Below are 57,320 nucleotides of genomic sequence, written 5' to 3' on the forward strand. Positions count from 1 at the left end.
TACCGATCCTTCACTGCGGCAGCGTATGGTGAACTGAGAGGAGTTCGCCCGCCATTCCGTTGCCGTTTTTAGAACGTATTATGACAAGCAGCATGGCGAAGCTTTTTATAAGGAATTTGTGGAACGGCTCTGCGCGGACAGTCCGGAGTTCAAGCGCATTTGGGAATTGCATGATGTGGAGCATAAAAGAGTGAACCGGGTGTACATCCGGAAATCTGCTGAGGCGGTGCCTAATGCCTACGATATTCACTCCGTTGCCAGTATTGCAGAGCATCCCGATCTGCATATATGCGTCTACACACCGGTTCTGAATGCTGCGCAGGATATACCAGAGAACACCGCAGGCGGATAACCTCATGCTTCCCTGGTAAAGATCTTACTAGCATAAACATACTGTGGCTGCATCCCGAAGCGGGGGATAGAATGGGGTGGTGATACATTTTCCAATACCGCAAAGGAAGAGGGGAGCCACAATATGAATACTAGAAAACTTGGACAAGTTGGGCTGGAAGTATCGGCCATAGGCCTAGGTGCTGCCGCAGGCGGCCGTTTTCCGAGCCAGGCCTAAGCAGCTGCCAATGATAAACCAATAATCGGAATTCTGTTCCCTTCGGCCGCTGATTGCAGTAATCGGTGCTGGAGGGAACTTTTTTGGCCTTTTGGCCCTGCTTTCCCCGCAATAGTGGAATCGCCTCCCTCAAAATGATAATCTTGAATCAAACCAAGATAAAGGAGCAACGAATTTGCCGCAACCCAATGAATCCAAGAATAAAACTTCCACCGGGCTGAAATGGTTGGGAGGAGGGGCAGCCATGCTGCTCCTGAAAGGGAAGGCGATTTTATCTCTGCTGAAGCTGGGAAAAATAGCCGGTCCGCTGATATCCATGTTGTTTTCTGTAGGGGCTTATGCACTGATCTATCCTTGGCAGTTCGCCATCGGCTTTGTGCTGCTGCTGTTTGTCCATGAGCTGGGGCATGTGATTGCCGCGAAGCGGATTGGTCTTCCGGTTAGCGCTCCGCTGTTTATTCCTTTTCTGGGCGCATTGATCACTATGAAAAAACAGCCGCTGGACGCTAAAATGGAGGCTTATGTAGCCTTTGGAGGACCTATCCTGGGCAGCGCGGGGGCAGCGGTTGTTTTTGCATTTGCCTATTATTATCACAGTCCGCTTCTGTATTCTCTGGCCTACGTCGGATTTCTGCTCAACCTGATCAATTTGCTGCCAATTCACCCGCTGGATGGAGGGCGTATTGCAACTGCGGTCACACGCTGGCTGTGGCTGGTCGGACTGATCGGCGGACTAGGAGTAATCATCTATCTGAAATCGATCCTGTTCCTGATTATCTGGGTGCTGTTTGCCTATGATTTGTACAAGAAGTATATCAGCCGGAAGAAGAACAGCCAGATGCGGACCCTTTTGCTCAGATTCCTCATCCCTGTAGAACATTTAAGGGAACAAGGCTATCTGATTCCGGGGCCGGAGCACACCAGGGAATTGCCGTTCACCACTTACAGCGATCTGGAACGGCAGCAGTATATCGGCATCCGCTATGAAAGCCTGGACTATTATGGTACTGCCAGACTGCCTGTACAGAGTATTATTGAAAAGGTGAAGCTAACCCGGCTTGAGCACATTACGGAGGAGACAGGACTGCATTTGAACGCGCTGTGTGAGGTCCGGTATTCTGTGTATGAGAATGACAAATACTATGATGTGCCGGCAAGGGACCGCTGGAAATATGGTGCTGCTTATGCTGCGCTCGCGGGAGGGATTGGGTACCTGATGTATTTAGTGCATGTGGTGGGGAATGTAAATCTCTAGTCCTCCGTTTAGCATCGCTCCAAACCGTCAAAGCTGTAAAAAGCTGAAGGGATAGGAGGAAAGCTTATGCGCAGGAATTCATTACAGGCAGCGGCCTGTTTGCTCATGCTTCTGAGTACGGCAGGCTGCGCAGCGCAGGATCAGGCCCCGGGCGCTGTGGAAATCCATAGGATGACCAACCTTGATGGGCCGCTGGGGGGAACAGACAGCACGCTGTCACCGGTTATGCAGGATGTATATGACCGTTCGATCCCGGAAGAGGTCTATTCAGGCCATTAGCAGCGGTTTCCTGGGAGGGTACAGCGTTCATCTCTTAATCTGTACAGAGAAATGGAATTTCTGTATAATAGGTCGACTATCGTTTTGACCTATTTGAGAGGGGAACAAAGGAAAATGGCAGCAGAAATTGTACGTGTGACCACGGATGAACAGCTCCAAATGGGACTGGACATCCGCAAAAAAGTCTTTGTTGAAGAGCAGAAAGTACCGCTGGAAGAAGAAGTGGATGAATATGATGTGATTGGAGACAACGTTCATCACATGCTGCTGCTGGATGAAGGCATCCCGGTAGCCACAGGAAGATTGATATACTACAAAGCCGGTACGGCCAAAATGCAGCGGATCGCTGTTCACCAGGCATACCGCAGCAAGGGATATGGGCGTGTGCTGCTGCTGGCACTGGAGGGACTTGCCCGGGAGATTGGTCTTCAATCCTCCATACTGGACGCACAGTGCCATGCGGAGGATTTTTATATCAAGCTTGGCTATAAGGTGATATCCTTAGAGCCTTTCTATGATGCGGGCATTTTGCATGTCCGGATGGAAAAGGCGCTCTAACCTGCAGGAATACATACTCATTACCGTTTCAGGAGAAGCTAGAATAGAGCCTAATCATGGCCAATCCAAGCGCGAAGGAGTAGATCCTAAGTGATGAACAGTGCACGTGAACGGTTTATAGCCGCCCAGCGTAACGGTGACGGAGACCTGGTCAGCTTCCAGACCTCTTCCGGACGGGTGCTTGATTACCAGCAGGCTTTGCAGGAGGTTCAGGCCGGTGCCATTGCCGGTGTGAATGTTTTTAAAGGCAGAGACGGCGAAATGTACATCCGCGGCGATGCCGATGGCGATCCAACCAACAACCTGGATCAGCTTCCGCAGTTTTAGCCCGTATAGATCAGAACGGCCGGGTAGGCGTCGATTGACGCACTGTCCGGCCGTTTTTGTCTAAATATTAACGGGTATACGCTGTGCGCTATAAAGAGTCCTTCCTGCAGCCGGGCAGCGCATAGGGCACCTGCTGCTCCAGAAATTCCATCTCCCCGGTATGCCCTTCGAACTTTGGTTTCTCATCGCTGTAATGCATCAGCATAATCAGCTTCCGGACTTCTTCCGGCAAGGACATCAGTTCTCTAAGGGTAGTATGCACCTGTCCGCGTCCGCTCAACTGGCAGTCATGCAGAATCTTCGTGACCCCGCGGTTATGGACCAGGTGGAGCAGAAGTTCGGGCTGGAAAGTCAGATCTGCACTGTAAAAGATACACTCATTTAGCAGAAGCGAATAGCTTGCTTTCCCGGGCATGTGTGGCGTGCGGATCAGCTCCAGTGTAAGGGAAGGAGACAGCTTGTACGGAGTGTCAGGTTTCAGCGGTTTGACGTTAAATATATCGGCTAGCGACCGGGTGGCCCCTTTCCGGTGCAAAGGTTCAAGGAGCGGGTGCTGCCACAGCGGATCGATTAGAGTCTCTGCCAGCAGCAGTGTCATTTTGCCATGAGGTTCCTGGCTTGGTGTATGGGCCAGCTCTGTCAGTCCGCCGATATGATCGCCATGGATATGCGTAATCAGCGTTTCGTTCACCTCCCGAAAGGATTTCCCGAGTGACTTCATCGCCTGGGGTGCAGTCACTCCGCAATCTATCAGAAGTGTGTATCCATGGTCCTGCAGCACAGCGTTATTGTTATAGTATTTTGTGGAAAAGGCATCTCCTGTGCCCAGCATTTGTAAATAAATAGTCATGAAGAAGCCCTCCTGTAATCGCGGCTGGAATCTATTGATCCTATCGTATCATTGTTTACAAAAGGAGTGAAATAATCCCCTGCCATTCCGCAACTTGTAGCTATTTTTGCAGTATATATTAACAGCATGAATTACTTGGGGGTCTCTAGCGATGAGATGGAAGAAAATTGCTGTGTGTCTGGTTGTATTTTCCTTAATGGGAGGATCATTATTATTTGCAGATGCGGTTAACCAGAAGATCAGAGTATGGAGCAACGGCAAAGAAGTGGCCGATGGCGGTTATTTAATCGACGGTAAAGCCTATATTCCCGCCAGGGAGGCAGGGGGCGTCGTCAACTGGGATGGTTCAGGCAAGCTGAGCATTCTCAAGCCGAATGTCCATATTGTGCTGTTCAAGGGTGACAACGTCTTTGGCAATGTGAACGTAGGCAAGCTCAAGATCAAGGTGCTGACCCAGGTAGACAGCTTAACCGAGGAGGTTGCAGCGGTGAAGGTGGCCATCACGGACCCGTCCGGCAGCGTGAAGGACATTCAGTCCCAGGATCTCGGAAGCTCGAAGAAGGAGGACTTCTGGTTCCCGACTTCGGAATTCACTTATGATTTCAAAGATGCCGGCAAATACCGGGTAGGGTTCTATATTAAGCCTTCCAAAGGGTCCGATTATGTACTTGTGTCAGAGAAAGTAATCACTGCGCTGGATTAGCCGATTCAGGCCTCCCTCAAATTGACCTGACTTATCTTACGTGTTACGATACCAAATGTAGGATAAATCAATTTAAAGTGAGGTATTTCAATGAGCGATCACAAACATGAGCATGGCCATGAACATGGTGAAGCATGCGGTTGCGGACATGATCACGACCATGAGCACGAGGAGTTTGTGCTGACCTTGACGAATGAGCAGGGCGAAGATGTGGAAATGGTGCTGGTGGAAACGTTCGATGTAGGCGAGAAGCTATACGCTCTGCTGTTGGAACGCGAAAACCCTGAAGCGGATGGCATCATTCTGCGCATGGAAGAAGAAGATGAAGAAATGGTACTCTACAACATTGAAGATGAAGCTGAATGGAAAGCTGTTGAAGAAGCATACAATGAGCTGCTTGCCCAGCAAGAATAGATTTCAGTGTAGCCATAGTGCTGAAAACCGCCTTGGACAAGGCTGTGACGCTAAGCTAAAGGCGCACAAAAACCCGATACTTGTTAAGTGTCGGGTTTTTGTGTTTCTTATCCGCCGAGTGATGGCAGCCGATCAGGAGATCGGCTCAGCCTCCACAATGACTTTGACGTAATTGATGCTGCGGTCCTCGGGGCCTTTGACCGGCAGTCCGATTTCCACATGGTCGATGATATAATCGATGTTATCCTGGGTAATAACTTCACCGGGGAGCAGAATAGGGATTCCCGGAGGGTAGACATAAATGAACTCCGCAATGATATAGCCTGCAGACTCGCGGAAGGGCACCACTTGTGTATCTGCATAAAAAGCATCTCTGGGAATCAAGGCCAGCTGCGGAATTTCCGGCACCTGTACTTTAAGCTCATAAATTTCGCCTTTGCTGTAATGAATCGCTGACAGCACACGCAGGGCAGAAAGCAGCTTATCGACAGATTCCTGGGTATCTCCGGGGGTAATCAGGCAAAGAATATTATACATGTCGCTTAACTCTACTTCGATCTTGTACTTCTCGCGCAGCCAGTTTTCCGTCTCGTAACCGGTGATGCCGAGATGGCGCACATGAATATTGAGCTTCGTAGGATCGATGTTAAAGGTGGCTTCTGTACCGAGAATTTCTTTGCCGAAGCTGTACAAGCCATCAATGTTATTGATCGCATCACGCGCATAGTTGGACAGGGCAATGGTTCTTGCCGCCATCTCGTGGCCGTTCAGGGCCAGATTGCGTCTGGAGGTATCCAGGGACGCTAAAAGAATATATGATGTTGAAGTTGTGGTTAGCATGCTGAGGATCGTCTGTACCCGTTGCGGATTAACAAGTCCGGTCTTGGCATTCAGATTGAGCACGGAGCTCTGGGTCATGGAGCCGCCCAGCTTGTGTACGCTGGTTGCCGCCAAGTCTGCTCCGGCCTGCATGGCCGATACCGGGAGATCCTCATGAAAATGAATCAGTACTCCATGTGCCTCGTCCACCAGCACGGGAACCCCGTAGCTGTGGGCCAGGTCGACAATCGAACGCAGATCGGCGCAAACGCCAAAATACGTAGGATTGATAACAAGTACACCCTTGGCATCGGGATGGCGCCTTAAGGCCTTCTCGAGTGCGCTGGTGGTAATACCATGGTCTATCCCAAGATTCTCATCCTGAACAGGAGAGACAAAAACAGGCTTGGCTCCGGAGAAAATAATGGCCGACATCACGGATTTGTGAATGTTGCGCGGCACAATAATTTTATCTCCTTCCGAGCAGACAGAGAGGATCATAGTCATGATGGCATTGCTCGTGCCCTGTACGCTAAAATACGTATAGTCGGCACCGAAAGCCTCCGCAGCCAGCTTCTGAGCTTCAAGAATTACGCCGGTAGGCTGATGAAGGTCATCAAGCGGTGCGATATTGATCAAATCTATGGATAGAGCGTTATCGCCGATAAACTCACGGAATTCGGCATCGGTTCCTAGCCCCTTCTTATGCCCGGGAATATGAAATTGAACTGGGTTTCCGGCGGCATGCTTTTTGAGAGCGGTGAAGAGGGGAGTTACGTGTTGATCCATTTAATGCTGTCACAACCTTTCGTGAAGAGTAATTTTTTCAAGCAAGCCCCAGTATAACAAATCAATCAACATAATACTAGGATGTGATGGAATGTCTGGCAAAGTAGCGCAGCGTATGCATATCAATTTGGCCTCCCCGTTCATTTTGGAGATGTGGGTGATCATATTTTTGGTGGAATTTGTTAAAGGATCGCTGCTCGTAGCCTTGCTGCCGGTCTACATGGAGAATATTCTCGGCATCTCGGTGACCGTAGTGGGCTTCTCCTTTGCGATGCAGTATTTGGGAGACAACCTCTTCCGCAGCCCCTCAGGCTGGGTGATGGAGCGGATAGGATACCGCTGGACAATGACGGGGGCTCTGCTGCTGATCCTCGTTGCAGTAGGTCTGATTATCTATGCGAAGGACGCTGTATGGTTATCGGTGGCCTGTCTCATTCTGGGCATTGGGACATCCCCGCTGTGGCCCTGCACCATGACGGGGATTACCGAATTGGCCGGTTCAACGGAAAGCGGAAGCAGCGGCGCAGCCATGGGGGCTGTAGAGATGGCCTCTCTGGCCGGAACCGGAATTGGTCCCATTGTAGTCAACTTTCTGATGGATCATGGCGGACAGAGCTATCACTCCATGTTTCTTGTGCTTATGGGCTGTGCAGCTGCAGTGGCAGCCGTCTCACTGTTATTGCCGTCCAGGATAGGCACTCACGCGCCTCATGCCATTGTGCGGGGCGGTGGGGAAGGGCCGGCGGCTGTTCGTGGGCGGGTGAACCCGCTGGAGAGTCTGAAACGGACGTTCCATCAGGTCAGAACCACCCTTAAGGTCAGCCGTCTGCTGTTCCCGGCGCTGTTCCTGCAGGCTTTTGCGATAGGTCTGATGACCCCTGTAGTGACCCTGTTTGCCCGCTCCGAGCTCCATGTAACGCCTAACCAGTTCAGCCTGCTGCTGATCGCAGGAGGCGGCATCACTGTACTGGCTCTGATTCCGGCAGGCAAATTGGTCGACCGGATCGGAACAACGGTCTTCCTGAATATCGGCTTCCTGCTCGCTGCCGGCTCGCTGGCCTTCTTTTCCCAGGTGCGCTGGCTGCCGCTCGCCTTCTGTGCGGTAGCGCTTGTAGGCATTAGCTATGCGCTGATATTGCCTGCCTGGAACGCTTTTCTGGCCAAGCAGGTGCCGAAGGGTGAAAGGGGTACCGTATGGGGCCTTTTCCTGACGCTGCAGGGTTCCGGCATGGTAGCCGGGCCGGTGATCTCGGGGAAACTCTGGGACTCGGTTGGGCATAGCTCTCCTTTTCTGGCCAGTGCATTGGTAATGGTCCTCCTGTTCGGACTGCATCTGCTCATAGTCCACAGAACCAAGCGGAAGCTGGGAACGGGCTGAGGCCCCGTATTGTCTCTGATGAAGCACAGTAAAAGCCGCTGGACAACCGGAAGAAACCGGGAGCCAGCGGCTTGGATGAGCAGCTTTTGCAGGAGGTGCAGAAGGCCGGTACAGATAACGGGCAAACTTAGAAGGACATCCGGTAGAGCGGCAGCAGCGTCTCAAAGGTCTGCCGGATAACGGCCAGGAGCTTGTCTCCGTCCGCCAAAACCGGGTCATCCCTGTCTATGCGGAGCCCGCAGGTGACTTCGGCTTTTTTGACCTCCTTAAGCTTGCGTGTCAGCTCGGCAAATGCCCCCTTATCCATATCTGCCTGAGGTGTGCCGCGGGGGTCTAAATGATCGGTAGACCAGAAGTAATCGGCTGGCAGCTCTGCTTGAACATCGTCCAGATGTCTGGACAGCGCCTCGGCGAAGGTTGCTTTATTGCTGCTCTCGTAAATAATGGCGAAGACAATAAACAAATGGCTGTGGAACATGCCCACTTGAAAATGCGGCAGTGCCTTATAGCCTCTTTTATTTGGACCCCACGCAACCCAGGTATCCTTCGGCGCATGAACGGTACGGCGGGCATGTTTGGCGACATGCGGGAACATTTCCTCCCCAGTGAGCATGGACAAAAGAGGGGCGATCTCTCCGCCCAGTTCGTTCAGCTTTGGCCGGACTCCGGCGATCAGCGCCTCCATCCGCGGCTCCAGGCCCTCAATATGAAAGACATCAAAATCTTCAGCAGTAAATCCTTGAAATGGCATGTCAGGTCTCCTTGTATAAAAAATGGTCAATAATATCAATGAAATTGCTGCAAAAACGGGGGCAGGCGTTTTGAAATGGCAGGCAGCGGGTAAAAATAGTCAATAAACCAAGTTACCGCTACATAAAATGAAGTATAAAATAAGTGTAAGACGAACGCAAAATTAAATATTGCAAGTGGAGGTCCGGCAGTCAGTTCTACTCTAGGTTAGGCAAATGAAGATGGCTTTGCTGAAACAATGCCGTTAGGGGGGAGTGCCGTGAACAAAAATGACGAAGTCGAGTACTGCAATCTGGAGCTGCGCTTTGACAGGCAGCATATCCAGGACCTGATCAAGGACCTGATTAAGGAAGGCTATTCCCTTTATTGGAGTGAAAATGAAACGGTTTTTCTTATTTCGGTGCGCACCGGACGCAAGCTAGTCAAGCTGCGCTTCCAGCGGATTAAGGATGGCTTCAAGCTGGTGGGAGATTATATGATCCGTGATGCGCGCCTGTCGGAATGGATGGAGAAGCTGATTGGTGATATGCGCGGACACGCCGTTGTCAAGCGGTTCCGCGACCGCCAGATTATCATTGAGAATATTTTATTCGGCGAGGTTATCCGGCTGGTCGAAATCTCCGGGTATCAGCAGCGCGTGCTGTATCAGAAAGGCCCTCTGCTCTCCGATCAGGAACTGACGAAGCTCTTCTACTCCGTGGAAGGGGAGGAACGTATCCGGGACCGCAGGCTTGAGGTGGATGAGCAGCTGGGATTGCTGCACAAGGCGATTCAGGGCAATGATGAAGAGCTGGCTGCGGCATGCAAAGCCAGACTTGCTGAATTGACCAGAGAATTAAACATGCTTGAATGGTGATATGCTGTATTGGACTGAGTCAGGGCACCCCGTATACGGGGTGCCCTGTAGTTTGCCGCCGAACTGGAAGCGGGTATTCACTTCTGCCTGCAAAAACGTTAAAATACTCATTGTGAGCAATTTCCGTGATCATGCAGGATTTTGTCAATGAAGTTGATCTCTTTCAAGCGGTAGGACTTTGCTGTCTCTAACAAAGGATGGTATTCTAATACTGCGAGAAATGGAATTTCACAAAAATATAAGATGCAAAGGGTGGGGAACCAGATGGCAAAACAACAAATCGGCGTCATTGGCTTGGCGGTAATGGGTAAAAATTTGGCTCTTAACATCGAGAGCAGAGGTTTCACCGTATCGGTGTACAACCGTTCTTCGGAGAAGACTCATGACCTGATCAGCGAAGCGGAAGGCAAAAACCTGGTAGGCACTTTTTCCATTGAGGAGTTTGTCGAATCACTGGAAGTGCCGCGTAAAATTCTGATCATGGTTCAGGCAGGCAAAGCAACCGATGCTACCATTGAGCAGCTGCTGCCGCATCTGGATCAAGGCGATATCATCATCGACGGGGGCAACGCTTATTTCCCTGACACAGTCCGCCGCAATAAGGAGCTGGAGGCTAAAGGCTTCCGTTTCATCGGCACCGGTGTATCCGGCGGTGAAGAAGGCGCACTGAAAGGGCCATCCATCATGCCTGGGGGCCAGGAAAGCGCCTATAAGCTGGTAGAACCAATTCTTACGGCAATTTCGGCCAAAGTGGACGGAGAGCCTTGCTGTACATATATCGGGCCGGATGGTGCAGGGCACTATGTAAAAATGGTGCATAACGGCATCGAGTACGGAGACATGCAGCTGATCGGCGAGGCTTATCATTTGCTGAAGGATGTGCTTGGCCTGGATGCCAAAGAGCTGCACAGCATCTTTGCGGATTGGAACAGCGGAGAGCTCGACAGCTATCTGATCGAGATTACCAAGGATATTTTTGCAGAATATGATGAAGAAACCGGTAAACCGATGGTGGACGTCATTCTGGACGCGGCCGGCCAAAAGGGTACGGGCAAATGGACAAGCCAAAGCTCGCTGGATCTCGGTGTGCCGTTGTCCATGATCACAGAATCCGTATTCTCCCGGTTCTTGTCGGCAATGAAGGAAGAGCGGGTTGCAGCGAGCAAGGTGCTTAGCGGTCCCGTAACCGAGCCCTTCAAGGGCGACAAAGCCGAGTTCATCGAGAACGTGCGCAAGGCGCTGTTCGCCAGCAAAATCGTATCCTATGCCCAAGGCTTCGCACAGCTTCGTGTAGCTTCCGAGGAATACAACTGGGATCTGAAATACGGCAACCTGGCCAAAATCTGGCGCGGCGGCTGCATTATCCGTTCCCGCTTCCTGCAGAACATTACCGATGCCTACGAGAACAATCCGGAGCTCAAAAACCTGCTGCTTGATCCGTTCTTCAAGAACATCATGGACACTTACCAGTCCGCATGGCGCCAAGTGGTTTCCGCTGCCGTGGCCCAAGGGGTTCCGGTTCCCGGTTTCTCCAGCGCCCTGGCATACTACGACAGCTACCGCACAGAACGCCTGCCAGCGAACCTGCTTCAGGCACAGCGCGATTACTTCGGTGCCCACACCTTCAAACGTGTGGACAAAGAAGGCGTCTTTCATCACAACTGGCTGTCTGAATAAGTTTCAGGCACAAACGGTAAACAGCAGCCCGAACGGCTCCTTAGCAGACAGCGGGAGCCCTCGGGCCTTTTTTTGCATACTTGCAGGGTTTGGGGTCATCTTTATAGCACCTGATCAGGCTTCACCATTAAGTCTGCTTTGTAGGGTGGGGATGCGTGTGTTAACGAAGCCGGTGCATTGTGCAATGTTTTCACCCTGTGTTATGATATGACAAATGTCGCGGTTGGAGGGTCATGATGAAATACGCCAATAAAAATATCATTCTCGTCGGGATGATGGCCACGGGAAAGTCGACGGTGGGCGCACTGCTGGCGGAAGAGCTGGGGTATGAGCTGGTTGATCTGGATCATGTGATTATTCAGAAAGAAGGCCGGAGCATTGCGGAACTCTTCGCTGAAGGCGGGGAAGAATATTTCCGCAGGATCGAATCGGCAGTCCTGAAGGACATGCTGGAGGGAGAGGGCCGGATTATCTCTACAGGCGGCGGAGCGGTGCTGGCGCCGGGGAATGCGGACATCATGCTGCAAAATGGGCTAGTTGTTGCGTTGACCGCTTCAGAGGAGGCAATTATCGCCCGTGTCAGCGGGGATCAGAACAGGCCGCTGCTCGCCGGCAATGCACAGGAACGGGTTCGGACGATTCTGGAACAGCGCCGGGACGCTTACCGTTTCGCACATTGCACGGTCGATACAACGGAGCTGAATGCGGCAGAAGTGTCGAAGCATATTTTAATGCGCTACCGCGGTTGAGCTTTTAAGCGTATCCGTGTTAGACTTAGGCGTCCGCAGTTTCATTCCAGTCCATCATCCCGCCGCTAAGGTTGGAGGTCCGGTAGCCGAACTGCTGCAGGTATTCGCAGACACGCTGGCTGCGGGCGCCGGAGCGGCAAATAAAGACGATTTCGGTTTCTTGAGGCAGCTCTTCCGTATGCTGCGGTATTTCGCCCATAGGAATATGCTTCGCCCCGGGAATCATTCCGAAAGCAACCTCGTCGTCTTCACGGACGTCTATCAGTACAAGGTCTTCACCTGACTCCAGACGCTGCCGCAGTTCTTGTGCTGTGATTTGGGGAATCTCATTCATGGTTGTGACCTCTTTTCATCTAGAAGATGATATCATGATAACACAATTGCGGATTACCCTGTCAAACTGAGCAATACATAATATATATATTTGAGCCCATAAGGAGAGCTAATATCATGGACGTTATTGTTAGGCCTACACCAACCCTGCAAGGGGAATTCGGAGCCCTGTCTTCCAAAAATTATACTACGCGCTACCTGCTGGTCGCCGCATTGTCGGAAGGGGTCAGCACGATCTACCACCCGGCGCACAGTGAAGACAGCGATGCGATCCGCAGATGTATCGCTGATCTGGGAGCAGTGCTTACAGAAGACGAGGAAAAAATTGTCATTCAGGGCTTTGGCCGCCGTCCCCGTGATGTCAAAGAGCTTAACGTGGGCAATGCCGGTGCGGTGCTGCGTTTTCTGATGGCTGTGGCGGCCCTCAGTCCTGAGGTCACCTTTGTGAACACGTATCCGGATTCTTTGGGCAAACGTCCGCATGACGATCTGATTACAGCGCTTGGCCAGCTCGGCGTAGAGGTGGAGCATAACAACGGAAGACTTCCGATTACCATTCGCGGCGGCAAACCGGCTGGCGGGCGGATTACGGTATCTGGTGCGGTCAGCTCGCAATATCTCAGCGCTCTTCTGTTCCTGACACCGCTGCTTGAGGAAGACAGTGAAATTATTGTGCTGGATGACCTGAAATCCAAAGTGGTTGTAGGCCAGACGCTGGAGGTCTTGGAGCAGGCGGGGATTATCGTTCACGCGGCTGATGACTATATGTCCTTCAAGGTGCCGGGCGGCCAGGCCTATGCGGCCAAGTCCTACACGGTACAGGGCGATTATCCCGGATCGGCAGCTGTGCTCGCAGCGGCGGCGGTGACGAAATCGGATGTCCGGATTCACCGGCTTGCCGAACACAGCAAGCAGGGCGAGCGGGCGATTGTAGATGTGCTGCGTATGATGCAAGTGCCGCTTACCCATGAGAATGGTACAGTGCATGTTCAGGGCAATGGTATCCTGAAGGCTGTGGAATTTGACGGTGATGCGGCAACCGATGCGGTCCTCGCAATGGTGGCTGCCGCTGTTTTTGCCGAAGGCACCTCACGCTTCTATAATGTTGAGAATTTGAGATACAAGGAATGCGACCGCATTACTGACTATTTGGCTGAGCTGACCCGCGCCGGAGCAAGCGTTGAGGAACGCCGGGATGAGATTATCGTACACGGTAAACCTGAGGGCGTCGAAGGCGGCGTGACGATCAATGCGCATTATGACCACCGGGTAATCATGGCGCTGACCGTAGTCGGCCTGCGGGCCCGCCAGCCGCTGCGGATCAAGGATGCCCATCACGTGGCCAAATCGTACCCGCAGTACTTCGACCACCTGCGCTTGCTTGGTGCAGATGTGGAGTGGGTATGACGAAGCCAGAGCTTTTGACTATACATCCGCTCACACCAGACGACTTCCCGTCTGTGTGTGAGCTTTTTAGGCATACCATTACTGATGCCTTTGAACAAGAGGGACTTGCCTCTTTGCAGGACGACATCCAAAATGAAATTGACAACAAACAACAAATGGCTGCGAGCGCTCTGAACCTTAAGAATTCCGGCCTGTTTTTCCTTGTTGCCAAACTAGACGGAAGGGTTGCCGGAACAATTTCATTCGGGCCCTGCGGTGAGAATATCCGGTCATGTACGGGACATCAGCTTGATGATGTAGGTGAGCTGGGGAGCTTATACATTTTGCCAAGCTGCCAGGGCCAGGGAATAGGCTCGGCCTTAATTAAGGAGATGCTGGATGATCTAAGGAGCCGGGGAATTGAAGAGTTTTGCCTGGACAGCGGTTATAAGCGGGCGCAGCAAAGATGGCTGCGGAAATTTGGCGAGCCCTACACCGTGGTTAAGGATTATTGGGGACCGGATTCGGTTCACATGGTTTGGTTGTGCAAGACAACGACACTAACAACGACTTGTTAGTGTTTTTTGTCTTGTTAACTTTTTCGTACCGCTGTTGTGAAAAAAAGTTTAGGGTTAGAGTGAGGAGTGTTTCTAAAACTAACAAGGGAATTACTGGGATATAGCTATTCTTTTCACTTGAAGGCTGGTGGTACGAAAAATGATTAATTTAATTATGGCAATCCAAATATTAAGCTTCTTTTTTATTTTTCAATCCATTTCACGCTATCGCTTTACAATCCGGGAAATCACAATTTGGCTGGCAGTGTTTTTATTGATTGGATTTGTTTCTACATATTTTATCGGAGTATGGGGGGCTGTTACGCTATTTCTCTGTTTCGTTGGCATATCCTACTTCAAAAATCATAAAACCATTACCGCATTAGGTGTTTTTTACGGAGCGTATGCCTTGGTCATGAATTCGTTTTTAGGCTATCTCGCAGCAGATCCGCTTACGCGATTGGTTGAATTTATTTTTAGACAATCATCAGCAAATATCGACGATCTCCCGTATCTGTTTACAGCTATGGCACCGCCCGTTATCAATGAAATCGGTCTTAGAGCGGTACGCCGCTATGTTCCACAGCTTAACAAGGAAATTCTGCAGAAATCCAGCAGAGTGATTCTTTTTCCGGTGATTGTCCTTTTAATGATTATAATCATTTCGGTATATCCGATCTTATCCATTGGTAATACAACGGGCGAGTTTAGTTCATTCCATAGGACCCTGCTCTTAGGGATGTGGCTGCTGTTTATCATTGCCTTGCTGTATATGCAATTTCAATACAATCATATTCAGAAAAGAGAAGTGGAAAAATCTAAAAGTGAACAATTGGTACAGCTGAAGGATTATGCCGCGCAGCTCGAAAAAATTTATGATGAATTCAGAGGGTTTCGCCATGACTATGCTAATATCCTGTTGACTCTGGAGGATGGGATTTACCGCGAAGATTGGGAGCAAGTCAAACAAGTGTATGAACAAACCGTTAAGCCGACGGGGCAATTGATGCGCAAGAATGAGTACAGCTTTGTCAAGCTGCGAAATCTGTATGTATCCGAGGTCAAAAGTATCCTGGCTGCGAAAATAATAATGGCCCAACAAATGAAAATAGATGTTTCGTTGGAAATTGAAGAACCCATTCAGCTGATTCAGATGGAATTGATTTCTTTTACCCGGGTTCTTTCCATTTTATTAGATAATGCGATAGAAGCAGCGGCTAATACAGAAGCAGCGAAGCTTTGGATCGTATTATTGGAAGACCCCGCCGCTCAGCGGATCATCATTGAGAACAGCAGCGGAGAGAACATTTGTTTACGACGGCTGGGGGAGCGCGGGTACTCTTCCAAAGGTAAGGGGCATGGCTTGGGGTTATATAATGTGCAGCAGATTTTAAAGGAAAATCACTTTGTATCGCTTGAAACGGAAACCCGATCAAACTTGTTTTCTCAGACACTAATTTTAAGAAAGACTGGAGAACGGAAATGAACATATTTATTTTGGAGGATGACCTGATCCAGCAGCAGCGCTTAGAACGGATCATCCGGACATTGTTGTTTAAACACCAGATCCGTTGCCGGAGTCTATGTTCGACCGCAAAACCGGATCATTTATTATCGCAAATTGAGAATGCGGCTGACCACAAGCTGTATTTTCTTGATCTGGAGATCAAACATGAGAAGCATAAAGGGCTCGCTATCGCTAAGGAAATTAGAAAAAAAGATCCCTACGGCACGATTGTTTTTGTTACCACCCATTCCGAGTTAGCGCCAATAACCTTTACATACCGTGTGGCTGCTTTAGATTTTATTGAAAAAGATTTAGAGGAAGTAGAATTTATTCAAAAAGTTGAAGAGTGTCTGTTCATTGCCGATTCGCGCCGGACGATTCCGGTAAGTCCCGATAACTTTACATTCGAGAATAAATATACCAGCTTTCAAATTCCCTTTTCAGACATCCTTTATTTTGAGACTATGGAAATTGCACATAAAATAAGGTTAATTACTAAAACTAAAGTTCTTAATTTTTATGCTGAATTACATGAAATTGCCGGTTATGATGACCGCCTCTTCCGCTGCCACCGGGCATTTGTAGTCAATCTGTCTAATATCAGATCCGTTGATAAGAAGAACAAACTTGTCTTGTTTGACCACGATATAAGCTGTTCGGTTTCAAGAAGGCTGCAAAAGGAAACCATTGAAAGGATGGAAGCTTTAAGGCAAAAAGAGTTCCTCCATTAAGTGTTTTTTGAAAATTCATAAGAAATGCTGGAAGCTGTTTCTTAAATGGCTGTCAGCGCTTCTTTTTCTTTTATCAGCGTACCGTTTATGAAGGTTAACATACAGTTGATGATATGACCCTCTTGAATCGAAGGCAGTAGCCTTATGCTGTAAACATAGCAGGAAGATAGACTACGCCGCATAAGGAGCGAGAAGTAATGGAAACAATGATCCGAATCAATCAATTATCAAAGTCTTATAAGCAGGAAGAAATCGTATCAAAGGTAACCATGCGAATTGAAAAGGGTGAAATTTACGGATTTTTAGGTCCGAACGGTGCCGGCAAAACAACAATTATGAAAATGATCCTTAATTTGGTGAAGCCAACCTCAGGTGAGATCTTTGTGCTGAATCAGCCTGTATCCGAAACGTCTTTTCAATACCTGAAGCATATCGGAAGCATCATTGAATATCCCGTTTTTTATGACCGTCTAACCGCTGCTGAGAATTTAAAATACCATTGTGCCTACGCCCGTTTCCATGGTAAGGACCGGATTCCTGAAGTATTGCAGACAGTTGGCTTGACAGGAGTAGAAGATAAAAAAGTGCATGAGTTTTCACTTGGGATGAAGCAGCGCCTGGGAATTGCCAGAGCCATTCTTACCGGGCCGGCCATTTTGATTTTAGATGAACCGATTAATGGTCTAGACCCTGTGGGAATTAAGGATATCCGGATGCTTTTATTGAAGCTGAAGAAGGAGTACGGGATGACAATTCTAGTCTCCAGTCATATTGTTTCTGAGATGGAGACCATTGCGGATACGATTGGAATTATTAATCAGGGACAATTAATCAGAGAAGTGAAGATGACTGAAGTCAGAAAGGAAAATATTCAATACCTGGAAATAAAAGTGGCAAACAGCAAGCAGGCTGCACTTGTGCTGAAAGAAAAATTAAACCTGCATAACTTTGAAGCGGTTGATACAGAAACGATCCGGGTCTACCAGCATGAGGTGTCGCAGTCGGTCATTAATAAAGAGCTGGTCCTAAATGATATCCTTGTAAACAGCATTGAAACACAACAAAGTAATTTGGAAGAGTATTTCCTGAATCTCATTCATGGGGGCAGATAACATGCTTAGTCTGATGAAAATAGAATGGCAGAGAAATGATCTGGCGGGATACATTATAAAGGCTGTGATTTGTATGGTTATTATTTTTGGAATGGTAGCAGGAATGGCTTTGATGTCAAATGCACAGGGTGAACCTATGTTTGCGGATTTTACAGCTTTTATGTCACTGGCCAATATCTTTATCCGGATTACCTTTGTCGTTTTTTCGGGCATTATTATTTCCAGGTTAGTGATTGATGAATATAAGAATAAAACCATTCAGTTGTTATTTTCATACCCCTTGCCGCGCAAAAAATTGATTCAGGCAAAATTACTGCTTGTTCTTGGCTTCTGCTTTTCAAGTGTAGTGATTTCCACTGTATTCATTGAGATTGTGACCGTCATGTTAAATCAGACCGTTCATTTCTTCGAAACACCGGCGTCGTGGGGGGAATTGCTGGCAGCTGTTCCGGCTGTCTTGATCGCTTCAGCGATGACCGCAGGCTTAAGCCTTATCCCATTATTTTTCGGTATGCGTAAAAAATCTACTGCCTCAACCATTACTAGTTCAGTAATCATAGGAACTCTGCTAAATGCTACGGTTTCAGATGGAAGCAGTTCTGTATCCATCTTTCAATTGATCGGAGTGCCAATCGTGTTCTGTGTGTTAGGTTTAGCCGTAGCTTATCTATCGTACCGGAATATCGACCGAAAGGATGTGGCATAAATGATGAAAACAAATAAATGGATCTGGATATTGGCAGCCGTTGTCTTGGCCGGAATCCTTGTGATTGCTTCGCAAGTTGGATCACGAAAGCTGGAGATAACGGAACATTTTCCGTCTGAAGCCATTCGGCGCATAGACATTATCAATGATTCATGGGATCTTGAAGTGGAAGAATCAGCAGACAATCAAATTCATGTAGACATCACAGGCAGGCAGAAGGATAAGAAGAAGACTCCTGTTGCAGTGACACGTAAAGCTAACCGGCTCATTATTCAACAAGATAAACAAATTGGCGGTGCTTTTTCGGCGTTTACTTTTCAGAAAGAGGGAACCATCAGGGTGTCCATCCCCAAAAATACAGTAGAAGAAGTTTCAGTGGTCAACAATGAGGGGGATTTGAATTTCCGGGCGTTAGCAGCCCATGAATTAATCGTTCAGAACCAAGCAGGCAATGTGAAATTTAATCAAACTGAAGCGGATTCGGCGAACTTTAATCTAATGGAAGGAGACCTGACAGTAAATAACAGATCATTCGGCAAAATGGACGTAGCCGCCAAAGGGAATGACCTTTATTTTAAAAACGTAACCAGTTTAATAATGAATGTTTTTTCTAATAGTGGTGAAATCGTCCTAAATGGGATGGGGGAAAAAGGTGAAAAGAGAATTGAAACCAAAACTGGAGATATTCAGGTGGTGTATCAAACAGCACCATCCAGCTTAAAAGTGGCCGTGGAAAATACAAAAGGGGATTCGACCGTTCATCTAGCGGATTTTTTAACCACGAAGGATACAGACGGGGACGTAAATGGAACTATCGGTGCCGGGGAGAATTCTCTATATGTCAAAAGCTATTCAGGAAGTATCGGCGTAAAATAAAGACATAAATTTGGAACTTTTCACGCTGCGATGTATGATGTACTTGTTAATAACTATGTGCTGTATGGTTGAGAATCCATGTCCCTGTGGATACCAATGGCACTATATATGGAAAGGGGAAATACACATGAGCTTTGAGAACCCAAGCCGGGAGCAGATTGGTGAAATTCTTGCTGCTGCGGGCAATATAGCTGTAGTCGGACTCTCCGACAAAACGGACCGTACCTCTTATATGGTGGCAGGTGCCATGCAGAGCCGGGGTTATCGCATTATTCCGGTCAATCCCTCAGTGGACGGTGAGATTCTTGGCGAGAAATGTTATCATACGCTGGCTGAGATCCCTGAACCTGTGGACATTGTGAATGTCTTCCGCCGCAGTGAATACTGTGCGGACGTCGCCCGGGAAGCCGCTGACATCGGCGCGCGTGTGCTCTGGCTCCAGCAGGGCATCGTCAGCCAGGAGGCTGCCGACATCGCCGCTGGGCACGGGATGACCGCGATTATGGACCGCTGCATCAAGGTCGAGGAAGCAATCACCATGAAGGGCCGCAGCCGGGCTTAAGGAAACAGGTAGGAAAGCGGGGGACTCAAAGGGCGTATGGCTATGCAAGCACATACAAGAACGGATTCTGAGTTGCCTGAGCTGTCTCCACATCTGTACGATGTGGAGATTTCTGTTTGACCGCGGCTATCTGACCGCAGATTCATGCTTCAGGAAACGGCATCTCCTCTTTGATGCGCGCTCAGGGTAGTACAAGTTTGAAATTGAGAATTCTCAAGTGGAAACGCCATAATTGATCGGGGAGGATTTTTACGCAACCATTTGGTAAGAAACTTCGCGTCATCTAATATTCTATTTCCGTTAATCAGAGGCCGGTGATCTGCTCAGTCGCTAATTTATGATATTATGCTGCAAGAAATTTAGGAAATCCCTTTGCATAGAGCCAAGAGGAAGAATTTTTTTGATTATTCTGAACTTCCAATGCTGTCCTCTGACGTTAAAAGACCATATTGCAGAAGACAGGTATCCAGAATGATATTTTTGTTCTTGTAATTCAGCTACTTCAAATTCAACTTTTTGTACTACCTTAGAGGAAAATAGATTGAGGAAAAGGAGAATAATCCGATCATTATTTAGGAGTATTATAGCTCGGCTTGTACAAGCCGAAAGGCTTTGGGGAGTGGAATAGCAGCTAAGCATGTCAGATTCTTTGTGAGATTCGGTTAGCTTATCAATAGTTTTTTTGTTAATGAATATCATAGTCAAATCCCTTTCTATTTGGATGTTCAAATGAAACGACCATAAACTAGTGGTGCAATGGTCATTAATATTGTTGAAAAAATATTCAAGATTTTAATGGTTTATGATATGGAAATATATTATATGCTACCACATGTACATTCTTCGAGAAAGGTTAGCTACCCTAATAATTGGATATAGACTTGATCTCAGTTGCTTGTAAGCATGTGGTTTTACGCGAGGCTTAAGTTTCAGAAATGTTGTTGGACAACACAGACGAAGAACGTCCTTTACTCTAATTCACTTTAGAGTTGGGAGTTCTTTTTTGAGTTTGGGTACGGAACGGAATGGAATTTAAGCAAGCACACCGCATGTTCATGGATCTGCATACGAATGCGAGGGCTGGAGAACGCGCCTATCGGCACTAAATTCAGTAATATTACTTAGAATCATATAGCTTTGCATGATAAAACTAATTAAGCGGCTTTCATCCAACAAGCATCAGCCTTCCGCATCAAATTCTCCTTACTCACAAGGTAACTTTTTCGGTCAGAATCTTTTGACAAAACCAGCTGCAGCGCTTACCATTCAATATAGAAAGAAAGGAGAGGGTCACCTTGAATTGGCTCGGATCTTTGCAGCAGTTGGGCAGAGCCATTATGCTTCCTACCATGGTGCTGCCGGCGGCGGCTATTTTGCTGAGTCTGGGCAGTTTGCCTTGGTCTGCATGGGGACTTTCTTCGGTATCCGAAGTGACTACTTACGCGGGGCAGGGGATTTTTTATTTCATGCCTTATTTATTTGCGGTCGGTGTGGCGTGGGGGTTGTCCAATCAGGCCGGACCGGCGGGAATGGCGGCGCTCGCGGGGATGTTTACTTATGACCGGATTGTGTCCAACATGGGAGACGGGGCGGTACAGCCTGCAACACTAATCGGGATTATCCTCGGAATTGTCGCCGGTGTGGCGCATAACCGGTTCAAAAATATCAAACTGCCGGAGGCGATCCAGTTTTTTGGAGGGTCGCGTTTTGTTTTGCTGTTCATGGGTCTGTTCTCTGCCTTGTTCGCCTGGGTGATGCTTGGACTGTCGCCTGTGCTGCAGCATGGACTCGACATCCTGTTCCGTGATATACAGGCAACCGGCGGATACGGCGTGTTTGTGTACGGGGTACTGTACAGAGTGCTGACGGCGTTTGGCCTGCACCATATTCTCAATAATGTGTTCTGGTTTCAGCTGGGAACCTTTACTACACCTGACGGGAGCACAGTCGTGCAGGGGGATTTGCCGCGTTTTTTTGCCGGTGACCCTACAGCGGGCATCTTTATGGCGGGCCTGTTTCCGATCATGATGTTCGCGCTGCCGGCGATTGCGTTCGCCATTATTCAGGAAGCGCGCGAGGATTTGAAGCCAAAAATCAAGAAGACGTTTGTGCGCGCCGCCTTGGTCTGCTTCCTGACGGGTGTCTCTGAGCAGATTGAGTTTGCCTTTTTGTTCGCATCGCCTTATTTGTTCGGGCTGCATGTGGTCATGTCCGGTCTGGCGATGGTGCTGACCTATGCGCTGGGCATCCATCACGGCTTCTCCTACTCGGCGGGGGCCATTGATTTTTTCCTTAACATGCATTTGTCACAGCGGGCTTGGCTGCTGATTCCGATCGGCATCGGCTATGGCATTGTCTATTATAATGTGTTCCGCTGGGCGATCCGCCGGTTCCAGATTCCGACCCCGGGACGCGAGGAAGGCTCGGAGCTGGGCGACTGGGCAGGCAACATTCCTTATCAGGCTCCGCTGATCCTGGAAGCGCTGGGCGGGAAGGAAAACATCGTGCAGGTACAGGCCTGCATTACACGGCTGAGATTAACAGTGCACAATGACCGGTATATCGACACCGGGGCACTGAAGGGACTTGGCTCTGCGGGCATCATTAAGCTGGGCGGAGGGAATGTCCAGGTCGTGTTCGGGACCTATTCCGAGCTGATCCGGGAGGAGATCAATAAGCTGCTGCTCCGCGATCTGCCTCAGGTGCTGTTCAGTTCGCCGATTCAGGGCCGGATGATGCCGATTGAAGAAGTGCCGGACCATATTTTTGCCGCGAAGCTGGTGGGCGACGGGGTAGCATTTTTCCCGGAGAAGGGGGAACTCGTTTCGCCGGTCTTCGGCAAGGTCATGCACGTATATCCTACAATGCATGCAGTGGGCATTTCTACGCCCGAGGGGCTGGAGGTGCTTATGCATATCGGCATTGACACTTCACAGCTTAAAGGGCCGTTTGAGGCGCTTGTGCAGGAAGGGGACAGTGTGGAGCCGGGGCAGCTCCTGGTCAGATTTGATCTGACCTATTTGCGTGACCATGCACCTTCACTGGCGACACCGATGGTGATTACGAACCCGGACCGTGTAAAATCCTGGAGCTATGCTCCATTCAAAAATGTTAAAAAGGGGCAGTCATCCGTGATGTCCGTGGTCTTACATGAAAGCAATGTTGGAGGGGTTGAAGCATGATACAAGGCATAGGCGCCGCAGCAGGTGTAGCCATCGGGAAGGCCTTTGTCTTGCCGAACTGGGAATGGAGCCTGCCGGATACACAGGTAAATCCGGTGGATCTGGCCAAGGAGTTCGAACGTTTATACGAAGGGATACGCACCTCTAAGGATGAGATTGAATTTATCAAAAGAGAATTCCGTGAGGTGGTCGGGCCGGAGGAATCGAGTATCTTTGACGCCCACTTGGCGATTCTGGATGATCCGGTGTTCATGAGTGAAATCCGCGGTATTATCGAGCGCCAGTACAAAGCGGCTGAGGTGGCGGTCAAAGAGGCCATCGATCATTTTGTCGCCATGTTCGATCTGCTGGACGATGAATATATGAAGGAGCGGGCGGTGGATATCAAGGATGTCGGCAACCGTCTGCTGAAGCATCTTCTGGGTGCGCCGGAGGTTACACTGCCCTCCGATACGCAGCCGTATATTCTTGTGGCCAAAGAGCTGTCGCCTTCGCAGTTGGCCCATTTGAATCCAACCTATGTGCTCGGCATCGTAACCATGATGGGCGGCAAGACCTCCCATTCCTCGATTATGGCCCGTGCGCTGGGGATACCGCTGGTAGCGGGTCTGGAGAACAAGATTCTGACACCTATTCAGACAGGGGACCTGCTGGTGATGGATGGAGAAACCGGGGTGGTTCAGCTCTACCCGGATGAACTGATGCTGAAAGAATATGCCTCCAGACGGGCGAAGCAGCAGCGCAAAAAAGAACAGCTGGAGCTCCTCGCCACTGTGGATGCTGTAACCAAAGACGGCGTGAAGCTGCGGCTGGCCGGCAATATCAGTTCCGTGAAGGAGCTGGACATGGCGCTGAAGTACGGGGCTCAAGGTGTCGGGCTGTTCCGGACCGAATTCTTATATATGGACCGCAGCTCATTCCCGACGGAAGAGGAGCAATTCGAGGTTTATAAGCTTGTAGCCGAAAAAGTAGGGAACGAAACCGTCGTCATCCGCACGCTGGATATTGGGGGAGACAAGCATTTGGATTATTTCCAGCTTCCTGAAGAGCAGAATCCGTTCCTCGGCTACCGGGCGATCCGCATCAGTCTGGACCGTAAAGACATGTTCAAAACCCAGATGACCGCAATCCTGCGGGCCAGCCACTACGGGAATATAAAAATGATGTTCCCGATGATCTCTTCCGTAGAGGAAGTGCAGGCTGCCAAAGCAGTGCTGAACGAAGTCAAGGAAGAACTCGACCAGCAGGGAATTCCGTACAACCGGAATATTCCTGTAGGGATTATGATCGAGGTTCCGGCAGCGGTAATGATTGCGGATCTGCTCGCGGAGGAGGTCGACTTTTTCAGCATCGGTACTAACGATCTGGTCCAGTATGTGCTGGCAGTTGACCGTATGAATGAACAAATTGCCCATATGTATCATCCCTACCATCCGGGAGTGCTGCGGATGATCCGGATGACTGTCGAAGCGGCGCGGCGTGTCGGCATCGATATCAGTGTATGCGGGGAGATGGCGGCGGATGAACGGTCCCTGCCGCTCTGGCTGGAGATGGGCATCAACGACCTCAGCATGTCGCCGCAGGCGCTGCTGAAGGTGAAGCACCGCGCACTGAACACGCTGGCTTCCGAAGCCAGAGAAACGGCCAAGTCCTGTTTCCGGCACCGGACCAGCACACAGACGGAAGAGCTGCTGACCGCCTTTGCCGGGCGGAGCGGGATTCCGCTTGCAGCAGGAGCAGAGGTGAAGGGCAAAAGTTCGTAAGCTGGCCCGGGCAGCACAAACCAATAGCATTCTCACTTGACTACCTGTCCGCATCCCTGGCGGATGGATCGTGAAGCGAGCGGAATTCAAAGCCAAGGCCCCACGGAGTGGGGCTATTTTTGCTGCTTCCCCCAAAAAAATAAAACCGTTCCCAGGCCAATGGAGTCAGTATACATAGAAGTACAATTAAGAACGAGGAGGGGGAGAATTCAGCGTATGGAGAAGCTTTTGGAAGGTACAGGCTGTGGATGGAGAGGAGCAGTTGTTTATCCGGCAGGTAGGAGGACTTGCTGTCCTGGCTGTCATACTGCTGTTTGCGTTTCCCCGGTTCGCCGAAACTGTGGAACTGCGTATTAAGGATACCCAGGCTACGCTTGGCGCAGCGCATGATTGGGGGGAGTTTGAGGTTTTTCGTACAGCGGTCGATAGTAACCTTACGGTTTCCTCGGCACTGGATGCAGGTTTAATCCAGCGGGTTAACGGCACTTCGGTCGAACAAAACGGATTTGTGCTGACTGTTGATGGTATCGCAGCTGACCAGAAAGGGATAATTGTCTTATACACTTTACAAAACAATACGATGGACAATTCGCAAAAATTTAGAGTATCTATGATTAATGAAAAGAATGAATGGGTAGGCCTGAATTTAACAGGGATTGTTCAGAATATCAAGCGGGGGATAACCCGGGGATACGAGCAGATTTTGTGGGATAACGAATATACGAAAATGCCTGAGCAATTGCTTGTGAACGCAAGGATCTCTAATGATCTTTATGCCAATTCTGAGCAGGCAGCGGCCAACCTGTCCGTGCCGATTCCGCTCCATAAAGAGTCCTTAGCTAAAACCGGAGACACGCTACAGATTAATAAAAGCCTGACCATAGCAGGTCAGAGTTACGAGCATAAATATGATTTTGGATGAGCGTTTTACAGATGGCAAAGGGGGAGCGCACACAATTAATTATGATGACTTCAATCTGTATTCGCACATAGTGGATATAACTCAGGAAAACAGCCCTACCCAATATTATATCAATCTAGGCAGTGAAGCTTTGCCTCAGCCGCTTACCTTTAAGATCAACAGCTACCCAAATCCGATCAAAGAAAACGTTTCCCTCTTCATCCGCAAATAACGTTGGAGCAAAAAAAGCCCTGCCCTTCATACAGTAAAAAGGGCAGGGCTTTTTATATACTGTGATTCGTTTATTCTCCCGGACTACTCTCCCGCCAATGCATCGCAGAAAGCTTTGCCGTAAGGCGGCAGATCCGGCGGACGGCGGGCGGAGATGATATGTCCATCGGTTACGACAGCTTCATCCTTCCAGATCGCTCCGGCATTCTCCATATCATCACGGATACCCGGGGTGGATGTAACCGTTACGCCACCTAATATTTTGGCAGAGATCAATACCCAGCCGGCATGGCAGATTTGCCCAATCGGTTTCTTAGCCGTATTAAAATCCTGTACAAGCTTCAGCACCGCGCTATAACGGCGGATTTTATCGGGAGCCCAGCCGCCAGGAACGAGTATGCCGTCATAATCTGCAGCGTCCAGCTCATCCCAGGAATACTCAGCTTTAGCGGGAACCCCATATTTGCCTACATAGGTTTTATCTTTTTCCAGACCGGCCAGATGGACCTCGGCCCCTTCCTCTCTGACGCGGTACACCGGATACCACAGCTCCAAATCCTCGAATTCGTCGTCTACCAATGCTATGACCTTTTTGCCGGTTAGTCTCATGTTCTGCAGCTCCCTTCATGAATCTTGACTTCAGTCCATTCTAGCAAATTTGAAATATGAAGTCATCCGGCGGATTGAAATCCTTAGTTGGATTTCCAAATAAATCATTTTATGCAAATCGGCAGGGATTGAGGGGAAGCAGGTCGAATATAGGAATTGAACAGGTGAGTTTTCGCGTTTTTTATTGATCATGCGGTTCTTGAGATTTTATAAAATAAATCTGAGGTGTGGGAGATGTACAAAGATTATTTATTGAAGACGTCATGCAGCTGCGGCGGCATCATGACCATACATATGCATACGTTAATCTACAGTGCAAAGATAAAAATTACGCATGTCCCTGTCTATACCTGCGGAGAGTGTGGTCGCTATGAGCCTCTGTCATGCATTAAAAATGATCTGGGCAAGCTGATTCACGAACTTGGAGAAACGCCGCCCAAGCGGCATATTTCGTTTGCTGACAGAAATGAATGGGCCAGTGTGCTCAAGGAAACCTTTGCTAAAGGGCTGTTTTCCGGGGGAATGACCGAGTTGGAGGAAATGATCCGGGCCGCGATACAGGGGCGAATTGACTTGCTGCTGGATGTATACCGTTTTGCAGTGGATCTAAACGATCATAAATGGATGGATGAAACTGGAAACAGACTGTCGCAATTGACAGTTCAGCCGGCGGAAAGCGCAAAATAAATACGAAATAAAGCGGATACTGAAATTTTTTCTGCAAAATTAATGAAAATCTTTCACGAATGTTGGATTTTTCACGCGCTTTTTGATACGATAGAAACAGGTTAGACAAAGCTATGAATCCGGCATGTTAAGGTTGGAAATCATTAGGAGGACAATGAAGCAGCAGGAGTGTCTTTTTCCGCATCACGGTAGCGTTCTCAGGCCTTGAAAGAAATTTTGAAAGGAAAATGAAGCGTTATCATTGCACAATTGTACAAAGTGTCGTATCATAATTTTAATTAGTCGAACGATAAAATTTATCGCAATGGAGAGAGTAATTTGACGGTAACCATTTACGATGTAGCTCGAGAAGCAGGCGTATCTATGGCTACGGTATCACGGGTTGTGAACAATAACCCGAACGTGAAACCGCAGACCCGGAAGAAAGTTTTTGAAGCGATTGAACGTTTGGGCTATCGTCCAAACGCCGTGGCGAGAGGTCTCGCCAGCAAGAAAACAACAACCGTTGGGGTTGTTATCCCCGATATCTCGAACTCGATTTTTGCAGAAATTGCTCGCGGGATCGAAGATATAGCCAACATGTACCATTATAACATTATTTTGTGCAACGCTGATAAGCGCAAAGAGAAGGAAATACGTGTTATCAACACGCTTTTGGAGAAGCAGGTGGACGGGCTGCTGTTCATGGGTGGAACCGTAACAGAAGAACATATCCAAGCCTTCCAAACATCTGCCGTTCCAATCGTACTCTGTGCTACGCGGGATGAGCAGGGAACCTACCCGTCTGTTGATATCGATCATGAGACGGCAGCGTTCGATGCCGTGAACACACTTATCCGCCATGGACACCGCGAAATTGCAATGATCAGCGGAACCCTGCAGGACCCTGCCAATGGCTATGCCCGTTTTCAGGGGTACAAGAAAGCGCTGGAAGCAGCAGGCATTGAGTATCAGGAGGATCTGGTTCGCATCGGGAACTACCGTTACGAATCCGGTGTCGAAGCCATGAAGTACTTCCTGGGGCTGAAGAAGAAGCCGACAGCTGTATTTGCGGCAACAGATGAAATGGCGATCGGTGCCATCCACAGTATTCAGGATGAAGGCCTGAAAGTTCCCGATGACTTCTCGATCATCAGTGTCGACAACATCCGCATGGCCTCTATGGTCCGTCCTTTGCTGACAACTGTAGCACAGCCCATGTACGATCTGGGTGCGGTAGCAATGAGACTCCTGACGAAACTGATGAAGAAGGAAACGGTTGAGAATCCGCGTGTTATTTTGCCTCATGAGACGATTCTCCGTTTATCTGTGAATCATGTGAACAAATAAGTATCCGTATGGAACATAAGTGCGTAGAAAGCTCCTATTGGAGCTTTTTATGTTTTATAGCGATGTATTTTACTTAAACGCAGGAGGGTACATATGAGTGAAATCATAGGTTTGATTGGAGCGATGGACGAGGAAATCAAGCTGCTGCTGGAGAGCATGGAAGATAAGGTGAGCATAGTTAAGGCAGGTGTTGTTTATTATTCAGGTACTATATTCGGCAAACGTGCGGTTCTCTGCAAATCCGGAGTGGGCAAGGTAAATGCTGCGGTGACGACACAAATTCTGCTTGATGCTTTCGGAGCGGTGCGAGTGCTGTTCACCGGCGTTGCCGGGGCGGTGCATCCGGAGCTCGGTATTGGGGATATCGTCATTTCATCCCACTGCATCCAGCATGACATGGACGTCACCGCTCTTGGCTACCCGCGGGGTGTGATTCCGTATCAGGAGGTGTCCTCTTTTCCAGCAGATCCAGCCCTTGTGAATCTAGCCGAAGAAGCCTGCCGGACGCTAAAACAGAAGTCGATAACAGGAGTTGTGCTGTCTGGGGATCAATTTATTGCCAGCGCAGCCGTTGTAGCTGAGCTTCGCGGGCAACTGGACGGAGCCTGCGCGGAAATGGAAGGAGCGGCCGTCGCACAGGTCTGCTATATGAATGAGATTCCTTTTGTGATTATCCGCTCCATGTCGGACAAAGCAGACGGGTCGGCACATGTGAACTACCGCGAATTTACGGTCACGGCCTCGGAACGCTCCCATGCGATTCTCGAATACATGCTGAAAGCGATGTAAGGAATCTTTTCCGGTGAATAGAATGCTCCCTCTAGTACATGAAACGCTGTCTGAAACGCACTCTGTCAAAGGTTTCCTGTGAGGACATCGGGACTTCCCGTCCGATACGCACCATCAGGCAGTTGGCTGGATGGGAGCAAATCTCCGGATCATCTGTGGCGTACCACACCATGTCAACGGTCTGCATCAGCTTCTCCATCATCTGACGGTAGGCCCATACATCCAGCCCGCTGCCTTTGAGGTCCCAATGCCAGTAATATTCGGTTGTGAACACAATGCAGTTCTCCAGCTGTTCCCGCTCAAAAGCGCTGGTAATCAGCAGCTTCGCAAGGCCCATTCCCCTGAACCCATCCGCAACTTCCACAGCACCCAGTTCTATCAGATCTTCCATTCCACCCTGCGACCATAACTCCAGTTCATCGGGATAGTGAAAAGTAACATAACCTGCGATCATTTGGTCAACAACAGCGGCTATTACACGCCCTTCCGGCAGTCCAGCAATCTCTATAAGCGCTTCCAGCTGCTCCTGCGGTTTACGGAAGGCGTCCAGATCCGGATGCATCTGCAGGCCTTCCAGCGTGTCTGGAGACAAAGGCCCGCTAACGGTAATTGTGCTTCCGTGATGAGGAAGAGTATGGGATACAGGGATTTTGCGGTGCTCCATAACTGTGCTCCCTTCATTTCACTATATTCTAGAATGTAACCGCTTCCTGTGATATACTAAGTCCGACATAAAATTTTCACATTTGATCCATTGACAGCATTGCTTAAGAGAAGAGTCTCACCCTTAAAGCTTAAATCAAACAAGTGAGGGAGGCAAGAGTAATGGGGCAAGTTCACAGCGAAATTATACCGGGCCGTGTGAAGCAGGCCAACATGGCAGATTATTCCCGGGCAGTCAGCGAATTCCGGTGGGAGGATGTAGAGAAAAGCTTCTCCTGGCATGAGAGCGGCAAGGTGAATATGGCCCATGAAGCCATTGACCGTCATGTGCTGGAAGGCCGCGGAGCAGCCACGGCTTTGATCTACAGTGATTCGGCTAGGGAAGAAATGTACACGTTCTCCGATTTGCGTGAGCGGTCGAACCGTTTCGGAAATGTGCTGCGTCAGCATGGCATCGGCCGGGGAGACCGGGTGTTTATTTTTATGCCGCGCCGGCCGGAGCTCTATTTCAGTTTGTTGGGCGTTCTCAAAGTGGGAGCGGTAGCTGGCCCGCTTTTTGAGGCTTTTATGGAAACGGCTGTAAAGGACCGGCTGGAGGACAGCGGCGCAGTAGCACTCATTACTACACCTGAGCTGCTGCAGCGGGTCAAACGTGCCGAGCTGCCAGAGCTTAAGCACGTGTTTGTAGTAGGCGGCTCGACTGACAGCGAGCAAGGGCTTGTGAGCTACGAAGAAGCGGCCGCTGCGGCCTCAACGGAGCTTGAACCGGAATGGCTGAGTCTGGAGGATGGGCTGATTATGCACTATACCTCCGGCTCAACCGGCAAACCCAAAGGCGTATATCATGTGCAGAGAGCAATGATCCAGCATTATTATACAGGCAAGATTGTACTGGATTTGCGTCCTGACGACATCTATTGGTGTACGGCTGATCCCGGCTGGGTTACCGGAACTTCCTATGGTATTTTTGCGCCTTGGCTGAACGGAGTGACCAACGTTGTGAGGGGCGGCCGCTTCAGCCCGCAGGACTGGTATAAGACCATCGAGCGGTTTGGGGTTACCGTATGGTACAGTGCACCTACCGCGTTCCGTATGTTGATGGGAGCGGGGGAGGCCAGCCTGAAGGACATCGATCTCAGCAGTCTGCGGCATGTTCTGTCGGTAGGAGAGCCGCTCAATCCCGAAGTTGTGCGCTGGGGAGACAAATTCTATCAGCAGCGCATTCATGATACCTGGTGGATGACTGAAACTGGAGCACAGCTGATCTGCAATTACCCCGGAATGGATATTAAGCCCGGCTCCATGGGACGCCCGCTGCCCGGCATCGAAGCTGCTATTCTGGATGACCGTGGCAATGTGCTGCCGCCTTATGCGATGGGCAATCTGGCGATTAGGACGCCATGGCCCTCCATGATGGGGAAAATCTGGAACAACAAAGCGAAATACGAGGAGTATTTCCGCATTCCCGGCTGGTACATCTCCGGTGATTCCGCATATATGGATGAAGATGGCTACTTCTGGTTCCAGGGCCGGATCGATGATGTCATCAATTCCTCCGGTGAGCGGATTGGCCCGTTCGAAGTGGAGAGCAAGCTGGTAGAGCATCCTGCGGTTGCTGAAGCCGGGGTGATCGGCAAACCGGATGTTATGCGGGGAGAGATTATTAAGGCGTTCATTTCCTTGCGGGATGGATATTTCCCCACGGCTGAGCTGAAGGAGGAGATAGCGGCCTTTGTCAAAGCAGGTTTGTCCGCCCATGCAGCACCGCGTGAAATTGAATTCAGGGAGAAGCTGCCCAAGACCCGTTCCGGTAAAATCATGCGCCGCGTGCTGAAAGCCTGGGAGCTTCATCTTCCTGCGGGGGATTTATCCACAATCGAGGACTAATCTAAACACATCGGGCTGTAACAAAACAGCGTTCCCGGATCATTCCCGGGAACGCTGTTTGTGGTAATGTACAGGTCTGAATACTTCTGGAAGGCCGCAATTAAGGTGTTGCTGCTGCGGCATTTCCCGAGCCGGCATTTCCTCCGGCAGCATTATTGGCTCCACCGGCAGGGACATCGGATGATCCCGGCGGCTCAATAATGACCATGCCGGGATCTTCCGTGCTGCCTGGCTGCGCTCCGGGGTCCGGTGTAGCTTCTGCACCAGGAGATTCTTCCGGCGGCGGCGTAGTCTCCGGTGCAGGAGTGACTGCCCCGGCTACACTGCCCGAAGACGTCTCATGACCGGCTACATCCACCGCAGCCACATAGAAGGAGGCATTGGCACCGGACGGAGTGCCAGGGGTGAAAGTGGTTCCTTCGCCGACGGATAGAACAGCCTGCTTTTTGTACGCTCCTCCGTTAAGGGAACGGTACAGGCGGTAGCCGACCACATCCGGCGAACCGCTAGGGTTAAAGGTTATAACGGCTTTTCCCGTACTGTAAGAGACATTGACTCCGCTTGGTGGCGTTGGGCCATTACCGTCATCCACACGAGGATCCACCTCGGTCGGGAAGTCGGATTTTGCATCCTCCGGCATGTAGTATTGAAGCGATTGATGCTCTTTCATCTTCTTAAAGGCGGCAAGCAGCTCCTTCACGAGATCCTGGATCGGTTTGTCGCGTTTGACGACAATTTTCTCTTTGAGAAAATCCTCAGGTGTGCCTTCCAGAGGAAGGTAATTCACGCCGTTGTAAGTAATATATTTGGCTCTGGAGATTCCGTCATCACTTTGTTTCGGCACGTATTTCGCGTTAAAAATATCTGTAGTGAACCTGTCGGTCAAGTCAGTGGGCAGCTTGCCGCTGTAGGCGGATACTGTCTTTTTGACGATGCCTTCAGGTTTCGCAAATTCCTTAGTGACAAAAAGCTCAGGCTGCTTGTCAATGACCGCATTCATTACTTTTGCCCACAAGGTCTGCGCCTGACGTTTCTGGGTATCGCCCTGAAGCGTATTGATTTGTTCCTTATAGCCCACCCACATGCCAAGCGTGACATCCGGCGTGTAGCCCATAAACCATACATCGCCATAGTTTTGGGTGGAACCGGTTTTGCCGACAATAGGCACATCTTTGAAGTGTTTGTAGTTTTTCTTAACTGTGCTTGCGGTTCCGTTGGTAATTACCGTACGCAGCATGTCGGTCATAAGATAAGCGGTTTGCTTAGAGTAGACCTGCTCCGGATTGACTTTATGCTGATAGATAATTTTGCCCTGAGAATCTACAATCTTCTCGATCATATAGGCGTCATTAAAGGCTCCCTGGTTTCCGATCGAGGAATAGGCATTCGTTAAATCTTCAACGGTAACCCCATATTTAAGTCCGCCAATGACTCCGGTCTGCGCTTTGTAATCATCATCCTGGATGGTGGTGATCCCCAGCTTCTTGGAAAAAGCCCATGCTTTCTCGATTCCAACCTTCTCATTGAACAGCTTGAGGGCTGGCAGGTTCAAGGATTTGTTAAGGGCATAGCGGGCTGTGACCAGGCCCTGATACCGGTTGTTGGCATTCTTCGGAATATGGAAGCCTTTGCCGCCATCCTTAAGAATGATCGGCGCATCATCAAGGATGCCTGCAGGCTGAATCAATCCGGCATCCAGTGCGGGAAGATAAGCGGCAATGGGCTTCATCGTTGAACCCGGCTGCCGTATCATCTGGGTAGCATAGTTCATCTGTTCAATATTGAAGTCCCGTCCTTCGATCATGCCGAGAATCGCTCCGGTTTTGTTGTTAATCATCATGCCGGCCGTCTGTTCCTTGCCACGGGTCTTGCTGTCTTTCGTGAAATTATCACTGTCCTCCGAAATACTGTGCATCGCACTGTATACTTTTTTATCGATCGTCGTGTAGACACGGTAGCCGCCGGTCATCAGCTGCCGCCGTGCTTCCTCAAGCAGTGTGTTGTTATCTGCAGTAGCAGAGGTATTTGGATCAATTACACCATTCTTGCCCTCATTGAGGGACAGCAGGATCTCGGAGGCTTTGCGCTCGGTCTCGAGCATCAGATAAGGATATGTAGCATAAGCCTTTTTCGTATGCGGAGCCAGAGAACCTTTGATATCAAATTGCAGTGCTTCGTTATACTGGGAGGCAGTGATCTTGTTCTCCTCCAGCATCCGGCGCAGTACAAGCTTTTGGCGTTCCATGGCACGGTGAAATGCCGTTTCATTAAATTCTCCGATTCCGTTAAACGCGGAGTATTTGGAAGGAAGCTGGGGAAGTCCTGCCAGATATGCGGCCTGGGCCGTATTCAGCTTATCCAGATCATCCAGTCCGAATATCCCTTTGGCGGCGGCTTTGATACCGTACACGTTGTACCCGTTGGAACCGTTGCCGAAAGGAACCTTATTTAAATAGGCCGTTAAAATTTCCTGCTTGGATAAATATCGTTCCAGTCTTAGAGACAGCAGGATCTCCTTAATCTTGCGGTCCTCTGTGCGGTCCAGGCTGAGGAACACGCGCCGTGCCAATTGCTGGGTCAGGGTACTGCCGCCGGTCTGAACGGATTCATTCAGCAGCTTTTGCTTGACGGCACGCAGGGTACCGCTGAAATCGACCCCTTTATGATTGTAGAAATTATTGTCCTCTATCGCGAGAACGGCATCAATCACAAGCTGCGGGATATTGTTGAATTCTACAAGTCTGCGGTCCTCTTCGGTCCGGAGCTGGCCGATCGGTTGGCCATCGCGGAAATACGCAAAGCCGGTAACGGCATTCTGGCTGACTTCCTTTTGAATCAATTCTTCGGAGCGTACCGGATCATCCTTCACTATGGAAGCGACATATCCAGAAACAGCACCGCCGGCAAACAGAATGCCTAATATGCCGAGTATAAACATCCACTTCACGACGGAACCAAACCTGCGGAGCCAGGATCTACGGGGTGGACGCTGCTTTGCGGTCTTCTTTTTGTTCTCCTCAACCATCGACGTTAATCCTCCTTTTAACGGAACTATTATAGCACAATTTGGCGGTTTTGAATGCGCCTCAGCCTCAGCATTATCAATGAAAAAAGCCCCCAGATTTCTCTGGAGGCTTTGAACATTTTCGCTGTAAGGCGAAAAATTAACGGTTGTAGAACTCGACGATTTGCTTTTCATCAATATCCTGGGACAGTTCTGCACGTTCTGGCAAACGAATGTATTTGCCTTCGAAAGAACCATCAGCATATTCCAAGTAACCTGGAAGGTGGGAGCGGTTTTCCAGAGCTTCTTTGATGGAAGCCATAGCGCGGCTTCTTTCGCGAAGTCCGATTACGTCGCCCACGCTTACGCGGTAAGAAGCGATGTCGACTTTTTTGCCGTTAACGGTAACGTGTCCGTGGGATACCAGCTGACGCGCACCAGCGCGGGAGTTGGCGAAACCAAGACGGTATACCAGGTTGTCCAAGCGGCTTTCGAGCAAGAACATGAAGTTTTCGCCCGCGATACCCTGGAGCTTTTGTGCTTTGGTGAAAAGAGTTTTAAACTGCTTTTCGCCCAAGCCGTACATGTGGCGCAGTTTTTGTTTTTCCAAAAGCTGCATTCCGTAGTTACTTACTTTTCTGCGTTGGTTAGCGCCGTGCTGTCCTGGTGGGAAAGGGCGTTTCAGGTCTTTGCCTGTACCGCTAAGGGAGATGCCCAGACGGCGGCTGAGTTTGAATTTAGGTCCGGTGTAACGTGCCATGTTATAGTAGACTCCTTTATAATTGAAATTTCATGGTAGGGCCTATTTGCGCCGCAAATCGTATCCGTGAAAGCGTTAGATGGTTTCACACTGCCGGGGAAGTTCAGCCGCTGCCCTGGCAGTAACGAGATGCGTGAGGGTGACACAACGTTACGCCCAATTAAGACCTGTTACAGTCTTGTTCAACAATAAATATTATATGAAAACGACAGCTAAAGTCAAGAGCATCTTTAAAGAGATTTTGTCTATCTTTGTCGTTAGTTCTTTGGTCCTAAAAAAAATCCCGGTTTTGTGGAAAATATAATGCAATACCCAAAGAAAGGGAGTAAAATATAGTTAATTAGATGTTATCGGAAAGAAATTTCTAGTATAAAAGAATTTATAATTTTCAAATCGTTCAATTATCCTTCTCATTCTCGCTGGAATGGTCCCGACTATTTTATCTTACTTGAGGACGGCAAGCCATTTCTGCCCGTTTTGAGATGCAAAGGGGATCCTCTTTATGTCAGAGCAGGAAGCATACGGACGCAAAGACAATCGTGTGCTGTTACAGGACACAATGCAATCACGCGGAGATACCGAAGATCCCGCCGCATGGCTTAGGGAAACAGATATTGTATCATACGATTTTCCCTATGCAGCCAACCTGATTGCGGAAAGTTTCCGGGAATGGCGGGGGCAGAGCGGACCGGAATTCGCCAAGGACTGGGACTGGTGTGTGCTTAATTTTGAAGGGAAATACATTGATCTTATAGATTATGCAGGAAATGCGGAGCAATGGAAAGGTCAGTTGGAGGCAGCAGCGGCTGTCTCCCTGCAATTCATGAAACCTTATGCGATCCATGAGCAGGTTGCCGGACACACAGTCTCTTTCATAGTCATTCCGGTATTTACACGCAGTCAGAGGGAAATTTTTGCACTGCTTGGCTGCGCAATGCCGCGTGAGCAATATGAACAAGGCGGGTTGCATATAGCGGAAGCTATGTCCTTGCATTATCAGGCCTGCTTTTACTGCAGATTTGAACATGTGTTTGTGTCCGATCTGGCTGGAGTACATCTGCATGCGGAGCGTGAGAGCAGCCGGCGTTCACTGCTGTTCCAGATTGTACAGCGGATGCATGACAATATTGATGTGGATGCTGTGCTGACTGAGGTAATCGACAGTATTTCGGCCATGTATCCGGGAGCCCGGCTTGAACTTTTCATGTCGCAGGACCACCGCAGCGCGAACCCGCAGGTTAAGCCGCTCCCGCTCTGCTGGGGGAACGATGATGTATGCGCAAGAGCGTTCAAAGATGGACGAGTGTCCCTGTATGCCGGACGCGAGGGCAGCCATTCGGTTGAAATTGGCCTTCCCCTTGGCGGCAAGCAGGGGGTTTATGGCGTATTTCATATGGTGATGGATAAGCCGGCTTTTCCGGAGGTGGATTTACGTTTCCTCTCCATGGTGGCCGATACTGCAGGTACCGCTTTTGAGAATGCCAAACTGTATGAGCGGTCCAATCAGCTGATCCGGGAACTGCGCATGAGCAATGAGCTCACCCAGCGGCTCAATCAGAGCCTGCGTCTTGGCGATATTTTTCAGTTCGCTTTTGAAGAGCTTCTGGAAATGTTTGATGCCGACTACTGCTGTATATTACATATGAATGAGGACAAGGGCGGGCTGGAGGCGATTGCCTGCAACTATCAACCCCTGCAGGGTGAAATTCTTGAAATCGGCGAAGGGCTTGGCGGCAAGGTGTACACCACGGGCGAGGCACTTATTCTGTCGGATTACCGGAACGCGGACGGAAGTTATTCACGGCTGATGGATGCCACAGGTTCGAACTCAGTGATTGCCACTCCCCTTAATGTAGGAGGCGAAGTTCGTGGGGCAATTATGCTCACCCACCGGGAGCCGCATTTCTTCTCATATGACAGTTACAGGCTGCTCCAGGCCATGGCAGGCCATATCGGACTTGCTGTAGGCAATGCGCGTCTGCATGCCGAGGTGCGGCGTTTGGCCAACCGTGACAGTCTGACGGGCTTGTATGCGAGGCATTATCTGGACGAGGTCATCAAGGATAAGCAGATTACCGAATTCTGCGGTTCTTTGATCGTCGTGGACATCGACCAGTTCAAGATGGTGAATGACACTTACGGTCACCAGAAAGGCGACAAAATTCTGAGGCAGGTCAGCGAAATCGTCAAGTCTTCCATCCGGCAGGGGGATATCGCCGCAAGATGGGGCGGGGAGGAGCTGGCGGTGTATTTGCCGCAGCTTGGCGTGCAGCAAGCCGTATTTGTAGCGGAACGTATCCGTAAGCGGGTAATGAGCGAAACGGAACCGCATGTAACCGTCTCCTGCGGCATTGCGGAGTGGAGCTGGACAGATGATAAGGTAAGCGTGGAGTCGCTCTTCTACCGGGCGGACATGGCTCTCTACGAAGCGAAGAACAACGGCAGGAACCAAGTCGTGCTAGATACCAAATTAGCGGAGATCAGTACAAAGAATCCTTAAGCGCAAGCGATGGGGATTCTTTTTTTTGCATAAGCCACGGGCAGCGGGAAACCCTATAGAAAATGTTCATACCCTTGACCGGAAAGGCTTGAGTCCATGAGAACCATTAATATCCGCCGGATGATGATCCTGAGCGGAGTCCTGCTGCTGTGTCCTATTCTTAACACCGGCTGTGCCCGCATCAATGACAAACCTGCTGCAGAGGTGCTTCATCTGGTTCTGGCCGGGATGGCGGGAAGCGACGGAGTGTCTTTTGAAGGGGCGTCTTCCCTGCTGCTTGACGGCAATCCGTCCCCGGAAGCTGAACTCTATTATGGAGGAACAGTTTCAGACCATAACAAGGTAAGTCTTTATACGCTTTTGCCGGATGGCGGGATACCGCAAACGGCGGCACAGGCAGGAGAAAACAAGCTGAAATCAGGCTCGGCAGCGACCCCGGCCTACTATACCAAGTTAGAGAAAAAAAACGGCGAGTGGACGCTGCTGCAGAAAGACAGCGCCGCCCCGCCGGACAACCCGCTGCCTGCGCTTAACCCGCTCCGCCAGCTCGAAGATTTGGAGAACCTTGAAATAGAGGTCTCCGAGGAAGCGAGTGCGGCGAGAGGAACCAAAGTGCTTCGTATTGAGCTGAGTGAACCGGAGGCGGGCAGGCAGCTGGCCGCTGAGCTTGAGGGGCAGATGGAGGCCATTCGTCCGGATAAGTCCAGTTCTGAACTGAAGGAATCGGGGAAGCGAGCAGATGCCTTGCAACTGCTGTGGGAGCAGAAGAATAAAGAGCTTCAGCAGAAGCTTAAGGAGGTATCTGTCCAGACCGTATACTACTTGAAGGTAGATACGAAGCGGAATTTGCCGAAACGTCTGACCTGTACCCGCCGGGTGAACGATCCCGGAGATCGGGGGACAGTTGCAGGCGGTGCAGAGGAAATTTATTTAACAGAGGTCAATTTTTACGGTTACCGCTGAGTTCCAGCATCCCCAATGCCTTGCGCTCCACTGCTGGCGTGCTACAATATAACAGTATGTCTATTATTAGCATGAGGAAGGAAGAGAGAGAAGGATGAAGGATCCGAGGATTCAAAAGCTTGCGGAAAATCTTGTGAACTACTCCGTAAACGTGCAGCCGGGCGAGAATGTGCTCGTCGAAATGATTGGCAGTGAAAGAGATTTAATTAAAGCTGTCGTCGAGGAAGTGGGCAAAGCGGGCGGCCGTGCATTTGTGCAGCTTACCGACCGTACCGTTCTGCGCAGCATGCTTAAATATGCTACCCGGGAGGGTCTTGAGGCCTGGGCGGAAATCGACCTGAACCGTATGAAGCAGATGGATTGCTATATCGGTATCCGTGCCGGCGAGAATGTAAATGATCTTTCGGACGTGCCGGAAGAGAATATGAAGCTCTACAATTCCCTGTATTCCCACCCGGTACATAGCGAACAACGTGTCAAACACACCAAGTGGGTAGTGCTGCGTTATCCTAATGCAAGTATGGCACAGCTGGCCAATACGACCACCGAAGCGTTTGAGGACTTTTACTTCGAAGTCTGCAATCTGGATTATGCCAAAATGGACAGAGCCCAGGATGCCCTGGCTGAGCTGATGCGCAGAACGGATAAGGTTCGCATTTCGGGTCCGGGAACGGAGCTTGCTTTTTCGATCAAGGGAATTGGTGCGGAGAAATGTTCCGGGCTCCGGAATATCCCTGACGGTGAAGTCTATAGTGCTCCTGTCCGCGATTCTGTCAATGGAACCATCAGCTACAATGCAGCAACGCTCTATAACGGTGTGACATTCGAAAATGTGAAATTCAAATTCGAAAACGGAAAGATTGTTGAAGCTACCAGCAATGACCCTGTGCGGCTGAACGAAATTCTGGATTCCGATGAGGGGGCCCGCCATATTGGCGAGTTTGCCATTGGTTTCAACCCTTACATCCTGCACCCTATGAAAGACATTCTGTTCGATGAGAAGATCGCCGGCAGCCTGCACTTCACACCGGGTCAAGCATATGATGTAACGGACAACGGGAACCGTTCCTCGATTCACTGGGACCTCGTTCTGATTCAGCGGCCTGAATACGGCGGCGGCGAAATCTATTTTGACGATGTACTGATCCGCAAGGATGGGATCTTTGTTCTTCCGGAACTGAAAGGTCTGAATCCCGAGAATCTGAAATAAATTGTAATCACAGCAGCCGTTTCTCTTGTTTCAGGAAAATTCCTTGCGTGAGTAAGCGGATTCAATGTATCATGGAATTGGTTACAAAAGACTTAAGCTTCATAATCAAGTTGCGGAGGGATTCCTATGTCCAGTAACAATGCGGCAATCGTGGATATTGCCCAAACGGCAAGCAAGTTCAACTCATCGATCGTTCTTCAGGCAGACAACAAGTACATTGATGTTAAAAGTATTCTCGGTCTGTTCACTACTCTTGTCTCCAGCCAAAGCTATGAGCTTCATGTGCATGGTGCAGACGCTGAGGAAGCCAAGAAGGCGATGACCGAAGTTTTTGCGAAGCATGGTTTGAAATTTACGGTGGTTCCAGAATAATCATTTGGTTCCGTAGGACGTCCTGCCTTTGCGGCAGGGCGTTTTTTCTATAAATAAAAGACTTTATATGCAGCATTCTTGTATTGGGTTCGGATTTCGACTAATATTAAACTAAATAGCAATAGTAGCTGTAACTTTTGGACATGGGGGGGATAATGCATGACTTCATCGGATTTGCAGGAACAGCTTAATCTTAGAGCAGTCACTCTTCTTCAAGAAGATGCCAATAAAATTCAGAAGCTCATCGAAGTGCAGATGGAGAATCTGGCAACCCGTTACTGCCCTCTCTATGAGGAAGTGCTCGATACCCAGATGTACGGGTTCTCCAGAGAAGTCGATTTTGCAGTCAGAGCAGGGCTGGTGCCGGAAGTTTCAGGTAAGCTCATTCTGAGCGAGCTGGAGCGCAATCTGGCCGTACTGTACGAGGCGCTCAACAAGAAGGCTGAAGAGCGCGAGATGCTGTAATCACTATCATTTATAAAAAAAGCACATGGGGACCTTTACGGGTCCGGCCATGTGCTTTTTTGTGTTACACGAGGTAGAAAGAAACTCCGAGGATCATATACACGGCCAGCAGCAGCAAACCTTCATACCAGTTGGTTGCACCGTCCTGGATGATCGATTTGGCAATAAAGACAGACACGGCGATCGCGACAATCTCTATCGTGGTGAAGACAATGTCCATCGTATTGCCCATGAAATAGCTGGCAAAAATCAGGACGGGGGCAACAAACAATGCAATCTGCAGACTGCTGCCGACAGCGATCTCCACTGCTGCACCTATTTTGTTCTTCATGGCCAGCATGATGGCGGCACTGTGCTCTGCGGCATTCCCGATGATGGCCACCAGGAAGGCACCGACAAACAGTTCGCTGAAGCCAAAACGCTCCGTTAACGTCTCCAGCGTACCAACAAGCCATTCGCTGACAAATGCGACCATAACCGTTGCCAGGATCAGATAAATAATCGATCTGCTCATGGACCAGGCTGGCTTATGCTCATTTGGCAGCTCTTCCTCATTGTCTACCGTAACGTCAGCCAAGTACTTTTTGTGTGTAATCATGGAGAAGATCAGCCAGGCCATGTAGGCGGCGATCAGCAGCCCTGCTACAACCAGACTGAGTACATCGGTATCCTTTTCTGTGATGGAATGGGTGTTGAAGAACATGGCGGGTACAAAAAGGGCAATGACGGCCACGATCATCAAGGAGCCATTCAGTCCGGCCAGCGTGACATTGAAGTTCTGAACTTTGAATTTCATGCCGCCGGCAAAAATACTGAGGCCCAGCACCAGCAGCAGGTTGCCGATGATGGAGCCGGTGAGGCTGGCCTTAACCATATCGAACAGGCCTTCCTTCACCAGGAAAAAGGCGATGATCAGCTCGGCCGCATTCCCGAAGGTGGCATTAAGAAAGCCCCCCAGCCGCTGCCCGGCATAGTGGGCTACACTTTCTGTAGCCCGGCCCAGAAAGCCGGCTACAAAAACGACCGATATGGCAGAGAGCACGAATTGCAGCGTGTGGTCCCAGTCTGCGTAATGTCCGATGGCGCTAAGGATAAAGGTTATTACCAGCAGCGCCGGAGAGATCCATTTTTTCAAGTAATGCACACTCCAGTCTCTATATGTAGGTTGATTTCATAATCAATATACCCAAATTGTTCCGGTGTGTAAACGGGGATGCAAGAAAGTCATTTGCTTTTTAGCCTGTTTTCGAATTACAATAATTGATAATGAGTGTAGGGGGGTTATGGCATGGCGGAACAACTTCAACTGGAAATGGGAAACATACGGATCTCTAATGACGTCGTCTCGAAGATTGCCGGTTTGGCTGCCTTGGAGACCCCGGGAATTGCGGCCATGTCTGGCGGCTTGTCCGAGGGCTGGGCCAAGCGGCTCAGCGGCAAAAACGTGCAAAAAGGTGTAACTGTTGAAGTGGGACAGCTTGAAGCAGCTGTAGACCTGCGCATCATCGTTCTGTATGAAACTCCGATTCACGAGGTATGCCGGATGCTTCAGCAGAATGTGCGCGAGGCTGTGGAGAGCATGACGGGACTTCATATCGTTGAAGTCAACGTTAAGGTCGAAGGGGTGGCCTTCAAGAACGACGAAATTTCGTAAAGCGGTGCATTGGCAGTCAAGGCAACTTGCAGAAAGTAAACCAAAAAGGCAGTCCGGGAGGTCATCCCAGGGCTGCCTTTTTGGTTACTGCATAAGAAACCGGCACTTATGTAACGTCAGCGGGTACGGACTTGTCTGACCGTGGTAACAGACTTCGTTACCTCCTCTTTCGCCGGCCGGTTAGTCTCTCTGGAAATGCTCAGCATGATGCCCATGGAGAGCATGGTTACGAGCAGTGAGGAACCTCCATAGCTGATGAATGGAAGCGTAACTCCGGTAAGCGGGATCGTGTTGGTGACTCCGCCGATGTTGACAAAGGCCTGAATGGCAATCAGACCCATGATGCCAATGCCGACAAGGGTTCCGAAGGGATCAGTGCACCTAAGGGCAATCAGGATGCCGCGCCAGATGAAATAGAGGTAGACCAGCAGGAAAAGGGATGTCCCTATAAATCCCAGCTCTTCACCGATAACGGCAAAGATAAAGTCGGTATATGGATAGGGCAGATAGTGCAGCTTCTGAATGCTTTGGCCAAAGCCTGACCCGTTGGTTCCTCCCTCGCCGAGAGCGATCAGGGATTGCAGGATATTATAGCCGCCGTCCTCAGGATCCGCTTCCGGATTGATAAATGCGCTAATCCGGTCTTTTTTGTAATCCTTGCTGACCGCCGCGGTTTCTGAAGGCGGTGATAAGGAATCAATGGCTGTTTTTGCACCCATAACAATTCCGACACCCAGCACCAGCAAGGCGATGGAGGCCATAATATGCTTCATGCTGGCCCCCCCGGCGTAGATAACAAGTCCGCTGGTGGCCACAAGGATCAGACAGGAACCCAAATCCGGCTGCATCATAATGAGTCCTGCGACAATGCCTACAATAACCATCACCGGAATATAGCCTGTGCGCAAATCTCTGAGCCGCTCGCCTTTTTTGGAGATCAGGGCAGCCAGGTAGAGAATGATGGATATTTTGGCCAGCTCTGTGGGCTGGATGCCGAGGCTTCCGATACTGAACCAGCTCTTGGCTCCGTTGATTCTCTCTGTAGAGGCCACGAACAGCAGCAGAACCAGCGTGATCATGAAGATCGGCGCATACCATTTCTTGAATTTACTGTAATGGATATTCATGGTTACAAACATCGCGATGCTTCCCAGTACCACCCAGATAATCTGGCGTTTGACAAAAAATAATGAATCATTTCCGAACTTCTCACTGGCCAGCATCAGGCTGGAGCTGGAGCTGAAGACCATGAGCAGTCCGAAGCCGACCAGCAGGAGAGTCAGAATAAGCAGCTGAAAATCGGGCGTTCCTCTTTTGGGCAGGCTGACATTTTTTTTCGTCGTTCCCTTTACACTGCTCAAGCCTCCAGCAGCGCTTTCAGTTCAAGAATATGTCTCGCGGCATCATCCAGAACAGGCTTAGGGACGGGAGATTCATACTCCAGACCATGGGGAAAAGTGGCTTTGCCCAAGTAGACGGCTTCAATCGCAAGTACGGCGTCGGACTTCTCCAGCTTGCCCTCGACAGCACGCGTGTTGATCCGCAAAAAGTATTCTCCGCCGTTCTGCCTGTCTTCGATCTTGCAGTCATAGGTGGCCCGGTAGTATTCCCACTGCCAGCGGATGAATCCGGCTTTGGCCGCGCTTTCGTCCAGATAGAGAAGGTCGCTTGTTAATCCAACGAGGCCCGTGTTCTCAAATATCATAGCGCACATATCCCCCTTATGAAGTATAATGATAATTTCATGCTTATTATTATAGATGTTCCTTTTCATGATAGTATGTTTCCCTGGGTTGTGCAAGGCGTGCCGGGCCTGTTGGTACCCTCTTTTTTGTGTTTCTGCTACAATAATAGAAATATAGCCTTTAGGGCTGAATGGTGGAGATTATATGGAGAGGCTGGCACTGGAACAGCTGCTGCCGGATATGGTGAAATGGCGCAGACATCTGCACCGCCATCCGGAGCTGTCTTATCAGGAGAAGGAGACCTCGGCGTTTGTTGCCGCGAAGCTTAAGGAATTCGGGATTGAAGCCGTGAGAAGCAAGGCCGGTTATGGAGTGACCGGAATTATAAAAGGAAAACTGCCGGGCAAAACCGTTGTTCTGCGCGCGGATATGGATGCGCTGGCCATTACGGAGGAGAATGGCCGGGAGTACGCTTCGCAAAATCACGGAGTTATGCATGCCTGCGGCCACGACGGGCATACCTCCATGCTGCTTGCCGCCGCTGCTTATTACAGCAGCCGCAGGGAAGAACTGCAGGGCGAGCTGCGTTTCCTGTTCCAGCCAGCAGAAGAGATCTGCCCCGGCGGAGCACTGGGGATGATCGCTGAAGGGGTGCTGGAGGGAGCAGACGCAGTATATGGGCTGCATTTATGGACGCCGCTGCCGGTCGGACAGGTAGCCAGCGCACCAGGACCGTTGATGGCCTCTGCGGATGAATTTTTCATCGACATCACCGGTAAAGGTGGACATGCCGGTACGCCGCACCGCACGGTTGACAGTATTGTGGCCGCTGCGGCACTTGTGACCCAGCTGCAGAGCATTGTCAGCCGTTCGGTGGACCCGCTGCGGCCTGCAGTCGTAAGTGTGGGAACGATTCAGGGCGGGACCGCCCAGAACATCGTCGCGGAGCGCTGCCGGATCACCGGTACGGTGCGTGCGTTTGACGAGGAGACCCGTTACCTCATCCGCCAGAGAATTGAAGAGATGACTGCTTCTGTAGCGGCATCGTACGGGGCTGAAGCCAAGATCGATTATTTGGTGGGTTATCCGCCGCTGGTGAATGACGAAGCGGAATTCCGCCGCTTTTTCCGTGTGGCGCCGGCTGCGCTTGGAGACGGGGTCCGCGTAGAGCGGATGGAGAAGATCATGCCGGCAGAGGACTTTTCCTATTATGTTAAGGAAATTCCCGGCTGCTTCATCTTTGTGGGAGCGGGCAATCCGGCCAAAGAAGCGGTGTATCCGCATCACCACAGCAAATTCGATTTTGACGAGGATGCTCTGCTGCATGGGGCGAAGGTGCTGGTGGCGATGGCGGATTCCTGCCTGAATGAATAAGCAGCCGCCCGTATATTTTAACGGTTCAAGGGGAACCTACTTCCGTAGAACATGGAAAACATGACAGGAGGGTTCAATCTTGAAGACAGTCAAAGAAGTAATGACAGCGCAGCCTGTGTGTGTCACCTTACAGGACAATCTCTATGAGGTAGCCGTAAAAATGAGAGATGCGGATACCGGTGTTATTCCGGTGGTAGAAGCTGACGGGGAAACCTTGATCGGTATTATTACGGACCGGGACTTGGTGATCCGGGGGTATGCAGAGAAACATTCCGGCTCGACTGCAGTGGAAACGGTGATGACCAAAGGAATTACTGCTGTTTCCGAATCCACTTCGGTGGATGAAGCGGCTGAGCTGATGGCCTCCAGACAGATCCGGCGGATCCCGGTTGTCAACGGAAAAAAACTGATCGGGATCGTGTCGCTGGGTGATTTGGCCGTGAAGAACATTTTTGCTGATGAAGCAGCAGAAGCTTTGACTGACATTTCACAGCAGCATCTGCATTAGGAATAGAAGCAAGGGGAAGCTCATGTCCGTTATCGCGGAGGTGGGCTTTTTCCGCTATACAGTGGTTTGAGAGATACATAGTCCCGGGCGGTCTGGACCGTAACGCCTAACATATTGGAGGTTTTTGAGATGAACGGAAGCGGAAAAGGAGCATGTATCATCCGTAAAGACCGGACGATCCTGCTGGAATGCGGACACCCTGGCTTCGAGGCGGCCCGGACGGCTCTGGCTGACTTTGCCGAACTGGTAAAAAGCCCTCCTGCCTACCACACTTACCGGATAACCCATCTATCCCTCTGGAACGCAGCGGCTGCCGGCAAAACAGTACAGGAGATCCTGGCAGTATTAAGCTTACTTTCGCGCTGTGGCATACCCGCCGGCCTTGAGGAAGAGGTCAGACAGCTGGTCTCACGTTACGGAAGACTGGAACTGCATTCCGGTGCGGCCGGCGGTTCGCTGATGGTCCTGCGTGCCGACAATCCTGTGCTGCTCGATGAATTGGCAGAGCAGGCTGCTTTGCAAGGGCTGGGCCTGAAAAGGACGGCTTCCCTGGAATGCCAGTGTCCGTCTGAACAACGGGGTCTGCTGAAGCAGGAGCTGACGAGGCTGGGGTTCCCGGTCCTGGATTACGCGGGCTACCGGGACGGGCAGGCGCTGAACGTGCCTTGGAAAAAGGCAGCAGGAAGCGGAGCAGCATCCGGGGAGTTCGTTGGCCTAAGGGACTATCAGGAGGAAGCCGTCCGCCGATTCGGGAGAATCGGCGGAAGCGGAGGAAGCGGCGTAGTGGTCCTGCCCTGCGGGGCGGGCAAAACGCTTGTGGGTCTGGCGGTGCTGGAAAGCCTGCAGTGCGAAACACTGATCCTCACTTCGAATGCCACCTCGGTTGCACAGTGGAGGGCAGAACTGCTGAAGAGGACGGGGCTGGATGAAAAATCCGTAGGAGAATACAGTGGTATGAAGAGGCAGGTCCGCCCGATAACGGTGGCCACCTATCAGATTTTGACGCACCGGCGTTCCAAGGGAGGCCCCTTCGGCCATATGAATCTGTTCAATGAACGGAATTGGGGGCTTATTATTTACGACGAGGTGCATCTGCTTCCGGCTCCGGTGTTCAGAGCCACTGCGGATATTCAGGCCACCCGGCGGCTTGGACTGACGGCTACACTGGTTAGAGAGGACGGGCGGGAAGATGACGTATTCTCGCTGATCGGCCCCAAATGCTATGAACTGCCCTGGAAGGTGCTGGAGAAGCAGGGCTGGATTGCGGCAGTCGACTGCATCGAGGTCGTTGTGCCCATGGACACCGAAATCAGGCACAAGTATATGTATGCCGGGGAAAAAGAGCAGTTCCGGGTTGCAGCAGGCAATCCGGCCAAGGCTGGGGCTGCGGCAAGGATCATAGCAGCCCACCCTGGGGCAGCAGTACTGGTCATCGGACAGTATCTGGACCAGCTGGAGCAGCTGGCGGCAAGCCTGGGTGCGCCGCTGATTACGGGCAAGACTTCCCAGCAGGAGCGAAGCGGGCTGTATGCTGCTTTTAACGAGGGGACAATACGGCTGCTGGTGGTATCCAAGGTGGCGAACTTTGCCGTGAATCTGCCTGATGCTTCCGTAGCTATCGAGGTGTCCGGTGCTTACGGTTCACGGCAAGAGGAGGCCCAGCGTCTGGGACGTATCCTCCGGCCGAAGCCGGGAGAGAACAAAGCGTACTTCTATACTCTGGTGTCCGGGGACAGCAGGGAGCAGGATTTCGCTCTGCGCCGCCGTCTGTTTCTGACTGAGCAGGGCTATGAATATGCCGTACAGACCGCCCAACCGGAGGAGGCCACCCTATGAATGGTTTAACAGCGGAAGCGATGCTGGTGCTGCAAAAGATCATCAAGGCCTGCGCCGCCAGGCCCTTTGGCGAAGCACAGGCTGAGCAGCTTTGTCCAGAAGCGCTCTGCCGGGCAGAGCTGCAGCTGGCACTGCTGGAGCTGCGGGAGGCCGGACTGCTGGAGCTGCGGCAGAAATTGTGGGGCGAGAGGCTGTATCAAATTCCCGAGAAACATTTGCCTTCGCTTCAGCGCATATTGTTCCCGCGTGTACCTGTACAGGCGGTAGAGGTGACTGCAATGGACGAAGAAGCAGGCCCCGAACTGTCCGGGGAATTGTTTCGAGCGCTGGCCTTCATTGCTGAAGAAGGGTTGCCCCTGACGGCAAAAGGGGCTATCCACAAAAAGAACATCAACCGGCTGGCCGCCGGCCTTACGCTGCCGGGGGAACAAATAAAAGGTCTGTTCCCTGCAGCCCGGCAGGAGGTGTATCCGTTCCCGCTGCCCGTGATGGTGATACTCGATTTGCTGCTGTGCCTGGGACTGGTCCGCCGGGGGGATTCGGCATTTCTGCTGGAAACCCGGGTGCTGGAAAGCTGGCTGCAGCTCTCCGGGAAGCAGATGTCAAGCCTGCTTTACGGTTTGGTGCTGAGCCGTTACGGCCAGCCCGACCCTGCCGGGCAGCACTTCCGCTATATTGTCTCCTCAGCCGATTATCCATCCGGGATGTGGTTTGCCCTGCGGGATATTCTGGAACGGATGCTGGGAGCGGGACTGGTCCGGGATCAAGGGACTGCAGCGCTGGAAGCTTCAGCGCGGATCTGGCTTGCGGGGCTGGCCGCGTTCGGCTGGTGTGAGCTGGGGAGGACGGAGGACGGATCGGTTTGTTTCCGCTGGACCACGGCCCGGCCACAGTTTCCTCTATACGAGGCTGCTGCGTTCTCTAGCCGGAGTTTAGACATCCAGGAACCTTCAGATGAAACGGAGGAAAGCTTTGATCAGGAGAATCTGCCGCAGCAAGATGAAATACGTCCAGCTTCTGACTCCCCGGGGTTCATCGTCCAGCCGGATTTCGAGGTGCTGGTCCCTGCGGAGTGTCCTTACAGCCACCGCTGGTTACTCGCGGGGTGTGCAGAGCTTCAGCATAGCGACGATCTGTGGAGCTACCGGCTGACCCGGGAGAAGCTGGAATCTGCAGCTGAGCAAGGATTGTCTCCGGAAACTGTGATTTCGTGGCTTGCGGACCATGCCCAGGGCGGACTCCCGGCTCAGGTGGAGCTGTCTTTGAGGCAGTGGGGCAAAGGAATCGGGAGGACGGAGCTGGCTGAGGTCATCTTGCTGGCCTGCCGGTCTGAAGCAGACGGGAATGATATCGCTGCCCACCCCCGGTTGTCGGGGCTGCTTGCCCGTATCGGACCGCAGCATTTCATCGTCCGCATGGAGGACGTGGAGGCCGTGCGCAAGGAGCTGGGAGCAGCCGGATTGGCTCCCCCTAAGAGGATTGCAGGCCAGAAAGCGGAGCCGGGAAGTGGTTGGCCGTTGCTTAACGGAAGCGGGATGGTGGATTTCTCAGCTTATACTCTGCCGGTTCATGGGCATGAAACTGGACTGTTTGCTTTTGCGCCAGTGCCGCCATTGATCCCTTTGAATCTGCATGCCTCCGAAGAGGCGGTGCTCTCCGGCCTTGCGGCTGTGCCGCAGATGTGGATCAAGCAGTGGCGGAAATATCACGCCACTACTGCCCAGAAGGTAATGGAACAGGCTGTGGAGTGGGGAGTGAAGGTCCGTTTGTCTATGGAGGGTGAGGTCTGTGAATTCATTCCTGCCCGAATCAGCCGCAATCCATGGGAAGTGCAGGGTACACTGCTGCTGGCGAGGCCTGACCGTGTGCAAGAGGCCCGGCTGAGTGCGGGGGATTGGCAGGAAATGCAGCTCATGATTCCCAAAATGCGGAGAAATTCCTCTTCTGCTTAGGCGGGAGGGTATGTTATGATAGGAGAGTCTACGATATGCGGTAGAATATTAACGCAGAAACGAGTTGAAGTTCATGAGCGTAGCGGAATTGAATACGGTTGATATGGCCGAAGTACTGACATACGCCTATGAATTAGGTGATATGATTAATCAATCCGCTGAAGTGTCGGATTACTTATACTGGAAAGGACGGGTTGACGCCAACCCTGAAATCCAGGCCATGGTCAAACGGCTGCAGAGCAAAAAGGAGCTGTTTGAGGAGACAAAGCGGTTCGGACATTTTCATCCCAACTATCATTCAGCTAAGGATGAAGTGGCAGCAGTCGAGCAGGAGCTTGAGCGCTTCGAGGAGGTTGTCCGCTTTAAGCTGGCGGAAAAAACTCTGGATGATATGCTGCATTCGATGTCCGAAACAATTGCTTTTTCCGTATCGGACAGCATAAAGGTGCCAAGCAATGACCCGTCCCCCAAGGGCGGAGGATGCGGCAGCGGAGGCAAGTGCTCCTGCGGATAGGCTCCTGATAAGGGCAAGAGAAAGAGAGGCGAAAAGCTGATGTTTGCGGAACGTACAGGATATATTGTATGGGTAAGTGATGTTAAGGCGGCACGCAATCTGGAGAAATACGGGACTTTGCATTATGTTTCCCGAAAGATGCATTACGCCGTCATGTATGTGAACGCGGAACGTGCCGAGGAAGTGATGAAGAACGTCCGCAGACTGTCTTACGTGCGCAAGATTGAAAGATCTTACCGGAATGAGCTGAAGACGGAATACACCAGTAACGGACCGGACAAGTCCCGTTACTATGGTTTGTAGATTCTGGTCATTGAAGATGAAGCGGGTGCCTTGGGCATCTGCTTTTTTTTGGGTGTAGGCGTGCCCAGAGGCACGTTATCTAGTTGGTGAGAGAGACGAAGGCCATGGAAGCTGCGTAGAACCTGGAACAACAGTGAAGAAGCCTTCGGCGTATACCCCGCATGAAATCACATAGTCAAAATCGTATAGTCAAAATCGCATAGTCAACAATAGTTGTCCTAACTACGCGATGCGGGCGGGAGTGCGGCAGGCCGGTTGGGCCGGAAACAACGGCAGGAAATGCCTTTGTTGAAGCTGGCGCAGGCCGGTTGCCGTATCTTCGAAACTATAAAGTTGAGGCATCAGTCGGTCTATACTAGAAATCCTCATTTCCACCTAGCGCCTGCTCAATGGTTTCTTCGCAAGCGCTAGGTGGAAAAAGGGAACTTATTTTACCGAAAATTCAAAAATAATATGATTTAAGTGGAAAAAGGAAACTTAAATGGGTCATATTACTCTGTCAGGAGCATAATGAGCTGAATTAGTTAACCTTTTTCCACCTCATCTGCGGAGAACAGGGGATTCAAGGAAATTAGCTGCCCTTTCTCCACTTGGAATTGCCGTATGATTCATGAGTAGTTGTCCTCAAGGTAAGCTAGATAAGTTGAACTTAAGAATTGTAGCAGGATGACTGTAAATACCTTGTGAACCAAGGGGATCGCCATAACATCAAGTTAGATTTTTAAGTTCACTCTATACAGACTGAAATCCAAGACGGCTGCTCTGTCCAGTGAAGTGAAGGACGGCGCGGCCGGTTTGTTCAAATATAATTTTTATGCTTCGCGCTATAGATTATCCTTCTATTTCTCGCTGAAGCGGGTACCCTCCTTATAAGGACGGCGCAGCCGTTTTCTACTCGGGCAAATATGGTTGCTGAATACTATAAAGTTTCAAAAATGGGCGAAAAACGGCCTGTTCTGCATCTATTTTATCACTGCTTAATACTTGCGCTATATGCTGGCAAGAGAGTGACAAAATTCACTAGTAAAAGCATGCAGGTGACCTAATGACCAAAAGAATGACATGGACCCAAAAGCTATTGGCAGCCCCCCAATATCTACAGCACATCAATGGAAGGCAACCAGTCTTAAGACTCTGGTATAACTGAAGCCGGAATTCATCAAGCTGGACAAGTCCCTGATCCGGGGAATACACAGCAACCGCGAGCAGCAGGAGCTTTTGGAGCTGATCAGCGAGTATGCCAGCCGTTCTGCGACCCGGGTCATTGCCGAAGGCAACGAGACAGAGGAGGAACTGCTGTACTTGCAGATGGCCGGTATTGAATTCGGCCAGGCTACGCGTTCGGAAGACCCGGATACTTGCCTGTACAGGGAGCTTTTCCGCCGGATTCGCCACAACTTTCCGCTGGAGGAGGCTACAAGCATGTTTCTTCAGATTGGTGAAATTGCTGAACAAATTCCCGAGACCTCCCTTCATCACAAGTGCGCTTATGTGGACCATATTTTTAATAAGCAATCCTCGGCTGCAGGGTGTGGCAGTGACAGACACCGGACAGCCGGTGGCGCAGATTATGAGGATTCGCTTTATCAGCAGATCGGTACATTGTACGGCTTCACGCTGTACATGGGCTGCTCCATCGAACTGATTATGGATGGTTCACTGCTGGTGAAGGCGACCGGATGCTTCAGGCCACAGCAGAGATTCTGAAGCATTGCCCCCTGCGGCTGGAGGGTTTTTTGGGTCGCATCGGGGGAGATGACTTCATTATTTTTATCGGTGATTATCGTTATGAGGAGTACTGCAGGAACAACATATAGCTGAGTTTGACAGGATCCTGGAGGCGTTTTATCAGCCCGGCCATTTGCTGCAGCATTATGTGCTGACCGAGAGCCGTACAGGCGCAGTAGAGGAAATTCCGCTGGTCTCCATCTTGATAGCCGTTGTAACTAACCGCTACCGTCATTTCGATTCTATCGAGGACCTTTCGGGCGAGGCGGCAAGGCTCAAGAAAAAATGTAAAATGATCAAAGGCAGCAGCTTTGTGGATGACAGGGATCTCTCTGCAAGCAAATCTGCTTGATTCCGTAAGGGAACGTTCGACATGCTTGAACAACAAACGTCAATGCGGTAATATTGACAACAATAAGAGCATGCCAAGACCCTTTCAGTGGAGTGTGATGAAAAATGCATGGCAAGGGGATGGAAACGTGGGGGGTGTACGAGCCCTTCCACATCATGCTGAATGAATACAGGGTGGCTGATATTGTCATAACACCACATGCGAGAAGCCGTTTTGCTGACCGGATTAATAAGGAAGACGGCATGGATGCAGATATTGGTGCATGGATATGGCAGTGCGTGAGGCAGAACCGGGTAAGGCCGTACTCCCAAAGTGAGTACAATGCTTACCTGATCGATAACGACACCTCCATTGTGGCCGAGTTCAAGGAGCTGGAGGGCGTGACCACACTTTCGGGACATCCGCTGTATGTGATGGTGGTGGTTACCTTTCTCGGTAATATTTCCGCGACTCCACAGCTGCGTGATCTGCGGGCCTACTTCTCATGGCTGCGTCATTCCCGCCGTATGAAGCTGATGAAAAAACGCCGCAGACGCAAGTAACAAGCACACAGTTGCAGAGAAGGCATGCGGCGGAAGGCTGCATGTTTTTTTTGAATTTTATGAAGGAGTCCTGAGCGTATGAATTTTCACCAGCTTCATATCTTTTATACTGTTTCCGAGCGCGGGAGCTTCTCGGCCGCAGCACAGACGCTGCATATGACGCAGCCGGCAGTGACGATGCAGGTCCAGGCGCTGGAGGATTATTTCGGAGCCAAACTGTTTGACCGTTCCAGCAAAAAAATTATGCTCTCCGAGGCCGGCCGCACCCTGCTGCCGTTTGCCCTGCGCAGCATCCAGCTGATGAGGGAGACCGATCAGGCAATGGCGGCGTTTACCCATATGCTTGAGGGGCGCCTGCTGCTGGGAGCGAGCCTGACGATCGGGGAGTATGTGCTGCCGCGCCTGCTCGGTCCGTTCGGCAAGGCTTATCCGCATATCTCAATCATGATGAAGGTTATGAATACCTCGCAGCTGCTGGAGGAGATTCACAAGCATCAGCTGAATTTCGGCCTGATCGAGGCACCGGTATCCCATCCGGATATGGAGATTGAACCGGTCATGGGGGATGAGCTGAAGCTGATCGTGCCAAGGGAGCACCCGCTTGCCGGGAAGGACGAGGTGACCCTTGCGGAAGCATTGCAGCATCCTTTTGTACTCCGTGAGCAGGGTTCGGGAACCCGCCGGGTCATGGAAGAGCAGCTGCTTGCCAAAGGGCTGGACCCTGGGGCGATGCGTGTGGTGATGGAGCTGGGAAGCACGGGAGCCGTGAAATCTGCGGTAGAGGCGGGGCTTGGCATTACCATTATCTCTACGTCCTCGGTCAAGCATGAGGTTGCGCTGGGGTTGCTGAAGATCGTTAATATTACGGATGCCTCTTTTAAAAGACAGTTCTATGCAATTCACCTGAAGTCGACGCTCCTGCCGATATCGGCGGTTACCTTTTTAACGTTTTTGCGTGACCGTGCAGGTGATCTGTAGGGAAGCTGGCAGTTTTGTACCCATGGTATTAGGGAAAACGGATGGCTAAATAAGTTGAACTTGAGAAATACATAAAAAGGGTAGAAGTGCGGAGGGGAAGTTTGGATACTTACGGAGCGGTTGCGTCCGCCTGAAATCTTTCCGGAGGAAAGCTCGCTATCTTCAGCATAGGCATTCTACGGATTTCAACCGCAAATGGCGGTACAAGTGAAGAAATCTGTAGGCAACAGCGGCAGGAAGTCCAAGCATTCCCCGGAGTTACGATTATCCCCCACAATGTAAAACTAAGTTCAACTTTTATAGCTTAACGGGCGGGGGTTATGTATGGCGGTTTTGCTTAAGGGTGAGAAGGTAACGCTGAGAGATCTGACGGAAGAGGACATCCGCACCCTATACTATTATGAGTTTGAAGCCGAGGACAGGGAGCATCTGCTCTGGAATGGCCCTTACGGCACGAAGGAATGGGAAAGCTATGAAACGTTTGCATCCAAATTTGCCGAGATTCTGGCGCTGACCTATACCGGTGAACCCCGCAGCCGCCTGGTGGTTGAGATTGACGGTCAACTCAAAGGAACGGTCGGCCGATACTGGGTGTCCAAGGTGACGAATTGGTTCGAGATCGGGATTGTGCTGTTTGACTCGCGTGACTGGTCAGGCGGGTATGGCACCGAGGCCTTCCTGATGTGGATGGGATATTTGTTTGATTCGCTGGATACGGTCCGGCTTGGGATTGGCACATGGTCGGGCAATGTCCGGATGATGAGGCTGGCCGCGAGGTGCGGCATGATCGAAGAAGCCCGGGTACGCATGGCGCGGATTGTGCGCGGTGAGTACTACAATGCCATTAAGATGGGAATTCTTCGTGAGGAATGGGGAGCAGCCCAGAGCTGGAATACTTGAAGGGCAGGTGGAACCGGTGGAACATAAGGTGAAGAATAGCAGTTTAAAAAATCAGGCAGGCGGCGGATTCGCCGGCAGAGCCGATTTGCATACCCATACACTGGCTTCAGACGGGATGCAGTCTCCGGCGGAGAATGTGCGGCTGGCCCATGAAAAAGGGCTCGCGGCGGTGGCAATCACGGATCATGATACCGTGGCAGGAGTGGCTGAAGCGCTTGAGGCGGGACGGAAATATGGAATCACGGTTGTCCCCGGAGTAGAAATCAGCACACGCGCCGGCGGCAAAGAAATCCATGTGCTGGGGTATTACATGGATACGCAGCAGGAGCTGTTCTTATCCCGGCTTGCGGAGCAAAGGGATACCCGCGCACAGCGGAACGAGGCTATTATTGCCAAACTGCAGGCGCTGGGCATAGAGATTACAATGGACCAAGTCACCGCCGGGATTGGCCGTGAGCTGAAGCCTGATGAGAGTGTGGGCCGTCCGCATATTGCCGATGAACTGGTGCGTCTTGGCGCAGCTGTGGACATGCGCGATGCGTTTGACAAGTATCTGGCTGAAGGAGCAGCGGCTTTTATATCGCCGCCGCGCATCACGCCGGAGCTTGCCTGTGACTGGATTGCCGAGGCCGGCGGAGCGGCGGTCCTGGCCCACCCCGGTATTTACGGGGATGATGAACTGGTCCGCAGCATTATTGAACGCAGCGCGCTGCGCGGCATCGAGGCTTACCATTCGGACCACAGCCCGGCTGACGCAGAACGTTACCTTGCGCTCGCCGAAGAATTCGGGCTGCTGGCCACGGGCGGCTCTGATTTCCACGGTGCCCGCCAGGGGGTTGTGTTCCATGGTGAGATCGGCAGCGTGTCGGTTCCTGTTGACGTGCTTGAGCAGCTGCGGGATAAACCGAAGCAGCACTAGGGTGCGGAAAACAAGGGTAGAAATACCCTTGAATGGGCCGGAACCGGCGACGAGGCGGGAAACAAGGGTAGAAATACCCTTGCATGGGCCGAGCCCGGCGGCGAGCCGGAAAACAAGGGTAGAAATACCCTTGAATGGGCCGGAACCGGCGGCGTGGCGGAAAACAAGGGTAGAAATACCCTTGAATGGGCCGGAACCGGCGGCGTGGCGGAAAACAAGGGTAGAAATACCCTTGAAAGGGCCGAACCCGGCGGCGAGGCGGGAAACAAGGGTAGAAATACCCTTGAATGGGCCGAGCCCGGCGCGGGGACAGGAAACAAGGGTAGAAATACCCTTGAATAAGTGCAAGCGGTGCACGAAGCACCGCAAAATAAAGAACCTCCAGCCACGGATGCTAATCCGCCTTAGGCTGGAGGTTCTTTCGTTCAGAGTTATAGCTGCATTCCTGCGGATGACATTAACTCTTCAGGGTATTCGGCAGGCTTTTGATCCGCTCCTCGTCGGGAGTGACGAATAGGGTCTTTTGATGATCGTATATGACGAAGCCGGGTTTTGCCCCGCTGGGCTTGCGGACATGGCGGATCAGCGTGCAGTCCACAGGGACGCTGCTTGATTGCTTGGCCTGGCTGAAGTAAGCTGCCAGCTGTGCGGCTTCCTCAAGGGTGGCGTCGCCAAATGATTCGCTGCGGATCACTACATGTGAGCCGGGAATGTCCTTGGTATGCAGCCAAGTATCGTTCGCCGAAGCGAGACGGTTGGTAACATATTCGTTCTGCAGATTGTTTTTGCCCACATAAATGTCTATGCCTTCCGAAGAAGTGAACACCTGCAGAGTGGGCCGGGTGGCTTTTTTCTTTTTCTTGCCTTTTTTGCTGCGGTCACGCAGGTAGCCCTGGCTCACAAGCTCGTCGCGGATTTCCTCGATATCATTCAGGGAAGCATGGGCCAACTGCTGAAGCAGCGTTTCCATGTAGGCAATTTCCTCATGGGTTTTGAGCAGCTGTTCGTTGATTACCAG

Annotated in this window: 56 protein-coding genes and 1 pseudogene (2 of these 57 cut by a window edge); 45 read left to right on the forward strand and 12 right to left on the reverse strand. The window is 50.8% G+C overall.

Features of this window, described 5'->3' with window-relative positions; translation table 11 throughout:
• The 5 genes and pseudogenes from PGRAT_RS34315 to PGRAT_RS12550 all read left to right on the forward strand — a co-directional run.
• Positions 1-352 (forward strand): annotated as a pseudogene (locus tag PGRAT_RS34315) (MmyB family transcriptional regulator); it begins 128 nt to the left of the window's first position.
• A gap of 460 nt (positions 353-812) precedes the next feature.
• Positions 813-1,823: a site-2 protease family protein gene (locus PGRAT_RS12535; RefSeq protein WP_238326904.1), complete on the forward strand. Its 1,011-nt coding sequence runs from the start codon at positions 813-815 to the stop codon at positions 1,821-1,823.
• Positions 1,824-1,889: 66 nt separating this feature from the next.
• Positions 1,890-2,102: a hypothetical protein gene (locus tag PGRAT_RS12540; protein ID WP_025708242.1), complete on the forward strand. Its 213-nt coding sequence runs from the start codon at positions 1,890-1,892 to the stop codon at positions 2,100-2,102.
• A gap of 114 nt (positions 2,103-2,216) precedes the next feature.
• Positions 2,217-2,660 carry a GNAT family N-acetyltransferase gene (locus PGRAT_RS12545; RefSeq protein WP_025708243.1) on the forward strand — a complete coding sequence of 148 codons (444 nt, stop codon included), beginning with the start codon at positions 2,217-2,219 and terminating at the stop codon, positions 2,658-2,660.
• Positions 2,661-2,753: 93 nt separating this feature from the next.
• The gene (locus tag PGRAT_RS12550; RefSeq protein WP_420329546.1) at positions 2,754-2,987 is read left to right on the forward strand and encodes a DUF3892 domain-containing protein; all 234 of its coding nucleotides are present in this window, start codon (positions 2,754-2,756) and stop codon (positions 2,985-2,987) included.
• Positions 2,988-3,075: 88 nt separating this feature from the next.
• Here the strand turns inward: PGRAT_RS12550 and PGRAT_RS12555 are convergent, their stop codons facing one another.
• Positions 3,076-3,837: an MBL fold metallo-hydrolase gene (locus PGRAT_RS12555; RefSeq protein ID WP_025708245.1), complete on the reverse strand. Its 762-nt coding sequence runs from the start codon at positions 3,835-3,837 to the stop codon at positions 3,076-3,078.
• Positions 3,838-3,988: 151 nt separating this feature from the next.
• Between PGRAT_RS12555 and PGRAT_RS12560 the strand changes: the two genes are divergently transcribed.
• Both PGRAT_RS12560 and PGRAT_RS12565 read left to right on the forward strand, forming a co-directional pair.
• Entirely contained in the window at positions 3,989-4,540 is a 552-nt protein-coding gene (locus tag PGRAT_RS12560) for a hypothetical protein (RefSeq protein ID WP_025708246.1), read from the forward strand.
• A gap of 90 nt (positions 4,541-4,630) precedes the next feature.
• Positions 4,631-4,954, forward strand: coding sequence for a DUF1292 domain-containing protein (locus PGRAT_RS12565; protein ID WP_019911532.1), 324 nt, complete (start codon positions 4,631-4,633; stop codon positions 4,952-4,954).
• A 132-nt stretch (positions 4,955-5,086) separates the two neighbouring features.
• On the opposite strand, the gene PGRAT_RS12570 is transcribed toward PGRAT_RS12565, so the two are convergent.
• Positions 5,087-6,562, reverse strand: coding sequence for an aminotransferase class I/II-fold pyridoxal phosphate-dependent enzyme (locus PGRAT_RS12570; protein ID WP_025708247.1), 1,476 nt, complete (start codon positions 6,560-6,562; stop codon positions 5,087-5,089).
• 91 nt (positions 6,563-6,653) lie between these two features.
• Between PGRAT_RS12570 and PGRAT_RS12575 the strand changes: the two genes are divergently transcribed.
• Positions 6,654-7,940 carry an MFS transporter gene (locus tag PGRAT_RS12575; protein WP_025708248.1) on the forward strand — a complete coding sequence of 429 codons (1,287 nt, stop codon included), beginning with the start codon at positions 6,654-6,656 and terminating at the stop codon, positions 7,938-7,940.
• Positions 7,941-8,067: 127 nt separating this feature from the next.
• On the opposite strand, the gene PGRAT_RS12580 is transcribed toward PGRAT_RS12575, so the two are convergent.
• Complete coding sequence (locus PGRAT_RS12580; protein ID WP_025709346.1) at positions 8,068-8,691, reverse strand: DUF1054 domain-containing protein; 624 nt, start codon at positions 8,689-8,691, stop codon at positions 8,068-8,070.
• A 258-nt stretch (positions 8,692-8,949) separates the two neighbouring features.
• On the opposite strand from PGRAT_RS12580, the gene PGRAT_RS12585 reads away from it, so the two are divergent.
• The 3 genes from PGRAT_RS12585 to PGRAT_RS12595 all read left to right on the forward strand — a co-directional run bounded on the left by PGRAT_RS12585 (position 8,950) and on the right by PGRAT_RS12595 (position 11,972).
• Entirely contained in the window at positions 8,950-9,546 is a 597-nt protein-coding gene (locus PGRAT_RS12585; RefSeq protein ID WP_025709347.1) for a hypothetical protein, read from the forward strand.
• A gap of 264 nt (positions 9,547-9,810) precedes the next feature.
• Positions 9,811-11,223: an NADP-dependent phosphogluconate dehydrogenase gene (gene gndA, locus PGRAT_RS12590; RefSeq protein ID WP_025709348.1), complete on the forward strand. Its 1,413-nt coding sequence runs from the start codon at positions 9,811-9,813 to the stop codon at positions 11,221-11,223.
• Positions 11,224-11,459: 236 nt separating this feature from the next.
• Positions 11,460-11,972 (forward strand): shikimate kinase, encoded by a 513-nt coding sequence (locus tag PGRAT_RS12595; RefSeq protein ID WP_025709349.1) that lies wholly within the window; start codon positions 11,460-11,462, stop codon positions 11,970-11,972.
• Between the two features lie 25 nt (positions 11,973-11,997).
• Here the strand turns inward: PGRAT_RS12595 and PGRAT_RS12600 are convergent, their stop codons facing one another.
• Positions 11,998-12,306, reverse strand: coding sequence for a rhodanese-like domain-containing protein (locus PGRAT_RS12600; protein WP_025709350.1), 309 nt, complete (start codon positions 12,304-12,306; stop codon positions 11,998-12,000).
• 116 nt (positions 12,307-12,422) lie between these two features.
• Here PGRAT_RS12600 and aroA point away from each other — a divergent pair, with 116 nt between their 5' ends.
• The 12 genes from aroA (at position 12,423) to PGRAT_RS12665 (ending at position 25,820) form a co-directional block, all read left to right on the forward strand.
• Positions 12,423-13,712 (forward strand): 3-phosphoshikimate 1-carboxyvinyltransferase, encoded by a 1,290-nt coding sequence (gene aroA, locus PGRAT_RS12605; RefSeq protein ID WP_025709351.1) that lies wholly within the window; start codon positions 12,423-12,425, stop codon positions 13,710-13,712.
• Positions 13,709-14,269: a GNAT family N-acetyltransferase gene (locus PGRAT_RS12610; RefSeq protein WP_025709352.1), complete on the forward strand. Its 561-nt coding sequence runs from the start codon at positions 13,709-13,711 to the stop codon at positions 14,267-14,269. The genes aroA and PGRAT_RS12610 overlap by 4 nt, the downstream gene beginning before the upstream one ends.
• A 139-nt stretch (positions 14,270-14,408) precedes the next feature.
• Positions 14,409-15,734 (forward strand): sensor histidine kinase, encoded by a 1,326-nt coding sequence (locus PGRAT_RS12615; protein ID WP_025709353.1) that lies wholly within the window; start codon positions 14,409-14,411, stop codon positions 15,732-15,734.
• Positions 15,731-16,486 (forward strand): response regulator transcription factor, encoded by a 756-nt coding sequence (locus PGRAT_RS12620; RefSeq protein WP_025709354.1) that lies wholly within the window; start codon positions 15,731-15,733, stop codon positions 16,484-16,486. Before PGRAT_RS12615 ends, PGRAT_RS12620 begins: the two co-directional genes overlap by 4 nt.
• Positions 16,487-16,683: 197 nt before the next feature.
• A complete protein-coding gene (locus PGRAT_RS12625; RefSeq protein ID WP_036707303.1) occupies positions 16,684-17,598 on the forward strand; it encodes an ABC transporter ATP-binding protein in 915 nt (304 codons plus the stop codon).
• Position 17,599: 1 nt separating this feature from the next.
• Positions 17,600-18,304 (forward strand): ABC transporter permease, encoded by a 705-nt coding sequence (locus tag PGRAT_RS12630; protein WP_025709355.1) that lies wholly within the window; start codon positions 17,600-17,602, stop codon positions 18,302-18,304.
• Positions 18,305-19,180: a DUF4097 family beta strand repeat-containing protein gene (locus tag PGRAT_RS12635; protein WP_025709356.1), complete on the forward strand. Its 876-nt coding sequence runs from the start codon at positions 18,305-18,307 to the stop codon at positions 19,178-19,180.
• A 127-nt stretch (positions 19,181-19,307) separates the two neighbouring features.
• On the forward strand, positions 19,308-19,742 hold the full coding sequence (locus PGRAT_RS12640; RefSeq protein WP_025709357.1) for a CoA-binding protein: 435 nt from the start codon (positions 19,308-19,310) through the stop codon (positions 19,740-19,742).
• Between the two features lie 1,295 nt (positions 19,743-21,037).
• Positions 21,038-22,924, forward strand: coding sequence for a glucose PTS transporter subunit IIA (locus tag PGRAT_RS12650; RefSeq protein ID WP_025709359.1), 1,887 nt, complete (start codon positions 21,038-21,040; stop codon positions 22,922-22,924).
• Complete coding sequence (gene ptsP / locus PGRAT_RS12655; RefSeq protein ID WP_025709361.1) at positions 22,921-24,687, forward strand: phosphoenolpyruvate--protein phosphotransferase; 1,767 nt, start codon at positions 22,921-22,923, stop codon at positions 24,685-24,687. The genes PGRAT_RS12650 and ptsP overlap by 4 nt, the downstream gene beginning before the upstream one ends.
• 244 nt (positions 24,688-24,931) lie before the next feature.
• Positions 24,932-25,609: a DUF4179 domain-containing protein gene (locus PGRAT_RS12660; RefSeq protein WP_025709363.1), complete on the forward strand. Its 678-nt coding sequence runs from the start codon at positions 24,932-24,934 to the stop codon at positions 25,607-25,609.
• Entirely contained in the window at positions 25,596-25,820 is a 225-nt protein-coding gene (locus tag PGRAT_RS12665; protein WP_025709364.1) for a hypothetical protein, read from the forward strand. The genes PGRAT_RS12660 and PGRAT_RS12665 overlap by 14 nt, the downstream gene beginning before the upstream one ends.
• Before the next feature lie 83 nt (positions 25,821-25,903).
• Here PGRAT_RS12665 and PGRAT_RS12670 read toward each other — a convergent pair whose 3' ends face one another.
• Positions 25,904-26,428 carry a type 1 glutamine amidotransferase domain-containing protein gene (locus tag PGRAT_RS12670; protein ID WP_025709366.1) on the reverse strand — a complete coding sequence of 175 codons (525 nt, stop codon included), beginning with the start codon at positions 26,426-26,428 and terminating at the stop codon, positions 25,904-25,906.
• A 234-nt stretch (positions 26,429-26,662) separates the two neighbouring features.
• On the opposite strand from PGRAT_RS12670, the gene PGRAT_RS12675 reads away from it, so the two are divergent.
• From PGRAT_RS12675 to PGRAT_RS12685, 3 genes are all read left to right on the forward strand, one after another.
• Positions 26,663-27,115, forward strand: a complete 453-nt coding sequence (locus PGRAT_RS12675) for a hypothetical protein (RefSeq protein WP_025709368.1) — start codon at positions 26,663-26,665, stop codon at positions 27,113-27,115.
• A 318-nt stretch (positions 27,116-27,433) separates the two neighbouring features.
• Entirely contained in the window at positions 27,434-28,444 is a 1,011-nt protein-coding gene (gene ccpA, locus PGRAT_RS12680; protein WP_025709369.1) for a catabolite control protein A, read from the forward strand.
• Positions 28,445-28,537: 93 nt separating this feature from the next.
• The gene (locus PGRAT_RS12685) at positions 28,538-29,233 is read left to right on the forward strand and encodes a 5'-methylthioadenosine/adenosylhomocysteine nucleosidase (RefSeq protein WP_025709371.1); all 696 of its coding nucleotides are present in this window, start codon (positions 28,538-28,540) and stop codon (positions 29,231-29,233) included.
• A 31-nt stretch (positions 29,234-29,264) separates the two neighbouring features.
• On the opposite strand, the gene PGRAT_RS12690 is transcribed toward PGRAT_RS12685, so the two are convergent.
• Complete coding sequence (locus tag PGRAT_RS12690; RefSeq protein ID WP_025709372.1) at positions 29,265-29,897, reverse strand: GNAT family N-acetyltransferase; 633 nt, start codon at positions 29,895-29,897, stop codon at positions 29,265-29,267.
• Positions 29,898-30,109: 212 nt separating this feature from the next.
• On the opposite strand from PGRAT_RS12690, the gene acsA reads away from it, so the two are divergent.
• A complete protein-coding gene (acsA, locus tag PGRAT_RS12695) occupies positions 30,110-31,783 on the forward strand; it encodes an acetate--CoA ligase (RefSeq protein WP_420329550.1) in 1,674 nt (557 codons plus the stop codon).
• Between the two features lie 100 nt (positions 31,784-31,883).
• Here acsA and PGRAT_RS12700 read toward each other — a convergent pair whose 3' ends face one another.
• Both PGRAT_RS12700 and rpsD read right to left on the reverse strand, forming a co-directional pair.
• Entirely contained in the window at positions 31,884-34,808 is a 2,925-nt protein-coding gene (locus tag PGRAT_RS12700) for a transglycosylase domain-containing protein (protein ID WP_042266690.1), read from the reverse strand.
• Positions 34,809-34,947: 139 nt separating this feature from the next.
• Positions 34,948-35,547 carry a 30S ribosomal protein S4 gene (gene rpsD / locus PGRAT_RS12705; protein WP_025704015.1) on the reverse strand — a complete coding sequence of 200 codons (600 nt, stop codon included), beginning with the start codon at positions 35,545-35,547 and terminating at the stop codon, positions 34,948-34,950.
• Positions 35,548-36,049: 502 nt separating this feature from the next.
• Here rpsD and PGRAT_RS12710 point away from each other — a divergent pair.
• From PGRAT_RS12710 to PGRAT_RS12730, 5 genes are all read left to right on the forward strand, one after another.
• Positions 36,050-38,047 carry a sensor domain-containing diguanylate cyclase gene (locus PGRAT_RS12710; RefSeq protein ID WP_025704016.1) on the forward strand — a complete coding sequence of 666 codons (1,998 nt, stop codon included), beginning with the start codon at positions 36,050-36,052 and terminating at the stop codon, positions 38,045-38,047.
• A gap of 96 nt (positions 38,048-38,143) precedes the next feature.
• Positions 38,144-39,010 (forward strand): hypothetical protein, encoded by an 867-nt coding sequence (locus tag PGRAT_RS12715; RefSeq protein ID WP_025704017.1) that lies wholly within the window; start codon positions 38,144-38,146, stop codon positions 39,008-39,010.
• Positions 39,011-39,104: 94 nt separating this feature from the next.
• Entirely contained in the window at positions 39,105-40,220 is a 1,116-nt protein-coding gene (locus PGRAT_RS12720; protein WP_025704018.1) for an aminopeptidase, read from the forward strand.
• Between the two features lie 126 nt (positions 40,221-40,346).
• Entirely contained in the window at positions 40,347-40,592 is a 246-nt protein-coding gene (locus tag PGRAT_RS12725) for an HPr family phosphocarrier protein (RefSeq protein ID WP_025704019.1), read from the forward strand.
• Between the two features lie 159 nt (positions 40,593-40,751).
• On the forward strand, positions 40,752-41,057 hold the full coding sequence (locus tag PGRAT_RS12730; RefSeq protein ID WP_025704020.1) for an Fpa/YlaN family protein: 306 nt from the start codon (positions 40,752-40,754) through the stop codon (positions 41,055-41,057).
• A 64-nt stretch (positions 41,058-41,121) separates the two neighbouring features.
• Here the strand turns inward: PGRAT_RS12730 and cax are convergent, their stop codons facing one another.
• Positions 41,122-42,192 (reverse strand): calcium/proton exchanger, encoded by a 1,071-nt coding sequence (gene cax, locus PGRAT_RS12735; RefSeq protein WP_025704021.1) that lies wholly within the window; start codon positions 42,190-42,192, stop codon positions 41,122-41,124.
• Positions 42,193-42,345: 153 nt separating this feature from the next.
• Between cax and PGRAT_RS12740 the strand changes: the two genes are divergently transcribed.
• Positions 42,346-42,711, forward strand: a complete 366-nt coding sequence (locus PGRAT_RS12740; RefSeq protein WP_019911482.1) for an Asp23/Gls24 family envelope stress response protein — start codon at positions 42,346-42,348, stop codon at positions 42,709-42,711.
• A 116-nt stretch (positions 42,712-42,827) separates the two neighbouring features.
• On the opposite strand, the gene ftsW is transcribed toward PGRAT_RS12740, so the two are convergent.
• The gene (gene ftsW, locus PGRAT_RS12745) at positions 42,828-44,072 is read right to left on the reverse strand and encodes a putative lipid II flippase FtsW (protein WP_025704022.1); all 1,245 of its coding nucleotides are present in this window, start codon (positions 44,070-44,072) and stop codon (positions 42,828-42,830) included.
• Positions 44,069-44,416, reverse strand: coding sequence for a YugN family protein (locus PGRAT_RS12750; RefSeq protein ID WP_025704023.1), 348 nt, complete (start codon positions 44,414-44,416; stop codon positions 44,069-44,071). Before PGRAT_RS12750 ends, ftsW begins: the two co-directional genes overlap by 4 nt.
• Positions 44,417-44,600: 184 nt before the next feature.
• On the opposite strand from PGRAT_RS12750, the gene PGRAT_RS12755 reads away from it, so the two are divergent.
• The 12 genes from PGRAT_RS12755 to PGRAT_RS12810 all read left to right on the forward strand — a co-directional run bounded on the left by PGRAT_RS12755 (position 44,601) and on the right by PGRAT_RS12810 (position 56,302).
• Complete coding sequence (locus tag PGRAT_RS12755; RefSeq protein WP_042266694.1) at positions 44,601-45,770, forward strand: M20 family metallopeptidase; 1,170 nt, start codon at positions 44,601-44,603, stop codon at positions 45,768-45,770.
• A gap of 79 nt (positions 45,771-45,849) precedes the next feature.
• A complete protein-coding gene (locus tag PGRAT_RS12760) occupies positions 45,850-46,278 on the forward strand; it encodes a CBS domain-containing protein (protein ID WP_025704864.1) in 429 nt (142 codons plus the stop codon).
• A gap of 129 nt (positions 46,279-46,407) precedes the next feature.
• Entirely contained in the window at positions 46,408-48,114 is a 1,707-nt protein-coding gene (locus tag PGRAT_RS12765; RefSeq protein WP_025704865.1) for a DNA repair helicase XPB, read from the forward strand.
• On the forward strand, positions 48,111-50,066 hold the full coding sequence (locus PGRAT_RS12770; protein ID WP_042266697.1) for a helicase-associated domain-containing protein: 1,956 nt from the start codon (positions 48,111-48,113) through the stop codon (positions 50,064-50,066). Before PGRAT_RS12765 ends, PGRAT_RS12770 begins: the two co-directional genes overlap by 4 nt.
• Positions 50,067-50,139: 73 nt before the next feature.
• The gene (locus PGRAT_RS12775) at positions 50,140-50,580 is read left to right on the forward strand and encodes a YlbF/YmcA family competence regulator (protein ID WP_025705416.1); all 441 of its coding nucleotides are present in this window, start codon (positions 50,140-50,142) and stop codon (positions 50,578-50,580) included.
• 39 nt (positions 50,581-50,619) lie between these two features.
• The gene (locus PGRAT_RS12780) at positions 50,620-50,883 is read left to right on the forward strand and encodes a YlbG family protein (protein ID WP_020432997.1); all 264 of its coding nucleotides are present in this window, start codon (positions 50,620-50,622) and stop codon (positions 50,881-50,883) included.
• Positions 50,884-52,071: 1,188 nt separating this feature from the next.
• A complete protein-coding gene (locus tag PGRAT_RS34320; protein WP_238326791.1) occupies positions 52,072-52,590 on the forward strand; it encodes a hypothetical protein in 519 nt (172 codons plus the stop codon).
• Positions 52,591-52,744: 154 nt separating this feature from the next.
• Positions 52,745-52,963, forward strand: a complete 219-nt coding sequence (locus PGRAT_RS31600; protein ID WP_025705418.1) for a hypothetical protein — start codon at positions 52,745-52,747, stop codon at positions 52,961-52,963.
• 104 nt (positions 52,964-53,067) lie between these two features.
• The gene (locus PGRAT_RS12795) at positions 53,068-53,505 is read left to right on the forward strand and encodes a hypothetical protein (protein ID WP_025705419.1); all 438 of its coding nucleotides are present in this window, start codon (positions 53,068-53,070) and stop codon (positions 53,503-53,505) included.
• Between the two features lie 78 nt (positions 53,506-53,583).
• Positions 53,584-54,483 (forward strand): LysR family transcriptional regulator, encoded by a 900-nt coding sequence (locus tag PGRAT_RS12800; protein ID WP_042266700.1) that lies wholly within the window; start codon positions 53,584-53,586, stop codon positions 54,481-54,483.
• 324 nt (positions 54,484-54,807) lie between these two features.
• Entirely contained in the window at positions 54,808-55,383 is a 576-nt protein-coding gene (locus PGRAT_RS12805; RefSeq protein WP_025705661.1) for a GNAT family N-acetyltransferase, read from the forward strand.
• A 28-nt stretch (positions 55,384-55,411) separates the two neighbouring features.
• A complete protein-coding gene (locus tag PGRAT_RS12810) occupies positions 55,412-56,302 on the forward strand; it encodes a PHP domain-containing protein (RefSeq protein WP_042268041.1) in 891 nt (296 codons plus the stop codon).
• Between the two features lie 457 nt (positions 56,303-56,759).
• On the opposite strand, the gene PGRAT_RS12820 is transcribed toward PGRAT_RS12810, so the two are convergent.
• Positions 56,760-57,320 carry the final stretch of an Rqc2 family fibronectin-binding protein gene (locus PGRAT_RS12820; RefSeq protein ID WP_025705663.1) on the reverse strand. Its footprint extends 1,362 nt past the window's final position, so the window shows 561 of its 1,923 coding nt (coding positions 1,363-1,923); the start codon falls outside the window, past its right edge — the gene reads right to left on this strand; the stop codon is at positions 56,760-56,762.

It is taken from the genome of Paenibacillus graminis, from assembly GCF_000758705.1.
Taxonomy (GTDB): Bacteria; Bacillota; Bacilli; order Paenibacillales; family Paenibacillaceae; genus Paenibacillus_AQ; species Paenibacillus_AQ graminis.

Excerpts from the sequence above, each read along its gene's own strand:
- PGRAT_RS12640 (WP_025709357.1), top strand. The coding sequence starts at position 19,308 with ATGAGCTTTGAGAACCCAAGCCGGGAGCAGATTGGTGAAATTCTTGCT.
- PGRAT_RS12805 (WP_025705661.1), top strand. The coding sequence starts at position 54,808 with ATGGCGGTTTTGCTTAAGGGTGAGAAGGTAACGCTGAGAGATCTGACG.
- PGRAT_RS12765 (WP_025704865.1), top strand. The coding sequence starts at position 46,408 with ATGAACGGAAGCGGAAAAGGAGCATGTATCATCCGTAAAGACCGGACG.
- PGRAT_RS12635 (WP_025709356.1), top strand. The coding sequence starts at position 18,305 with ATGATGAAAACAAATAAATGGATCTGGATATTGGCAGCCGTTGTCTTG.
- PGRAT_RS12560 (WP_025708246.1), top strand. The coding sequence starts at position 3,989 with ATGAGATGGAAGAAAATTGCTGTGTGTCTGGTTGTATTTTCCTTAATG.
- PGRAT_RS12800 (WP_042266700.1), top strand. The coding sequence starts at position 53,584 with ATGAATTTTCACCAGCTTCATATCTTTTATACTGTTTCCGAGCGCGGG.
- PGRAT_RS12750 (WP_025704023.1), bottom strand. The coding sequence starts at position 44,416 with ATGATATTTGAGAACACGGGCCTCGTTGGATTAACAAGCGACCTTCTC.
- PGRAT_RS12795 (WP_025705419.1), top strand. The coding sequence starts at position 53,068 with ATGCATGGCAAGGGGATGGAAACGTGGGGGGTGTACGAGCCCTTCCAC.
- ptsP (WP_025709361.1), top strand. The coding sequence starts at position 22,921 with ATGATACAAGGCATAGGCGCCGCAGCAGGTGTAGCCATCGGGAAGGCC.
- PGRAT_RS12615 (WP_025709353.1), top strand. The coding sequence starts at position 14,409 with ATGATTAATTTAATTATGGCAATCCAAATATTAAGCTTCTTTTTTATT.
- PGRAT_RS12535 (WP_238326904.1), top strand. The coding sequence starts at position 813 with ATGCTGCTCCTGAAAGGGAAGGCGATTTTATCTCTGCTGAAGCTGGGA.
- PGRAT_RS12565 (WP_019911532.1), top strand. The coding sequence starts at position 4,631 with ATGAGCGATCACAAACATGAGCATGGCCATGAACATGGTGAAGCATGC.
- PGRAT_RS12710 (WP_025704016.1), top strand. The coding sequence starts at position 36,050 with ATGTCAGAGCAGGAAGCATACGGACGCAAAGACAATCGTGTGCTGTTA.
- PGRAT_RS12555 (WP_025708245.1), bottom strand. The coding sequence starts at position 3,837 with ATGACTATTTATTTACAAATGCTGGGCACAGGAGATGCCTTTTCCACA.
- PGRAT_RS12755 (WP_042266694.1), top strand. The coding sequence starts at position 44,601 with ATGGAGAGGCTGGCACTGGAACAGCTGCTGCCGGATATGGTGAAATGG.
- PGRAT_RS12575 (WP_025708248.1), top strand. The coding sequence starts at position 6,654 with ATGTCTGGCAAAGTAGCGCAGCGTATGCATATCAATTTGGCCTCCCCG.
- PGRAT_RS12610 (WP_025709352.1), top strand. The coding sequence starts at position 13,709 with ATGACGAAGCCAGAGCTTTTGACTATACATCCGCTCACACCAGACGAC.
- PGRAT_RS12595 (WP_025709349.1), top strand. The coding sequence starts at position 11,460 with ATGAAATACGCCAATAAAAATATCATTCTCGTCGGGATGATGGCCACG.
- aroA (WP_025709351.1), top strand. The coding sequence starts at position 12,423 with ATGGACGTTATTGTTAGGCCTACACCAACCCTGCAAGGGGAATTCGGA.
- acsA (WP_420329550.1), top strand. The coding sequence starts at position 30,110 with ATGGCAGATTATTCCCGGGCAGTCAGCGAATTCCGGTGGGAGGATGTA.
- PGRAT_RS12620 (WP_025709354.1), top strand. The coding sequence starts at position 15,731 with ATGAACATATTTATTTTGGAGGATGACCTGATCCAGCAGCAGCGCTTA.
- PGRAT_RS12770 (WP_042266697.1), top strand. The coding sequence starts at position 48,111 with ATGAATGGTTTAACAGCGGAAGCGATGCTGGTGCTGCAAAAGATCATC.
- PGRAT_RS12775 (WP_025705416.1), top strand. The coding sequence starts at position 50,140 with ATGAGCGTAGCGGAATTGAATACGGTTGATATGGCCGAAGTACTGACA.
- PGRAT_RS12715 (WP_025704017.1), top strand. The coding sequence starts at position 38,144 with ATGAGAACCATTAATATCCGCCGGATGATGATCCTGAGCGGAGTCCTG.
- PGRAT_RS12625 (WP_036707303.1), top strand. The coding sequence starts at position 16,684 with ATGGAAACAATGATCCGAATCAATCAATTATCAAAGTCTTATAAGCAG.
- PGRAT_RS12725 (WP_025704019.1), top strand. The coding sequence starts at position 40,347 with ATGTCCAGTAACAATGCGGCAATCGTGGATATTGCCCAAACGGCAAGC.
- gndA (WP_025709348.1), top strand. The coding sequence starts at position 9,811 with ATGGCAAAACAACAAATCGGCGTCATTGGCTTGGCGGTAATGGGTAAA.
- PGRAT_RS12580 (WP_025709346.1), bottom strand. The coding sequence starts at position 8,691 with ATGCCATTTCAAGGATTTACTGCTGAAGATTTTGATGTCTTTCATATT.
- PGRAT_RS12720 (WP_025704018.1), top strand. The coding sequence starts at position 39,105 with ATGAAGGATCCGAGGATTCAAAAGCTTGCGGAAAATCTTGTGAACTAC.
- PGRAT_RS12740 (WP_019911482.1), top strand. The coding sequence starts at position 42,346 with ATGGCGGAACAACTTCAACTGGAAATGGGAAACATACGGATCTCTAAT.
- PGRAT_RS12675 (WP_025709368.1), top strand. The coding sequence starts at position 26,663 with ATGTACAAAGATTATTTATTGAAGACGTCATGCAGCTGCGGCGGCATC.
- PGRAT_RS12600 (WP_025709350.1), bottom strand. The coding sequence starts at position 12,306 with ATGAATGAGATTCCCCAAATCACAGCACAAGAACTGCGGCAGCGTCTG.
- PGRAT_RS12570 (WP_025708247.1), bottom strand. The coding sequence starts at position 6,562 with ATGGATCAACACGTAACTCCCCTCTTCACCGCTCTCAAAAAGCATGCC.
- PGRAT_RS12685 (WP_025709371.1), top strand. The coding sequence starts at position 28,538 with ATGAGTGAAATCATAGGTTTGATTGGAGCGATGGACGAGGAAATCAAG.
- PGRAT_RS12690 (WP_025709372.1), bottom strand. The coding sequence starts at position 29,897 with ATGGAGCACCGCAAAATCCCTGTATCCCATACTCTTCCTCATCACGGA.
- rpsD (WP_025704015.1), bottom strand. The coding sequence starts at position 35,547 with ATGGCACGTTACACCGGACCTAAATTCAAACTCAGCCGCCGTCTGGGC.
- PGRAT_RS12700 (WP_042266690.1), bottom strand. The coding sequence starts at position 34,808 with ATGGTTGAGGAGAACAAAAAGAAGACCGCAAAGCAGCGTCCACCCCGT.
- PGRAT_RS12780 (WP_020432997.1), top strand. The coding sequence starts at position 50,620 with ATGTTTGCGGAACGTACAGGATATATTGTATGGGTAAGTGATGTTAAG.
- PGRAT_RS12630 (WP_025709355.1), top strand. The coding sequence starts at position 17,600 with ATGCTTAGTCTGATGAAAATAGAATGGCAGAGAAATGATCTGGCGGGA.
- PGRAT_RS12550 (WP_420329546.1), top strand. The coding sequence starts at position 2,754 with ATGAACAGTGCACGTGAACGGTTTATAGCCGCCCAGCGTAACGGTGAC.
- PGRAT_RS12545 (WP_025708243.1), top strand. The coding sequence starts at position 2,217 with ATGGCAGCAGAAATTGTACGTGTGACCACGGATGAACAGCTCCAAATG.
- PGRAT_RS12665 (WP_025709364.1), top strand. The coding sequence starts at position 25,596 with ATGATTTTGGATGAGCGTTTTACAGATGGCAAAGGGGGAGCGCACACA.
- PGRAT_RS12730 (WP_025704020.1), top strand. The coding sequence starts at position 40,752 with ATGACTTCATCGGATTTGCAGGAACAGCTTAATCTTAGAGCAGTCACT.
- PGRAT_RS12540 (WP_025708242.1), top strand. The coding sequence starts at position 1,890 with ATGCGCAGGAATTCATTACAGGCAGCGGCCTGTTTGCTCATGCTTCTG.
- PGRAT_RS12670 (WP_025709366.1), bottom strand. The coding sequence starts at position 26,428 with ATGAGACTAACCGGCAAAAAGGTCATAGCATTGGTAGACGACGAATTC.